Source organism: Myceligenerans halotolerans (assembly GCF_054782975.1).
Genome location: NZ_BAAGRL010000006.1, coordinates 1 through 57671, shown reverse-complemented (window position 1 = coordinate 57671; position 57671 = coordinate 1). Strand labels below are relative to the sequence as shown.

39 protein-coding genes (1 of these 39 running past the window's edge) are annotated in these 57671 nt (G+C 69.6%); 4 read left to right on the top strand and 35 right to left on the bottom strand.

The features are described 5' to 3' along the window. From ACYVK5_RS03455 to ACYVK5_RS03355, 21 genes are all read right to left on the bottom strand, one after another. On the bottom strand, nucleotides 1-717 hold the 5' portion of the coding sequence (locus ACYVK5_RS03455) for an AAA family ATPase (RefSeq protein ID WP_460701891.1). The gene continues 258 nt to the left of window position 1, outside the view; only the first 717 of its 975 coding nucleotides appear in the window; the start codon lies at nucleotides 715-717; the stop codon falls past the left edge of the window. 71 nt (nucleotides 718-788) lie between these two features. After that, nucleotides 789-6872, bottom strand: a complete 6084-nt coding sequence (locus ACYVK5_RS03450) for an Ig-like domain-containing protein (RefSeq protein ID WP_460702958.1) — start codon at nucleotides 6870-6872, stop codon at nucleotides 789-791. A gap of 233 nt (nucleotides 6873-7105) precedes the next feature. Continuing rightward, entirely contained in the window at nucleotides 7106-13195 is a 6090-nt protein-coding gene (locus tag ACYVK5_RS03445) for an Ig-like domain-containing protein (RefSeq protein WP_460701890.1), read from the bottom strand. A gap of 339 nt (nucleotides 13196-13534) precedes the next feature. Next, on the bottom strand, nucleotides 13535-13930 hold the full coding sequence (locus ACYVK5_RS03440; RefSeq protein WP_460701889.1) for a DUF1304 domain-containing protein: 396 nt from the start codon (nucleotides 13928-13930) through the stop codon (nucleotides 13535-13537). A gap of 25 nt (nucleotides 13931-13955) precedes the next feature. After that, nucleotides 13956-14099, bottom strand: coding sequence for a hypothetical protein (locus tag ACYVK5_RS03435; protein ID WP_460701888.1), 144 nt, complete (start codon nucleotides 14097-14099; stop codon nucleotides 13956-13958). A gap of 132 nt (nucleotides 14100-14231) precedes the next feature. Continuing rightward, nucleotides 14232-15392 (bottom strand): polyprenyl synthetase family protein, encoded by a 1161-nt coding sequence (locus ACYVK5_RS03430; RefSeq protein WP_460701887.1) that lies wholly within the window; start codon nucleotides 15390-15392, stop codon nucleotides 14232-14234. 79 nt (nucleotides 15393-15471) lie between these two features. Then, on the bottom strand, nucleotides 15472-17490 hold the full coding sequence (gene nuoN, locus ACYVK5_RS03425) for an NADH-quinone oxidoreductase subunit NuoN (protein ID WP_460701886.1): 2019 nt from the start codon (nucleotides 17488-17490) through the stop codon (nucleotides 15472-15474). Continuing rightward, a complete protein-coding gene (locus ACYVK5_RS03420; RefSeq protein ID WP_460701885.1) occupies nucleotides 17490-19100 on the bottom strand; it encodes an NADH-quinone oxidoreductase subunit M in 1611 nt (536 codons plus the stop codon). The genes nuoN and ACYVK5_RS03420 overlap by 1 nt, the downstream gene beginning before the upstream one ends. Before the next feature lie 12 nt (nucleotides 19101-19112). Beyond that, nucleotides 19113-21050, bottom strand: a complete 1938-nt coding sequence (gene nuoL / locus ACYVK5_RS03415; RefSeq protein ID WP_460702956.1) for an NADH-quinone oxidoreductase subunit L — start codon at nucleotides 21048-21050, stop codon at nucleotides 19113-19115. A gap of 24 nt (nucleotides 21051-21074) precedes the next feature. Continuing rightward, on the bottom strand, nucleotides 21075-21374 hold the full coding sequence (gene nuoK / locus ACYVK5_RS03410; RefSeq protein ID WP_123815803.1) for an NADH-quinone oxidoreductase subunit NuoK: 300 nt from the start codon (nucleotides 21372-21374) through the stop codon (nucleotides 21075-21077). After that, nucleotides 21374-22192 carry an NADH-quinone oxidoreductase subunit J gene (locus ACYVK5_RS03405; protein WP_460701884.1) on the bottom strand — a complete coding sequence of 273 codons (819 nt, stop codon included), beginning with the start codon at nucleotides 22190-22192 and terminating at the stop codon, nucleotides 21374-21376. Before ACYVK5_RS03405 ends, nuoK begins: the two co-directional genes overlap by 1 nt. Beyond that, a complete protein-coding gene (nuoI, locus tag ACYVK5_RS03400) occupies nucleotides 22189-23064 on the bottom strand; it encodes an NADH-quinone oxidoreductase subunit NuoI (RefSeq protein ID WP_460702954.1) in 876 nt (291 codons plus the stop codon). The genes ACYVK5_RS03405 and nuoI overlap by 4 nt, the downstream gene beginning before the upstream one ends. Nucleotide 23065: 1 nt before the next feature. Then, on the bottom strand, nucleotides 23066-24364 hold the full coding sequence (gene nuoH, locus ACYVK5_RS03395) for an NADH-quinone oxidoreductase subunit NuoH (RefSeq protein ID WP_460701883.1): 1299 nt from the start codon (nucleotides 24362-24364) through the stop codon (nucleotides 23066-23068). Next, entirely contained in the window at nucleotides 24361-27363 is a 3003-nt protein-coding gene (locus tag ACYVK5_RS03390; RefSeq protein ID WP_460701882.1) for an NADH-quinone oxidoreductase subunit G, read from the bottom strand. The genes nuoH and ACYVK5_RS03390 overlap by 4 nt, the downstream gene beginning before the upstream one ends. Continuing rightward, complete coding sequence (gene nuoF / locus ACYVK5_RS03385; RefSeq protein WP_460701881.1) at nucleotides 27360-28727, bottom strand: NADH-quinone oxidoreductase subunit NuoF; 1368 nt, start codon at nucleotides 28725-28727, stop codon at nucleotides 27360-27362. The genes ACYVK5_RS03390 and nuoF overlap by 4 nt, the downstream gene beginning before the upstream one ends. Continuing rightward, nucleotides 28724-29536, bottom strand: coding sequence for an NADH-quinone oxidoreductase subunit NuoE (nuoE, locus tag ACYVK5_RS03380; RefSeq protein WP_460701880.1), 813 nt, complete (start codon nucleotides 29534-29536; stop codon nucleotides 28724-28726). Before nuoE ends, nuoF begins: the two co-directional genes overlap by 4 nt. After that, entirely contained in the window at nucleotides 29533-30882 is a 1350-nt protein-coding gene (locus tag ACYVK5_RS03375; protein WP_460701879.1) for an NADH-quinone oxidoreductase subunit D, read from the bottom strand. The genes nuoE and ACYVK5_RS03375 overlap by 4 nt, the downstream gene beginning before the upstream one ends. Continuing rightward, on the bottom strand, nucleotides 30879-31625 hold the full coding sequence (locus tag ACYVK5_RS03370) for an NADH-quinone oxidoreductase subunit C (RefSeq protein ID WP_460702951.1): 747 nt from the start codon (nucleotides 31623-31625) through the stop codon (nucleotides 30879-30881). The genes ACYVK5_RS03375 and ACYVK5_RS03370 overlap by 4 nt, the downstream gene beginning before the upstream one ends. A 95-nt stretch (nucleotides 31626-31720) precedes the next feature. After that, entirely contained in the window at nucleotides 31721-32272 is a 552-nt protein-coding gene (locus ACYVK5_RS03365; protein WP_460701878.1) for a NuoB/complex I 20 kDa subunit family protein, read from the bottom strand. Between the two features lie 101 nt (nucleotides 32273-32373). After that, nucleotides 32374-32733: an NADH-quinone oxidoreductase subunit A gene (locus ACYVK5_RS03360; RefSeq protein ID WP_123815812.1), complete on the bottom strand. Its 360-nt coding sequence runs from the start codon at nucleotides 32731-32733 to the stop codon at nucleotides 32374-32376. Nucleotides 32734-32755: 22 nt separating this feature from the next. Beyond that, entirely contained in the window at nucleotides 32756-34060 is a 1305-nt protein-coding gene (locus ACYVK5_RS03355; RefSeq protein WP_460701877.1) for a geranylgeranyl reductase family protein, read from the bottom strand. Between the two features lie 574 nt (nucleotides 34061-34634). Between ACYVK5_RS03355 and ACYVK5_RS03350 the strand changes: the two genes are divergently transcribed. Both ACYVK5_RS03350 and ACYVK5_RS03345 read left to right on the top strand, forming a co-directional pair. Then, a complete protein-coding gene (locus ACYVK5_RS03350) occupies nucleotides 34635-37616 on the top strand; it encodes a lantibiotic dehydratase (RefSeq protein ID WP_460701876.1) in 2982 nt (993 codons plus the stop codon). After that, nucleotides 37613-38854 (top strand): lanthionine synthetase C family protein, encoded by a 1242-nt coding sequence (locus ACYVK5_RS03345; RefSeq protein ID WP_460701875.1) that lies wholly within the window; start codon nucleotides 37613-37615, stop codon nucleotides 38852-38854. The genes ACYVK5_RS03350 and ACYVK5_RS03345 overlap by 4 nt, the downstream gene beginning before the upstream one ends. Before the next feature lie 10 nt (nucleotides 38855-38864). Here ACYVK5_RS03345 and fxlM read toward each other — a convergent pair whose 3' ends face one another. The 4 genes from fxlM to ACYVK5_RS03325 form a co-directional block, all read right to left on the bottom strand. Then, nucleotides 38865-40106, bottom strand: a complete 1242-nt coding sequence (gene fxlM / locus ACYVK5_RS03340; protein ID WP_460701874.1) for a methyltransferase, FxLD system — start codon at nucleotides 40104-40106, stop codon at nucleotides 38865-38867. 92 nt (nucleotides 40107-40198) lie between these two features. After that, nucleotides 40199-40675, bottom strand: coding sequence for a helix-turn-helix transcriptional regulator (locus tag ACYVK5_RS03335; protein ID WP_460701873.1), 477 nt, complete (start codon nucleotides 40673-40675; stop codon nucleotides 40199-40201). Nucleotides 40676-41009: 334 nt separating this feature from the next. Further along, a complete protein-coding gene (locus tag ACYVK5_RS03330) occupies nucleotides 41010-41990 on the bottom strand; it encodes an HAD family hydrolase (protein ID WP_460701872.1) in 981 nt (326 codons plus the stop codon). After that, the gene (locus tag ACYVK5_RS03325) at nucleotides 41987-42433 is read right to left on the bottom strand and encodes a hypothetical protein (protein WP_460701871.1); all 447 of its coding nucleotides are present in this window, start codon (nucleotides 42431-42433) and stop codon (nucleotides 41987-41989) included. Before ACYVK5_RS03325 ends, ACYVK5_RS03330 begins: the two co-directional genes overlap by 4 nt. Nucleotides 42434-42688: 255 nt before the next feature. Here ACYVK5_RS03325 and ACYVK5_RS03320 point away from each other — a divergent pair, with 255 nt between their 5' ends. Beyond that, nucleotides 42689-44035 (top strand): hypothetical protein, encoded by a 1347-nt coding sequence (locus tag ACYVK5_RS03320; protein ID WP_460701870.1) that lies wholly within the window; start codon nucleotides 42689-42691, stop codon nucleotides 44033-44035. A 151-nt stretch (nucleotides 44036-44186) separates the two neighbouring features. Here ACYVK5_RS03320 and ACYVK5_RS03315 read toward each other — a convergent pair whose 3' ends face one another. The 9 genes from ACYVK5_RS03315 to ACYVK5_RS03275 form a co-directional block, all read right to left on the bottom strand. After that, nucleotides 44187-45317: a restriction endonuclease subunit S gene (locus ACYVK5_RS03315; RefSeq protein ID WP_460702949.1), complete on the bottom strand. Its 1131-nt coding sequence runs from the start codon at nucleotides 45315-45317 to the stop codon at nucleotides 44187-44189. Nucleotides 45318-45319: 2 nt separating this feature from the next. Continuing rightward, nucleotides 45320-46816 carry a class I SAM-dependent DNA methyltransferase gene (locus tag ACYVK5_RS03310; RefSeq protein WP_460701869.1) on the bottom strand — a complete coding sequence of 499 codons (1497 nt, stop codon included), beginning with the start codon at nucleotides 46814-46816 and terminating at the stop codon, nucleotides 45320-45322. After that, a complete protein-coding gene (locus tag ACYVK5_RS03305) occupies nucleotides 46813-47688 on the bottom strand; it encodes a nucleotidyl transferase AbiEii/AbiGii toxin family protein (RefSeq protein WP_460701868.1) in 876 nt (291 codons plus the stop codon). The genes ACYVK5_RS03310 and ACYVK5_RS03305 overlap by 4 nt, the downstream gene beginning before the upstream one ends. Then, complete coding sequence (locus tag ACYVK5_RS03300) at nucleotides 47685-48275, bottom strand: type IV toxin-antitoxin system AbiEi family antitoxin domain-containing protein (RefSeq protein WP_460701867.1); 591 nt, start codon at nucleotides 48273-48275, stop codon at nucleotides 47685-47687. Before ACYVK5_RS03300 ends, ACYVK5_RS03305 begins: the two co-directional genes overlap by 4 nt. Nucleotides 48276-48339: 64 nt before the next feature. Further along, nucleotides 48340-50805 (bottom strand): EcoAI/FtnUII family type I restriction enzme subunit R, encoded by a 2466-nt coding sequence (hsdR, locus tag ACYVK5_RS03295; RefSeq protein WP_460701866.1) that lies wholly within the window; start codon nucleotides 50803-50805, stop codon nucleotides 48340-48342. 183 nt (nucleotides 50806-50988) lie between these two features. Next, nucleotides 50989-51684, bottom strand: a complete 696-nt coding sequence (locus ACYVK5_RS03290; RefSeq protein ID WP_460701865.1) for a demethylmenaquinone methyltransferase — start codon at nucleotides 51682-51684, stop codon at nucleotides 50989-50991. A 135-nt stretch (nucleotides 51685-51819) separates the two neighbouring features. Then, nucleotides 51820-53349, bottom strand: a complete 1530-nt coding sequence (locus ACYVK5_RS03285; RefSeq protein WP_460701864.1) for an isochorismate synthase — start codon at nucleotides 53347-53349, stop codon at nucleotides 51820-51822. Between the two features lie 213 nt (nucleotides 53350-53562). After that, nucleotides 53563-55254 carry a DUF6114 domain-containing protein gene (locus ACYVK5_RS03280; RefSeq protein WP_460701863.1) on the bottom strand — a complete coding sequence of 564 codons (1692 nt, stop codon included), beginning with the start codon at nucleotides 55252-55254 and terminating at the stop codon, nucleotides 53563-53565. Further along, entirely contained in the window at nucleotides 55245-55838 is a 594-nt protein-coding gene (locus tag ACYVK5_RS03275) for a DUF6230 family protein (RefSeq protein ID WP_460701862.1), read from the bottom strand. The genes ACYVK5_RS03280 and ACYVK5_RS03275 overlap by 10 nt, the downstream gene beginning before the upstream one ends. 200 nt (nucleotides 55839-56038) lie before the next feature. On the opposite strand from ACYVK5_RS03275, the gene ACYVK5_RS03270 reads away from it, so the two are divergent. Next, entirely contained in the window at nucleotides 56039-56662 is a 624-nt protein-coding gene (locus ACYVK5_RS03270; protein ID WP_460701861.1) for a TetR/AcrR family transcriptional regulator, read from the top strand. Nucleotides 56663-56840: 178 nt separating this feature from the next. Here ACYVK5_RS03270 and ACYVK5_RS03265 read toward each other — a convergent pair whose 3' ends face one another. Beyond that, nucleotides 56841-57386, bottom strand: coding sequence for a GNAT family N-acetyltransferase (locus tag ACYVK5_RS03265; RefSeq protein WP_460701860.1), 546 nt, complete (start codon nucleotides 57384-57386; stop codon nucleotides 56841-56843). Nucleotides 57387-57671: the final 285 nt, after the last annotated feature.

Here is a 57671-nt window from a genome sequence, read left to right as displayed (position 1 = left end):
CTCCTCCGCGAGGCGGGAGACGTACTCCAGCACGGCGGTGTCGGTGTAGACGGTGTGCCCCAGCGCCGACATCTCCGTGACCGCCTTGGTGGTGATCAGCGGCTGCAGCGCCAGGCTCCGGTCCTTCACCGAGGAGCCCTGGAGGATCTCGACGGTGGAGGCGTGGTCCGGGTAGCCCACCGAGGTCTTCATGAGGAAGCGGTCGAGCTGCGCCTCGGGCAGGCGGTAGGTACCGGCCTGCTCGATCGGGTTCTGCGTGGCGATCACCATGAAGGGGTCACCCACCGAGTGGCCCACGCCGTCCACGGTGACCCGGCCCTCTTCCATGACCTCCAGCAACGCGGACTGCGTCTTCGGCGAGGCACGGTTGATCTCGTCGGCCAGCACGATCGACGCGAAGATCGGGCCCCGGTGGAAGTCGAACTTGCCGGTGTTCTGGTCGTAGATCGTCACGCCGGTGACGTCCGACGGCAGGAGGTCGGGCGTGAACTGGATGCGGTTGTGCGTGCCCTGGACGGACGCCGCGATCGCACGGGCCATGGCCGTCTTGCCGGTACCGGGGGCGTCCTCCAGCAGGAGGTGACCCTCGGCGAGCATGCAGGTCAGTGCCAGTCGGATGACCTGGGACTTACCCAGCACCGCCTGCCCGACGTTGCCGACCAGACGGTCGAAGGTCTGCGCGAACCAGGCCGCCTGTTCCGGGGTCATCGTACTCATGTGTTCCTGCTTTCTTGCGTCATGGGAGCGGGTATCGAGTGAGGCCGTGGCGGGTTTCTCCCCGCCCGATCTCAGACATTCCAGGTGGAGACGGTGTATCTGACTCCGTCGACATACATCGCGACCTGGGTGCCGTTGTAGCTCCTGCCCATGTAGCACGGCAGTTGCTTCGTTCCGCTGGCACCGCTGATGTCGTACTTGTTGCTGGAAGGGACGGCGGCCCAGGTCGTCGGGTGCGGCGGGTGGATGTCGTGCCACGCACGCGGCCCGCCGTTGTTCGATGTGTCGCCCGCCCAGCAGGCCACCTTGTGACTGCCCTCGAGGTTCTGCCAGTGGACGGCCCAGTACTTGCACACCTCGCTGCAGTCGGGACCGTTGCTGGACGCGGTGACCCAGACCTTGAGGTCCGCGATGTCGGCCTTCTTCGTGGCGTACGCGCCGCACCCGGCCGCATTGCAGGCACGCGCCTTGACGGTCCAGCTCTTGCCGTAGCCGCCGGTCACACTGATGTCGAACGGCCAGGACGTCTTCGTGCCACTGTCGTTGCGCGAGCCCGAGATCGACCACTCGATCTTCTGCACCGCGCGCCCGCCGTTCGAACTCGGCCCGCGCACCGTGAAGTAGCCACCGGTCGACGCCGACTTGGTCCACGAGATGCGCGGTGTGCCGGGCGTCGTGTACGGCGTGACCGCGTTGGACGGCTCTGACCAGGCCGAGCAGACGTACTCGTTGCACGCCCGGACCTGGAACGTGTAGGAGGTGCCGTTGTTCAGGCCCTTGTACGTGTACGAGGTCGTGTTCCCGACGGAGACTGCCCCCGAGCCGTTGCGCCGCACCTGGTAGTACTTCCCGGTGCCGCGCGCGTCGCCGACGTCGGTCCACCTCACGTTCGCCTGGCCGCTGGTGTTGCTCCCCAGCGAGGCCTCCGGCCGGGCCGGCCGCGGCGGCGTCCCGTACGGTGTCACCGCGCCGGACTGCGGGCTGGTCTCGCCCTTCCCCGCCTTGTTCTCGGCCGTCACCCGGAAGGTGTAGTCCTTCTTCGTGTCCAGCCCCTCGACCGTCTGGCTGGTTCCGGAGACCTCGATGGTGCGTACCGTCGAACCGGACTCCAGGACGTCCAGGTGGTACCGCTTGATCGCGTCACCGTTGTTCGCCGGAGCCGTCCACTTCACGTTGACCTGGCCGCCGAGCACGGTGTTGACGCGCGTCGCGGTCGGGGCGGCGGGACGGGCCGGCGGCCCTGCCGGGACCTCCGGCGCCGACGGATCCGACCACTCGGACGGGTCGGGAGCGTCGTTCCTCGCCTGCACCCGCACGGTGTACGACGTGCCGTTCCGCAACCCTTCCCACACCGTGCTGGTGCCAGGGAGGCACGACTTGTGGATCGGCCCGCTCGGCGGCGCCGGCGAGATCTCGAGGTTCACGCACTGGATCGGCGAGCGGTCCGAGTACTTCTCGTTCGTCCATGTCACCGTGAGCGACTCGTCACCGAACTCGAGCTTCGGCGGCGCCGGCTGATCCGGCTTCTGATCGGGACGCGCCTGCTGCGACGGCGGTGACGCCTGCGACAGGCCCACCTCGTTCTCCGCCTGCACCGTGAACGTGTAGGTCACGTCGTTGGTCAGGCCACCCACCGTGCAGGTCGTCGTCGGACAGGCCCGTTCGTCCCCCTCGGACGAGGTCACGGTGTAGCCCGTGATGGGGGCGCCGTTGTTGTTCGGCTCGTCCCAGGTCAGAACCACGGTCTCGGACCGCACCTCCTCGACGCGCGGCGCCCGGGGCGCCTCGGGCTTGCCGAGCACCGTGAGCTTGATGATGCCGTCCACCTGTCGGTCCGGATCGTCGGTGGCGTCCTGCACCGTGTACCGCACCCGCATGAGGCCCTGGAAGTTCTCGTCGGGCGTCACGACGACCTGGTCCCCGCTGTAGTCCACGGCCCCGTCGCCGGCCTCGATCCGCGGCACGCCGACAAGGTCGAGCGGGGTGTCCGGGAACGGGTTGGTGTCGTTCACGAGGACGGCCACGCTGGTCGCCACGCCCTGGTGGGCGTCGTCCACACGGTCCTCACCGGTCGCGGGAAGCGGCCGGGTCGACGCCACGACGGCGACGGTGAGTTCTCCCCGGACCGGATCGGTCTTCCCGTCGGTCACGCTGATGTCGATCGTGGAGGATGACCCCTTCGCGACCGAGGCATCGGCCCGCGCGGTCACCGTGCTGCCCTCGACCGACAACGCGAGCCCGTCGCCCCCGCTCTTGACGTCGAACGTCAGCGGGTCGTTCTCCGGGTCGTCGACGTAGGCCGCGAGGTCGACGGCGCCCTCGTCACCGGCGGGCACCTCGAGCTTCGGTGCGCCGCGGAACTCCGGCGGCTGGTTGTTCGTGGCCTTCACCTCGAGGGGAAGGGTCAGGGTCGCCTTGCGGCCGTCCGGATCGTCCGGGCCGTCGCCGTCGGTCACCTCGAAGCTGACCGACGCCGGCCCGGTGTAGTCCTCCTTGGCCGTGTACGTGATCCCCGTGAGATCGATGACCTCGACGGCTCCTTCGACACCACTGACCGTGGACTCCTCGGTGATGCGCGGCTCGCGGCCGTCCTCGACCACGACGTACTCCGCGATGTCGAGTTCCTCCGGCTCGCCGCTGTAGACAACGATCGGGTCGAGTCCGGGCTTGAGGTGAGGCGTCAGCTCGTCTCCGGGGACGCGGACGAACGCGCTGGAGGTCAGCCCGTCCATGTCGGTGACCGTGTAGGTGATGATCTGCAGGTCCGGCTGCACGTCGATGGAGAGCTTCCCGTCCTCGGACAGCGTCAGCCCGTCGGCCGGGGAGTCCAGCGTCACCACGAGGTCGGCGGCCACGCCGTCCGGGTCGACGTCGTTGGCCAGGAGATCCACGGTGACGGACTCGTTGCCCACCACGTCGGGGCGGGACAGCACGTCGTCGTGCGCGACGGGCGGCTCCAGGGGCGCGTCGTCGTCGACCTGGACCGTGATGGCGCCCTGGGCCCGCGCCTTGTAGGTGTCCTGGATCCCGTAGAAGAAGGGGTGTTCACCGTTCTGCTCCGGCGCGGTGACGACGACCTCGTCGTCCACGACGCGCGGGTCGAGGTCCTCGGCGCTCCCGAAGAGTGACTCGACCAGCCCGATCTGGTCACCGTCCGGGTCGGAGTCGTTCGCCAGCGCGTCGATCGCCACGGTACGGCCCGGGCGGACCAGCGTCGTGTCGTCCTCGGCGACGGGGCTCTGGTTCGTCATCGGGAGCGGGGCGATCCCCACCCGGACGTGGCCGACGCCCACCGCGCCCCTGCTGTCCGTCACCTGGTAGGTGAACGTGTCGGTCCCGATGGCGTCGGGGGACGCCTGGTAGTCGATGAACCCGTCGACGATCCGCGCCTGGCCCTTGGCCGGGGCACCGGAGATGTCCGACAGCATGACGTAGTCGCCATCCGGGTCCGTGCCGTCGAGCGGCACGTCCACGCGCACGGTCCCGCCCGAGAGCACGCGTGCCGTGACCTCTGGCAGTTGCGGAGCCGTGTTCTCCTCGTCACCGTTGATGTTGATCGTGATCTGCGCCGAGTCGCGCTGGCCGTTCGGGTCTGTCACCTCGTAGACCGCGTGCGCCACTCCCGCCTCGTCGCCCGCTTTGAAACGCACGACCTCCTCGGAGACGAACGCCTCGCCCTTCGCCGCGTCGGGCTCCTCGACCAGCTCCGACTCGAGCTCGACCGACAGCCCGTCGGGATGCGAGTCGTTCTTCAGGACCGGGATCGTCACGGTGTCGCCCACGTGGACGTCCACCTCGTCGGCGCCGGCCTCCGGGGGCCGGAGACGGGACGACGTCGGGATGGGCACCACCTGGACCTGGCCCTCCGCCGTAGAGCTCCCGTTCGACGCCGTATAGCCCAGCGTGACAGTGGCGCCGAGCCGCTGCCTCTCCGTGATCCGCAGGACGCTGTGGTCCAGCACTGCGACCGTCAGCCCGGAATCCTCGGGCACGTCGATCGACTGGACCACGAGCACGCCTCCTGACGGGTCGCTGTCGTTGGCGAGCACGTCCACGAGGCCCTCACCGCCCTGGGGCAGCAGCACGCGGTCGGAGACGACGACGGGCTTGCCCGCCTCGTCGGGCGGTTCGAGCACGTCCACCCGGACCAGCCCCACCGACGAGCTCGAATCGTCGGAGACCTGGTAGGTGACGTCGTACGACCCCGCCTTCTCACTGAAGAACGCGAAGTTCCCGGCGGTGTACCCAGGGGTGATCTCGACGCCCTCCGGCCCCGCCACGTTGACCAGCCGGAGCTTGTCACCGTTCGGGTCGGAGTCGTTGCGCAGGGGCCACGCCGTGACCGGCTCGCCCACCAGCGTCGTGACATGATCCTGCACCGGGATCGGGGGTTCGTCCTCCGCCACGACGTCGACGAGGACGCGGCCCTGGGCGGCTCCGCCCTCGCCGTCGGCCACCTGAACCTCCACGATCTTGCGGCCGGTGGCCCCGCCACCGTCAAGGAACTCGAGCGACCCGTCGGGCCGCGCGCGCACCTCGTCGGTCGGATCGGTGGTGGTGGCGTTCGACAGGAACAGGTCGTCGCCCTCGGGATCCTTGAAGTAGGGCAGGACGCTGACACTCTCGGTCCCCGCCTGCGCGACCTTGAGCACCGGCTCGCCGGTCTGCTCCGGAGGCTCGTTCTCCTCCATCGGGTGGACCGTGAGCTCGACGTTCGCGGTGGCAGTACCACCCTCACGACCGTCATCGACGGTGTACTCGAAACTGACGGTCCCGGTGGCGCCGGCGGGCACATCGGCCTGCAGCGCCTTGCCGTCGAGGACCTCGTGCACCGTGATCTCACGGCCCACCTCCGGATCGCCCTCGAGGGTGACGGTCATGACATCGCCGTCGGGGTCGACGTCGTTACCCAGGACGTTGAGCACCGTCGTCCGGCCGGGCCGCACCCCGATGTCGTCGTCCTTCGGTTCCGGGGGGTTGTTCGGCTGATCACGTGGCGCGACGAACTGATCCACGAGCTCCTGGACGGTCTCCTCCGAGTCCGTCTCCTCACCCTCGTCGCTCTCGTTCACCGTGAGCTCCCAGTCGTCCACCTTGCGGTAGTCCTCGGTAGGGAGCCACAGACCGCCGCCGATCACGTCATTGAGGATGATGCGCCCGCGATTGGTCCGGAACTGCAGGATCGCGTTCGGCGGGAGCCCTTCGAGAGTCTGCCGGCTGTCGTCGTCGACACCCGGGCAGTCGCGTATCACCTCGCCGCTGGACGACCAGGCACCATAGTTACATCCGCCGAGCTGAACAGGCGCGGCAGGCCTGCCCGACGCGGGCTGCTTGAGCGCGTCGCCGCCGTCGAGCGGCTGGTTCACCAGGAATCCCGTACCGGCGATCGCCACCGTCTCGACCTCCGCCGAGGGCTGCTGCAGCATCGCCTCGGCGAGCCCGTCCAGCCTGACCCTCTTGCCGTCGGGCAGGATCACGCTCTCGCCGCTCCGGTCCAGCACGACGGGCCGGTCACCGACGGCGGTGACCTGAATGTCGGCGCCGTCCTCGACGGTGAGCGACTCTTCCGTCACCTCGCCGGGCGCCCCCTGAGCACCCGTCGCGACGGAGGTGAGCGTGCCGCCCGCGGGCGAGGCGACGTACACGGTGCCGACGGTGCCGACGGTCAGCACGCCGCCGCTGCCGACCTGTGCGGTGGGCTCGAGCTCGTCCTCGTCGAACGCCAGCATGCCGTCGAACGGCAGCACCCACAGGCGCCCGTCCGCCGGGTCGTACACCGCGAAGGCCGGGCCCCCGGAGGCCACCTGGGCTCCGGACGGCATCGCGAGCGTTCCGCCGAGCTGGACGTGTGCCGGGTCTACCGGCCCCGCCTCCCCCTGACCGACGTCGTCCAGGAGCACCCTGCCGGCGCTCTGCGAGACGTCGAAGCTGGTGGAGTTCGTCGGCAGGATGCCGTCGATCGCGCCGGCCTCGAAGTTGTACCGGCCGAGCTCACCGTGGCCCGCCCTGGTCACCCAGATCCCGGAGTCGTTCAGCACGACGTCGGCAGTCGCCTCGCCGTCGTACCAGAGCGCGAGACCGAGGAGGGCACCGGAGAAGATGGTCACGACGCTCGCGGATGCGACCGCGCGCTTGTTCTCCACGAGACGTGACACCAAGGACACGAGTCTCCCCCCTCGAATGCTGGATTTGTTGTGGCTGGCGTGGCCGCGGCGGCCGCACGGCCCGCTACCGACCTGTCCGAATGATCTGAATTGATCACCCCAGATTTCCCGGAGTTCACCTTACAAGGAGCACTGACAATCGAACAGGAAACTCGCATGGGGACATGTCCCCATCGGGTTGTCGCGCCCCGCTCCGGCGACCGTCGCGTGTGGACGCCCCCGGTTCACCTCCATGTCGATGCCGCGTACCTCGTCCCATCGATCACGACGGCCACCGAGGTGCCGGGGTATCCGTAGTAGCAGTTCAGCTGGACTCCACCGGAACCACCGAAGTTGAGCGTCTGCCCGGCTCCGCCGGGGCTGGTGCTCCCGTCGACGATGTTGTGCCATCCGCTGGTGTCCGGGTTGGTACCCGACCAGCACTCGACGCGGTGACTACCGCTGGAGAAGTCGCTGTAGTTCACATAGAAGTAGGCGCACGACGCATCGGAACAGTTCGAGTTGTTCACCTTCGAGCCGGACGAGACCGTCGCCGTCGGGTTCGGAGCGGAGTCGGTGGATCCGCTGGCGGTGCGGTACGACCCGCAGCCTGCCGCGTTACAGGCGCGTGCCTTGAGCGTGTAGCTCTTGTCGTATCCCCCGTTCACGTTGACGTCGAACGGGCCCGAGGCCTTCGAGCCGGATCCGGTCTGCGAACCGCTCAGTACCCACTCGATGCGGGTGATCGCACTCCCGCCGTCCGAGCTGGGGTTCGTCACCCTGAACTTGCCGTCGGTGGCACTGAGCTTCTGCCAGGACACTCCTGGGGTACCGGGCACCGTGTACGGCTTCACCTGGTTGGACTCCGCCGACCAGTCCGAGCAAGCTCCCTGGGCGTTGCAGGCCCGCACGCTGAACCTGTAGGTGGTGCCGTTCGTCAGCCCGTTGAAGTCGATCGACGTGTTGGTCGTCTGCTTCGTCGTCGTCGCGGGGTTCGACCGCACCCGGTAGAACCCGCCCGTGCCTCGGAAGTCACCGATGCCGCTCCAGCTCACCCTCGCCTTGCCGCTCGTGTCGCCCGAGATCAGCGAGGCGTTCGGGGCGCCGGGACGGTCCGGCGTCCCGAACGGCTGGACCGCGTTCGACTGCGGGCTCGTCTCGGACGTGCCCGCCTTGTTCTCCGCCGTCACCTGGAACGTGTAGTTCTTGTCGGTGTCCAGGTTCTCCACGGTCTGGCGAGTGCCGGTCACGTCGATGGTCCTGACCTTCGACCCGCCCTGCAGCACGTCGAGGTAGTACATCGAGATCGCGTCACCGTTGTTCGGCGGCGCGGTCCACGTGACCTCGACCTGTCCACCCAGGCTGGTGTTCACGCGCGTCGCGGTCGGCGCCTCGGGCCGCTCCGGCGGGCCGGCCGGCACCTCGGGGGCCGACGGCTCCGACCATTCCGACGGGTCCGGGGCCTCGTTCTCCGCCTGCACCCGCACCGTGTACGCCGTGCCGTTCTCCAACCCCTCCCAGGTGGTGCTGGTGCCGCCCAGGCAGGTCTTCTGCGGAGCTCCGCTCGGCGGCGCGGGCGAGATCTCCAGGTTCACGCACTCGATCGCCGAACGGTCGGTGTAGGTCTTGTTCGTCCAGGTGACGTCGAGCGCCTGGTCATCGAACTCCAGCTCCGGCGGCGCGGGCTGATCCGGCTTCTCGTCCGGACGCGCCTCCTGGGACGGCGGAGACGCCTCGCCCAGGCCTACCTCGTTCTCCGCCTGCACAGTGAAGGTGTAGGTGACGTTGTTCGTCAGGCCCGAGATGGTGCAGGTGGTGGTGGGGCACTGCTGCTCGTCACCCTCCGACGAGCTCACCGTGTAGCTGTCGATGGGAGCGCCGTTGTTGTTCGGCTCGTCCCAGCTGAGCACGACGGTCTCGGAACGCACCTCCTCCACGCGCGGGGCTCGGGGCGCCTCCGGCTTGCCGAGCACCGTCAGGTTCACGACCCCATCGACGTGGCGGTCCGGATCCTGTGTGGCGTCCTGCACCGTGTACTTGACGCGCATCGCGCCGTGGAAGCCTTCGGCGGGCGTCACGACCACCGCGTCACCGCTGTACTCCGCCGTTCCGTCGCCCGTTTCGACCACCGCAGAACCGAAGAGCTCCAGCGGCGTCTCGGGGAACGGGTTGCTGTCGTTGGCCAGTACCTCGACGCGCTCGGCCACACCCTCGTGCGCACCGTCCACGACGTCCTCACCCGCCACGGCCAAGGGCCTGACCGACGCCACGACCTCGACGGTGAGTTCTCCGTGGACGGGGTCGGTCTTGCCATCGGTCACCGTGAACGGAATGGTCTGCGAGACACCCTTCGTGACCGATGCTTCCGCCTGCCCCGTCACCGTGCTGCCCTGCACCGTGGCAGCCACGCCGTCGCCGCCGCCCTGCACCTCGAACGTCAGGTCGTCGCCCTCCGGGTCCTGGACGTACGCCGCCAGGTCGACCTCGCCCTCGTCACCCGCGGGCACCTCGAGCACCGGGCTTCCCTTGATCTCCGGGGGCTGGTTGTCGGTGGACTTGACCTCGATAGGGAGCGTCAGCGTTGCCTTGCGCCCGTCGGGATCCTCCGGGCTTTCGCCGTCGGTCACCTCGAAGCTCACCGAGGCAGGGCCGATGTAGTCCTCCTCCGAGAGGTACGTCAGGCTCGTGAGATCCGTGACGTCGACCGAACCCTCGACCGCGCTCGCGGTCGACTCCTCGGTGATGCGCGGCTTCCGGCCTTCCTCGACCACGACGTGCTCGTTCAGGTCGATCTCCAGCGGCTCCCCGCTGAACGCCTCGAGCGGATCCATGCCCGGCTTGAGGTGCGGCGTCAGCGCGTCGCCCGGCACCCGCACGAACGCGCTCGACTCCAGCCCGTCCATGTCGGTGACCGTGTAGGTGATGATCTGCAGGTCCGGCGCCATCGGGATGGTGATCCTCCCGTCCTCCCCGAGGGTCGCCTCCCCCGCGTCCGCACCCAGGCTCACTTCGAGATCCGAGGCGACACCGTCGGGGTCGATGTCGTTGGCCAGCACGTCCACCGTGACGGACTCCTTGCCCACCACATCCGGGACCGAGAGGACGTCGTCGTTCGCCACCGGAGGCAGGAGCGGCGCGTCCGGGGACACCTTGACCGTGATGGCGGCCTGCGCCCGCGCCTTGTAGGTGTCCTGGATCCCGTAGTAGAAGGGGTGCTCGCCGGCCTCGCCGGGCGCGGTCACGACCACCTGGTCCTCCACGACCGCCGGTTCGAGCTCCCCGGTGCTGCCGAACAGAGACTCCACGAGGCCGATCTCGTCGCCGTCCGGGTCGGTGTCGTTCGCCAGCGCGTCGATCGCCACCGTCCGGTCCGGACGCACGAGCGTCTGGTCGTCCTGCGCGACCGGCTTCTGGTTCTTGGTGGGGAGCGGAGCGATACCCACCCGGACAGACCCGATGCCCACGGCGCCGCGAGTGTCGGTCGCCGTGTAGGTGAACGTGTCCGTTCCCACGGCGTCCGGCGACGCCTCGAAGTCGATGTAGCCGTCCGTGATCCGGGCCTGGCCCAGCATCGGTGCCCCGGAGATGTCCGACAGCATGACGTAGTCACCGTCCGGGTCGATCCCGTCGAGCGGCACGTCGATCCGCACCGTCCCGCCGGACAGGACGCGCGCGGTCACATCCGGCAGCTGCGGCGCGGCGTTGTCCTTACCGTCCCGCACGTTGATCGTGACCTGCGCGGAGCTACGCTGCTGGTTCGGGTCCGAGATCTGGTAGACGGCGTGCGCCACGCCTGGTGTGTCGCCCGCCTTGAAGCGGATCGCGTCCTTGGAGGTGAATGCCTCCCCGAGCTCCGACTCCGGCTTCTCGACCAGCTCGCCGGCGAGCTCGATCGGCAGGCCGTCCGGGTGGGAGTCGTTCTTCAGCACCGGGATGGTCACCGTGTCGCCCACGTACACGTCCACCTCGTCGGCGCCCGCCTCCGGGGGCCGCAGCCGGTCGGTCCGCTGGATCGGCACGACGTGCACCTGCCCGGTCGCCGTCGACTCCCCGTTCGACACGGTGTAGCCGATCGTCGCGGTGGCGTCGAGCCGCCGGTTCTCCGTGATCTTCAGGACCTGGTGGTTCAGCACCGCCACGGTGAGGCCGGATTCCTCGGGGACATCCACCTCCTGGACCACGAGCACGCCGCCGGCCGGGTCGGTGTCGTTGGCGAGCACGTCCACGAGGCCGTCGCCGCCCTTGGGCAGCAGCACCTGGTCGGTCACGACCACCGGCTTGCCGGCGTCGCTGGGCGGCTCGACGACGTCCACCCGGACGAGACCGGTCACGGCCTGGGGGCCGTCGCTGACCGTGTACGGGATGTCGTACGCGCCTGCCTTCTCGCTGACGAACCGGAACGTGCCCGCCGTGTGGTACGGCGTGAGCTCCGCGCCCTTGACGTCACCGATCTTCGTCAGCCGGAGCTTGTCCCCGTTCGGGTCCGAGTCGTTCTCCAGCGGACGCACCGTGACCGGCTCACCCACGAGAGTCGTGACGTGGTCCTGCACCGGGATCGGCGGCTGGTTGTCCGCGACGACGGAGACGTTGACGCGCCCGGCCGTCACGCCGGTCCCGTCGGACACCGTGGCCTCGATGACCTTGGTGCCGGTCGTCCCTCCGCCGTCGAGGAACTCGATCGTCCCGTCGGGACGGAAGCGCACGTCGTCGTCCGGGTCCTGGGTGGTCGCGCTCGACAGGAACAGGTCGTCACCGTCGGGGTCCTTGAAGTAGGGCAGCACCTTGATCTTCGCGGTGCCGCCCTGTCCGACCTTGAGCGTGGGCTCACCCGGCTGCACGGGCAGCTCGTTCTTGTCGTCCGGGCGCACGGTGAGCTTGACGTCCGCCTCGGCGGTGCCGTTCTCGCGGCCGTCGTCGACCAGGTACGTGAAGGTGATCGTGCCGGTCGCGTCCGCGGGCACGTTCGCCTGCAGCGCGGCGCCGTCGAGCACGCGGTCCACGGTGATGCCGGACCCTTCGTCCGGCCCTTCCAGCACGGACACCGTCATGACATCGCCGTCGAGGTCGACGTCGTTGCTCAGCACGTCGAGCACGGTGGTGCGGCCGGCCCGCACGCCCAGGTCGTCCGGCTCCGGCCGCGGCGGCCTGTTCGGCTTGTCGCGGTCGGCGACCGTCTGGTCGACCTGCTCGAAGACGGTCTCCTCGGAGTCCGACTCCTCGCCCTCGTCGTTCTCGTTGTCCTTGAGGTCCCAGTCGTCGACCTTGCGGTACGCCTCGGTGGGCAGCCAGAGGTTGCCGCCGATCACGTCGTTGAGGATGATCCGGCCGCGGTTCGTGCGGTACTGCAGAACGGCGCTCGTCGGGAGGCCCTCGAGCGTCTGCCGGTCGTCGGAGTCCGTTCCCGCGCAGTCACGGATCACGTCGCCGCTCTGGGACCACGCCCCGTAGGTGCACTCGCCGATCTGGACGGGAGCGGCGGGGCTGCCCGACGCGGGCTGCGTGAGTGCGTCGCTGCCGTCGAGCGGCTGGCTGATCAGCGAGCCGGTCGTGGCCACGGCCACCGTGTCGGACTCGCCCGACGGCTGCTGCAGCTGAGCTTCGGCGAACCCCTCGACACGGATTCGCTCTCCGCCCGGAATGATCAGGGTCTCGGCGGTGCGGTCCAGCACCACCGGCCGGTCGCCGACCGCGGACACCTGCAGGTCCGCCTGCTCCTGGACGCTGATGCGCTCGGTCTCGATCTCTCCCGGCACGCCGCGGCTGCTCGTCGGCACGATGACCAGCTCGCCGCCCTCGCGCGCCGAGGCGACGTAGACGGTGCCGTCGGTACCGACGGCCAGGACGCCGCTCCGGCCGATCTCCGTCGTGGGCTCGAGCTCCTCCTCGTCGAACGCTCGCGCCCCGTCGAAGGGGAGCACCCAGAGCCGGCCAGACTCGCCGTCGTACACGGCGGAGGCGGCGCCTCCCGAGGCGACCTGGGCCCCGGCGGGCAGCTTGAGGCTGCCGTCGAACGCGAGATGGGCGGGATCGACCGGGCTGGCCTCGGAGTTGCCCTCGTTGTCCAGAAGGACGCGGCCGCCGTCCTGCGACACGTCGAAGTTCGTCGCGTTCGTCATCATGATGCCGTCGATCGCGCCGGCCTCGAAGTTGTACCGGCCGAGCTCACCGTGACTCGCCCTGGTCACCCAGATCCCGGAGTCGTTCAGCACGACGTCGGCAGTCGCCTCGCCGTCGTACCAGAGCGCGAGACCGAGGAGGGCACCGGAGAAGATGGTGACGACACTGGCTGACGCGACCGCGCGCTTGTTCTCCATGAGGCGTGACACCAAGGACACGAGTCTCCTCCTGTTGCAGAGTGGTGGTGGCCGACGCGGGACGTGGGCTGCCGCTCGCCGCGCCCCACCGACCTGTCCGAATAATCTGGTTGATCCACCCAGATTCCGGGTTCACCTTACAAGGAAGCACTGACAACCGAACAGAAAACGCGCATGGGGAGATCTCCCCGTCCGCAGGATCTGCGCGCTTTCGCGGACCTCGCGGGCAACCGTCAGCCGCCGATTCGGCCCTGGCCAAAACGTGACCCGGAGCGCGACCCGGCAACGTCCTCGTGCGGGCGAGGCCCGGGCGGCCCCGCTTCTGTCCGGGTGCGGGGCCGTCGCCGTGGACCGGCGCGGTCAGGCCGGTATCGCCAGACCGACCGCCAGGGCGACGACGCCGAGCAGCGGAAGCGCGCCCTGCTTGGCCGCGGCCTGCGCCATGGACGGGTTGGAGACCAGCAGCACCAGCGCCGCCGCCACCATCGACCCGGCGCCGACGAACACGAGCGTCGCCCCGACCGTCGTCGTGCCCACGGCCATCAGCACGATGCCGAGCGCTACCTCGACCGCGAGGAACAGGTTGTAGAAGCCCTGGTTGAAGGCCAGTGGCTGGGTCACCTGCGCCGCCTCCTCGGAGCTGATGCCGAACGTCGCCCGTGCGCGGCGGCTCCGCCACGCGACCGACTCCAGGTAGAAGATGTAGACGTGCACGAGGGCGGCGACGCCCGCGAGGACAAGCCCGGTGATGATCATGCCCCGAACGCTATCCGACCAGCGACTACACCGTACGGTTGGCCACCAGCGGAACCGCGAGGTCGCGGGGCGCAATCCGGCCAGACTTGCGTGCGTACCACTGCCCTTCGCGCATCTCCGTGAGCATGGCGACGGCATCGTCCGGAGTCATCTGGAGAGCACGATCCACCTCGGCGTCATACCGGAATCGACTGCCACAGTTTTACAGTAGATTCCAGTGGCGGCTGCGTGAAGGCACCCGTACCGGAATCGACTGCCACAGTTCTACAGTAAGTTCCAGTAGCCGCGAGAGCACCAGCCGTCACACCGCACGGTTGGCTACCGCCGCGGCGAACTCCGTCAGGGCGTCCTTGACCGGGCCCTCCGGGAGCGGGGCCAGCTCGTCGGCGGCCTCCTGCGCCCAGGTGCGCGCCAGCCGGCGCGTCTCCGCGAGGACCTCGTGGTCGCGCAGCCGCCGCACGACGTCGGCCAGTGCCTCGTCGGAGGACAGGTCGCCCTCCAGGTCGGCGAGCAGAGCGGCGTCGGCAGCCGTGGTGGCGGGTCCCCCGGCCGGGCCGCCACCCGAAGTGGTCTCGTCCGCCGGGCCGGTGGTCCCCGGTGGCGACCGGACGGCCCGGCGGGCGACGCCGTCCCCGCCGCCGGCGTCCACGACACGTTTGCGCAGCAGCAACGCCGGCATCGTCGGCACGTGTTCGCGCAGGTCGGTGCCGGGGGTCTTGCCGGAGACCGAACCGTCGGAGGCGACGTCGAGCACGTCGTCGGCGAGCTGGAAGGCGACGCCGACCTTCTCGCCGTAGGCGGCCACGGCCTCGACCTGGTCGGCGGGGGCGCCGCCGAACATCGCGCCCAGCCGGGCCGACGTCGCCAGCAGGCTCGCCGTCTTGTCGCTCAGCACCTGCAGGTAGTGCGCGACGGCGTCCTCGTCCTTGTCCGGCCCCGTGGTCTCGTGCAGCTGGCCGAGACACATCCGCTCGAACGTCCGCGACTGGATGATCACCGCCTCGGGCCCCAGCTCCGCGACCCGCTGCGACGCGCGCGCGAACAGCATGTCGCCCACGAGGATCGCCACGGAGTTCCCCCACACCGAGTGCACGGACGGCGCGCCCCGCCGGACGGGGGCGGAGTCCATGACGTCGTCGTGGTACAGGGACGCGACCTGCGTGAGCTCGACGACGATCGCGGCGTCGACCAGCTCCGAACGTGTCCCGTCGCCGAGCTCGCCGCACAGGAGTGTGAGCAGCGGGCGGAACCGCTTGCCACCCGCGTCGACGAGGTGCCGGGCGACGTCGTCGGCCAGCGCGTCGGCCTGGGCGACGGCGGCCTCGAGGGCCTGGTCCACCTCCGTGAGCCGGTCGGCGAGCCGGTGTGCCAGTTCGGTGTCCTGCACGGGGAAGCCCAGCGCCACGGCGGGGTCGGTCAGGGCCGCCGCCGTGGCGTCGGTCTCGTGGGGTGCAGAAGTCACGAGACGAACCTACTTCGTACCGGCCGGGTTCGGTGAACCGGCCCGCCCCACGACGAAGTGGAGTCGCCCACACGGCGCATCACGGGACGTACCGGGTGGCCTGTTCGGCGAGGTCGAGGAGCGGCGACGGGAAGAGGCCCAGCAGGAGCGTGGCCGCTGCGCACAGGGCGATGGCGACGGCGGCGGGTCCCCGCGAGCCGACGACGACGGCGTCGGTGGCGGCGGTCTCGGCCGCCTCCTCGTGCTCCTCCCCGAAGACGGTCACGACGGCGATCCCGCCTCCCGAGGTCGTGGCCTCTACCTCGCCGCTCGGCCGGGGGCCATCGGTCGGGGACGACGCCTTGCCGCTCGCGACGCCGGTCGCCTCGGCTGGGGCAGCAACCTCGCCACGACCGCGGCCGACGCCGCCCGCCGGGGTCGTGACCACCGTGCCCGTGTCACCGACCCGCTCGGCCGCTGCTTCGGCCGCCGCGTCCTCGTTGCTCGGGGTCATCACCATGATGACGATGACGCGGACGTAGAAGGCCACCGCGACCACGGAGGCGAGCACGCCCACGACCGCGAGCCACCAGTAGCCCGCGGCGACGGCGGCCGAGAACACCCCGAACTTCGCCACGAACCCGGCCGTCAGCGGGATGCCCGCCATCGACAGCAGGAACAGCGCGAACGCGGCGGTCAGCCACGGGGCCCGGCGACCCAGGCCGCGCCAGGCGGCCAGGTCGGTGGCCTCCCCGAGGACGACGCCGTCGGCGGACCGCTCCCGAACGAGCGTGACGACGCCGAACGCGCCGACGGTCGCGACACCGTAGGCCACGAGGTAGAACAGGATGCCCTGGATGACCTCGCCCGCGAAGACGTTGCCCTCGGCCGTCCGCCTGATGGAGATGATCGCGCCGCCGTCCACCAGTGTCGCGAAGCCGACCGCACCGGTCACGAGGAACCCTGCGTGCGCGATCGACGAGTACGCGAGCAGGCGCTTCACGTCGGTCTGCACGGCGCCCACCACGGTGCCGACCGCCATGGTGAGCACGGCGATGACGACCACCGCGAGCTGGAGCTGCTCCAGCACCTCGGGCGGCATGCCCGCGCCGGCCTTCCACAGCACCTGCACCAGCGCCACGACGGCGGCGGCCTTGGTGGCGGCGGCCATGAAGCCGGTGATCGGGGTGGGCGCGCCGGTGTACACGTCGGGGGTCCAGGCGTGGAACGGAACGGCCCCGACCTTGAACAGCAGGCCCACGACCACGAGCACGACGCCGGCCAGGTAGAGCGTGGTCATGCCCTCGGGCAGGCCGCCGGTCTGCGCGACCTGCTGAGCCGCGGTGGAGATGTCGACGAGCCGCACGCCCACGAAATGCTCGCCCGGCGGAAGAGGCACGCCGCTCTCCCGCATGATCCGGATCACCGTCCCGCCGAACCCGTAGATCAGCGCCACGCCGAAGATGAACAGCGCGGAGGCGAACGCGCCCAGCAGGAAGTACTTCGCCGCGGCCTCCTGCGACAGGAGCCGGCGCCGGCGCGCCGTCGCGCACAGCACGTACAGCGGGAGCGACAGCACCTCGAGCGCGATGAACATGACGATGAGGTCGTCGGTCGAGGCGAACAGCATCATGCCGCCGGCCGCGAAGAGCAGCAGCGGGAAGATCTCGGTCTGCCGCAGGCCCGCCTCGCGGGCCAGGTCCTCGTAGTGCGTGCCCGGCACCGCGGCGGCGGTGGGGGCGAAGGCGTCCTCACCGGTCGAGGTGCGGTCGGCCACCACGAGCACGCCCAGGAACGCGAGGATCACGATGATGCCCTGGGCCCCGAGCGCGAACGGGGTGAGGAACAGCGTGCCGCCCAGCACCTCCGGGTCGAGCGTCGCCTCCTCCCCGAGGCCCGCGGACAGGGACTGCTGCAGCATCCCCCACAGGACACCGACGGCGACCAGCGCGCCGGCGAGGGCCACGAGGGTGAGCACGATCTGGGTCATGCGGCGGGCACGGTCCGGCACGAACGCCTCGACCAGCACGCCGACCACGCCGGTGCCCAGCACGATCAGGAGCGGCGCCAGCGCCGCCCACTCGATCTCGGGAGCCGCGAACGCGGAGATTTCAGGCATCACTCGTTCCCTTCCGTGGCACCGCCGGTGTCGTCCGCACCCGCCGCGCCGTCGTCGGCCACGCCGTCGTCCACGGTCCCGACGACGGCGACCGCCTCGGTCGCCGGCGCGTCGACGTAGTTCAGCGCGAGCTGCGGCACGAGGCCGAGCACGAGCAGGCCGACGACGAGCGGGGCGGCGACGAGCCGCTCGCGGCGGCCGATGTCGGGCATCCGGTCCAGCCCTGCGGCGACGTCGCCGGTGAACATCTTCTGGTAGGTGAGCAGGATGTACACCGCGGCGAGCACAACCCCGGGCACGGCCGCCAGCGTCCACCCGGGAGCGTCGCCGTAGGCCCCGACGAGCACCATGATCTCCGAGGCGAACGTCGACAGGCCCGGCAGCGACAGCGTCGCGAGCCCCGCCACGAGGAACGTCCCGGCGAGCACCGGCGTGACGGTGCGCAGACCGCTGTAGTCGGTGATGACCTGCGACCTGGTGGGGTGCCGCGCGATGAGGAACCCGGCGGTGAGGAACAGGGCGCCGGTCGCCAGGCCGTGGTTGAGCATCATGAACGCCGACCCGGCCGTGCCGAGCTCGGTGAACGTGAAGATGCCCAGGATGATGAAGCCGAAGTGGCTCACCGAGGTCCAGCCCACCAGCCGCAGCAGGTCGGTCTGCCCGATCGCCGCGATCGCGCCGTAGAGCACCGACACCACCGCGAGCCCGATCACCAGCGGGGCGGCCCAGCGGGACGCCTCGGGGAAGAGCGGCAGGCAGAGGGTCAGCATCCCGAAGGTGCCGATCTTGTCCAGCACGCAGATCAGCAGGGTGGAGGTGCCGGGTGTGGCGTTGCCGGCGACGTCGGGCAGCCAGGTGTGCACCGGCACCATCGGCGCCTTGATCGCGAAGGCGATGAAGAACCCGGCGAACATCAGCCTGCCCGCGACCGGATCGAGCTCGAGCCCCGTGAGGTTCGCGGTGAGGAAGGCGTCCTCGGGCCGCAGGCCCGTCTCCGGATCCACCGGCACCTGGAAGTACAGGGCGATGACCGCGGCCAGCATGATGAGCCCGCCCGCGAGGGAGAACATCAGGAACTTCACGGCGGCCCGGCGGCGTGCCGGGCCCTGTCCGAAACCGCCGATGAGGAAGTACGCCGGGATGAGCACCGCCTCGAACAGCACGTAGAAGAGGAACACGTCGCGGGCCGCGAAGACCGCGACCATGAGGGCCTCGAGGATCAGCACGAGCGCCAGGTACCGGCGCAGGTGCAGCCCGTTGTCGCCCTGCTCGCGCCAGGCGGCGGCCAGCACGAGCGGCACGAGCACCACCGCGAGCGCGATGAGCAGGAGGCTCACGCCGTCGACCCCGAGCGCGTACGACGCGCCGATCTGCGGGATCCAGGCGTAGGTCTCGGAGAGCTGGTGCTCGGCGGCGGTCGCGGTGTCGAACTCGACGAACGCGCCGATCAGCAGCAGCACCTCGACGAGTGCGGCGCCGAGCGCCGTCGTCTTGGCCAGGCTCGCGCCGCCGGCGCTGCCGCGCCGTGTCCGCACGAGCCCGGGCAGCCACACGGCCACGGCGGCGACCAGCGGGAACACGACGAGCGTGGTCAGCCAGGGAAAGGTCATCTCGATGTCTCCTTACGCTCCGGCCGGCTGCCCGAGGGTCGCGACGAGCACGATCACCACGCCGATGATCAGCACGCCGGCCGCCATGGAGGCGGCGTACGCGCGCACGTACCCGGTCTGCGCGGTGCGCAGCCAGGCGCCGAGGGCCGCGACGCCGCCGGCGAGCACGCCCCAGCCGCGTGCGATCACGCCGGTGTCGGCGGTGACGAGGACGGCCGTGACCCCCTGGCCGGGCTTCATGACGAGGCCTTCGTTGACCGCGTCCTGGTAGAGGTCGCGGCGTGCGGCGCGGGTCAGGACGGATCCGCGGGGTGCCTCGGCCGGCACGTCGCGGCGGTACATGGCGTACCCGATCAGCGCCCCGAGGACGACGACGGCGATGGTGGCGCCCATCAGCACCGGGACAGGGAGCACCGGCTCGTGATGCTCGGCGTGCCCGACGCTGGGCTCCAGCCAGGTGCTGAAGATGTTGCCGAACGCGAGCAGCCCGCCCAGCGCGATCGAGCCGACCGCGAGGATCACCTGCGGCCACACCATGAGCGCCGGGGACTCGTGCGGGTGGTACTCGGGCTCGGTCCAGCGCGGCCGGCCCCAGAACGTCATCGTCATGAGTCGGGTCATGTAGAACGCGGTGATGCCGGCGCCGATCAGCGCGGCCCCGCCGAACACCCAGGGCTGCCAGCCCTCACCGACGAACGCCTCCTCGATGATCTTGTCCTTGCTCCAGAACCCGGAGAACGGCGGGATGCCGAGGATCGCGAGCCAGCCGAACGTCATCGACCAGGCGGTGAGCGGCATGACGCGGCTCAGCGCGCCGAAGCCACGCATATCCACCTCGTCCTTCATGCCGTGCATCACCGAGCCGGCGCCGAGGAACAGCCCCGCCTTGAAGAAGCCGTGCGTGAGCAGGTGGAAGATCGCGAACGTGGCGCCGACCGGGCCGAGCCCGGCCGCCAGCATCATGTAGCCGATCTGCGACATCGTGGAGGCGGCCAGCGCCTTCTTGATGTCGTCCTTGGCGCAGCCGACGATCGCCCCGAAGATCAGGGTCACGACCCCGACGATCACCACGACGAGCTGCGCGGTGGGCGCGGCGTCGAGGATCGGCCCGGAGCGCACCAGCAGGTAGACGCCCGCGGTGACCATGGTGGCGGCGTGGATGAGGGCGGAGACCGGCGTCGGACCCGCCATCGCGTCGCCGAGCCAGGCCTGCAGCGGGAACTGCGCGGACTTCCCGCAGGCGGCCAGCAGCAGCGCGAGGCCGACGGCGGTGGCGGCGCCCTGGTCGAGCGTGCCCGCCCCCGCGACCGCGGCGATGCCCTCGCCCGCGGCCCCGCTGCCGAACAGCGTGCCGAAGTCGAGCGCGCCGGTGTGCGCGAACAGGAGCGCCATGGCGACGATGAGCCCCATGTCGCCCACGCGGTTCATCACGAACGCCTTCTTCGCGGCGACCGCGTTGGGCCGCTTGTGGTCCCAGAACCCGATGAGCAGGTACGACGCCAGGCCCACACCCTCCCAGCCGACGAACAGCACCAGGTAGGAGTCGGCCAGCACCAGCACGAGCATCGCCGCGATGAACAGGTTCAGGTAGCCGAAGAACCGGCGCCGGTGCGCGTCGTGCGCCATGTACTCCACGGAGTAGAAGTGGATGAGCGTGCCCACGAAGGTCACCAGCATGACGAACGTCATCGACAGCGGGTCGAGCCGCAGCCCGAGGTCCACGTCCAGGCCGCCCGCGGCCATCCACGTCCACAGGTGGTGGTCCACGACCCGCTCGGCCGGCTCCGCGCCGATCATCCGGAACAGCAGCCAGCCACCCAGCAGCGCCGAGGCACTGGAGGCGAGCACGCCGACCCAGTGGCCCCACTTGTCCAGCGCGCGACCGCCCAGCAACAGGATCGCCGCCCCGATCATGGGGAAGCCCACCAGCCAGGGGGCGTACCCGATCACGTCGTTCACTTTCCCAGTCCCCCCTCAGCCCTTGAGCAGGTTGACGTCGTCGACCGAGGCCGAGCGGCGGGTGCGGAAGATCGTCACGATGATCGCCAGGCCCACCACGACCTCGGCGGCGGCCACGACCATGACGAAGAACGCGAGGACCTGTCCCGTGAGATCGCCGTGGATCCTGGCGAACGTCACGAAGGCGAGGTTGGTCGCGTTGAGCATGAGCTCCACGCCCATGAAGACCACGATGGCGTTACGGCGCAGCAGCACCGTAGTCGCGCCGATCGCGAAGAGGATGCACGCCAGGACGACGTAGTTGGTGATGTCCATCAGGAGTCCTCCCCGCCGTCGGTGCTCGTCGCCGGAGCCGTCGAGACCTGACCCGCAGGCCCGGTCTCCACCAGCGACGCCGGAGCCGCCTTCTCCTGCCCGCGGATGCGCAGCACCCGCGAGACCGACTGCTCCAGCGGACGCCCGTCCGGACCGAGCGCCGGCGTGTCCATCGCGTTGGACTGCGCGTACACGCCCGGCGCGGGCAGCGGCGTCAGCACCGTGCCGTCCGGGAGTGCCTTGATCCGCTGCTCCGCGACGTACCGCTGCGTCCGCTTCGGCTCGAGCCGCCGCCGGTGGGTCAGGACCAGCGCGCCCATCGCAGCGGTCACCAGCAGCACACCGACCGCCTCCATCGCGAGCACGTAGTCGCCGAACAGGACGCGTGCCAGCCCGACGGGGTTGGCCACCTGATCCTCGGTCAGCGGCGTCCCGGCCCCGAACGTGGCCTGGGAGACCACGCCGACCAGCACGATCGCCAGCCCCAGCCCGAGCAGCAGCCCGATCCAGCGCTGACCGCGGATCGTCTCGGTGAGCGAGTCGGACGCATCGACGCCGACCAGCATCAGCACGAACAGGAAGAGCATCATCACGGCGCCCGTGTACACGACCACCTGGACCACGCCCAGGAACGGCGCCTCGGAAGCGATGTACATGATCGCGAGGCTCACCATGACGAACACGATGCACAGCGCCGCATGCACGGCACGCCGGACGAACAACAGCCCGAGCGCGGCGAGCACCATGAGGGGCGCGAGCACCCAGAAGAGGAACGCCTCACCACCGGAGGTCGTCATCCCGGCCAGGTCGGGGGTCATCGCGCCCCCTCGGTCCTGTGCCCGACGGCGGTCGTGGTGCCGCCGGTCCCGGACGGTTCGGTCAGGTCCACGACCGGCGCCCGCACCGAGCCGACGGCGGCCGCGCCGGCGGCCTTCTCCGCCTCGCCCGGCCCGGCGTCCGGCCGCAACTCGTGCTGCCGGGACGTGGGAGCGGGCTGCTTCCCCGTGGCCACGGCCTCGGCACCCGCCAGGGTCTCGTCGTCGGGACGGCGCTCGCGGACCCAGTCGACCTGGGCCTGCGTCGCGCCCAGCACGTCGCCCCGGTAGTAGTCGGTGTCGGTGGTGCCCTCGGCCATGGGGTGCGGGGCGGCGAGCATGCCCTCGCTGATCGGGGCCAGCAGGTCCTGCTTCTCGTAGATCATGCCCTCGCGCGTGTTCCCGGCGAGCTCGTAGTCGTTCGACATCGTCAGGGCACGCGTGGGACAGGCCTCGATGCACAGCCCGCAGAAGATGCAGCGCAGGTAGTTGATCTGGTAGACGCTCCCGTACCGCTCCCCGGGGCTCATGTGCGCCCCGGCGGGCGAGTCGGCATCGAGCGTGCCGGGTGCGGCGTCGGCGTTCTCCAGCAGGTCCGCGTTGGACGCGCCCTCCACGTAGATCGCGTCGGCCGGGCACGCCCAGGCGCACAGCTCGCAGCCGATGCACTTCTCCAGCCCGTCGGCGTACCGGTTGAGCTGGTGTCGGCCGTGGTAGCGACCCTGGGGCGCGACCTTCTTGCGCGGGTAGTCCTCGGTCACCGTGGGCTTGAACATCGAGGCGAACGTGACCCCGAAGCCCGCGACGGGCGCGAGGAACTCTCCCAGGCCCTTCGCCTGGGGACGTAGCGGCTGGTAGCCGGTCTCGTCGTGCATGTCACTGGTCACTGCCGGCGACCTCCTTTCCGAACCGCTCGGAGGCGGGAAGCTTCTGCCCGGGCAGCGGGGGCACCGGGTAGCCGCCGGCGAAGGCGTCGATGGTCTCGGGCTCGTCCGGTTCCCGCGGCCGGCGCTTCTCCGGCCAGAAGAGCATCGGGAGCAGGACGAGCACGATCACGCCGGCGGCGAGGTAGAAGAACGTCGAGCGCGGCAGCTCGGCGATGGTGAGCGCCCACTGCACGCCGCCCAGCACCACCACCCAGCCGAGGGCGACGGGGATGAGCACCTTCCACCCGAACACCATGAACTGGTCGTAGCGCAGGCGCAGCAGCGTGCCGCGCACCCACACGAAGAAGAACATCACGGCCCAGACCTTGATGAGGAACCAGACGATCGGCAGCCAGCCCGTGTTCAGCGCGTCGCCCAGGAACCCGTCCGGCACCGGCGCGCGCCAGCCGCCGAAGAAGAGCGTCACGGCGACGGCCGAGACGTTGAGCATGTTGATGTACTCCGCCAGGAAGAACCAGGCGAACTTCATCGACGAGTACTCGGTCATGTAGCCGGACACGAGCTCGCCCTCGGCCTCGGGCAGGTCGAACGGCAGCCGGTTGGTCTCGCCCACCATCGAGATGATGTAGACGACGAACGCCGGGGCCAGCGGGATGAACCACCAGACCTGCGCCTGGCTGTTCACGATCTGCGACGTCGACATCGACCCCGCCATGATGAACACGCTGACCAGGCTCAGCCCCATGGCGAGCTCGTAGCTGATCACCTGCGCCGTGGAGCGCACCGAGCCGAGCAGCGGGTACGTCGAACCAGACGCCCACCCGCCGAGCACGATGCCGTACACGCCGACGCTCGCGGCGGCGAGGATGTACAACACCGCCACCGGGAAGTCGGTGAGCTGCGCCGGCGTCGAGAAGTCCGTGAACGGGATGGTCACGCTCGGCCCGAACGGGATCACCGCGAACACCAGCAGCGAGGCGGACACCGAGAGCATCGGCGCCAGCAGGTAGACCACCCGGTCCGCCCGCGTGACGTTGACGTCCTCTTTCAGCAGCAGCTTCATCGCGTCCGCCAGCGACTGGAGCAGGCCCTTCGGGCCGTGCCAGTTCGGGCCCGGACGCAGCTGCATCTTCGCCACGACCTTGCGCTCGAACCAGATCGCGAACAGCACCGACGTCAGCAGGAAGACGACGATCAGCACCGCCTTGACCACCGACGCGAGGATCGGTTCGGCCGAGAAGTCGGCGGCCACGCCGCCCTCGGCGGCCGCGAGGATCACCCCGTTCATGACTCTTCCTTCCCGAGCCGGTGGTCCGTGCCCGTTCCCGTCGACGCCTCGACGCGCCGCACGTGGACGACGTCGCCCGGCGTCGCGCCGAGCGCATCGTGCACCCGGCTGCCGACGCTCGCGAGGGCAAGCCACACGACGCCGTCGACCATGTCCGCCGTCACCGCGACCGGCAGCGTGATCGCCCCGCGGCCGGTGCTGACCTCGGCGCGACCGCCGTCGGACAGCCCGAGACCGGAGGCCGTCGCCGCCGAGACGCGGACGACCGGCCGCTTGGCCGTACCGGCGAGATGGCGCTCGCCGTCCTGGCCGCGCCCGTCGTCGAGCAGCAGGCGCCAGGACGCGAGGACGGCTGTCCCGTCCGCGCCGGACGCCGCACCGGACGCGCCGGCGCCTGGCGCTGTCGCCGTACCAGGTGAGGTACCGCCACCTGGCTCGGCCGCCGCGAACGCTCGGGCCTCGGGTCGTGGCGTCGCGGCAGCTCCGGCGACGCCTTCGGCGTGGGCCTGCGTCGGCGCGCCTCCGGCGGCACCGGCCCGCGGGCCCTTCCAGGCGCCGAGCGCCGCGACGGCGAGGTGCGCCTCGGCCGGCGTTCCGGTCCCGAGGTCGCTGCCCAGCTGGGCGGCGAGGGCGTGCAGGGCGCGGTGGTCGGGCAGCGCCGTCGAGTCGTCGAGCGCGGCGCCGAAGGACCGCACGCGGCCCTCCCAGTTCCAGTAGGAACCGGCGCGTTCCACGGGCGGCGCGACCGGCAGCACGACGTCGGCCAGGTCGGTGACCTCCGAGCGGCGCACCTCCAGCGAGACGACGAATCCGGCGGCGGCCAGCGCCGTGCGCGCGTGCCCGGGATCCGGCAGGTCCGCGAGCTCCACGCCGCCGACGAGCGCACCCGACAGGTGTCCGACGCTCAGCGCGTCGATGATGCCGGCCGTGTCGAGACCGGGGGCCGCGGGGATCCGCGAGGTGCTCCCGGACGTGACGCCGCCGGCCTCCGTCGTCGCGCCGTCGGCGTCGGCCGCCGTCGCGTCGTCCCTGGCGTCGGTGCTCAGCCCCCAGGCCTCGGCGACCTCGGAGCGGGCCGCCGGGTCCGTCACCGGACGGCCCCCCGGGAGCAGGTTCGGCAGCAGGCCGGCCTCGACGCCGCCGCGCTCGCCGGCGCGACGCGGGATCCACGCGAGCCGCGCGCCCGTGGCCTCGGCCAGGGCCAGCGCCGCGGGGTACGCACCGGGCGAGGCGGCGAGACGCTCGCCGACCAGGATGACGGCGCCGCCGGAACACAAGCCCGTCGCGGCCGCGACCAGGTCGTCGGCCGGCACCGCGCCGGTCACGGTCGTCGCGCCCGGCGCTGTCGTCGTACCTGGTGCCGTCGTCGTACCGTCCGCCGTCGCGCCGGAACCGGCCGCGTCGCGGAGCGACGTCAGGACCTCGGCCTCGGTGCCCGGGATCGCCGGGAGCAGTGTGCCCGACAGCTTGGTCAGGCCCCGCGAGGCGTAGGGCGCGACGCCGAACACCCGGGTGCCGTTGCTCGCGACGCCCTTGCGGAGCCGCAGGAAGGTGACGCCTGCCTCCTCCTCGGCCTCGAGGCCGACGAGCAGGACGGCGGGAGCCTTCTCCAGGTCGGTGAAGGTGACGCCGACACCGGTACCGGCCACCGCGTGCGCCAGGAACTCTGCCTCCTCGGCGGAGTGCACGCGGGCGCGCTGGTCGATGTCGTTCGTGCCGAGCACCTGCCGCGCGAACCGCGACCAGGCGTAGGCGTCCTCGACGGTGAGCCGGCCGCCGGGCAGCACCCCGACGCCGCCCGCGGCGCGCGCCTCGGCCAGGCCCCGGGCGGCGATCTCCAGCGCCTCCGCCCAGGAGGCCGGCCGCAGGTCACCGGGGTTGCCGTCCGCGTCGCGGTCCCGCACCAGCGGCGTCGTCAGGCGGTCCGGGGCGGACTGCCAGGTGAACGCGAACCGGTCCTTGTCGGTGATCCACTCCTCGTTGACGACCGGGTCGTCACCGGACAGGCGCCGCATCACCTGGCCGCGGCGGTGGTCGATGCGGATCGCGGACCCGCAGGAGTCGTGCTCGGCGATGCCCGGCGCGCTCACCAGGTCGAACGGCCGCGACCGGAACCGGTACGAGGAGCCGGTCAGGGCGCCTACCGGGCAGATCTGCACGGTGTTGCCGGAGAAGTAGGAGGAGAAACCCTGCCCGCTCGCGTCGGTCTCCGCACGGCCCTTCGCCGTGGCGGCGTCCGCCCCGATCACGGCGGTCTCCGCCGCGGCGGTGTCCGGGGCGCCGGTGTCCGAGGCGGACGACGACGCCGACTCCGCGCTCCCGCATCCGCCGTCGCCGCACCCGCAGCCCGGGGACTCGAAGCCCAGGATCTTCTCGTCGAAGCGGCCGATCTGCTGCTTGGCCCCGCGCATCTGGAGGGCGATGAAGGCGTCGCCCGCGATCTCGTCGCTGAACCGGGTGCACCGCTGGCAGAGCACGCAGCGCTCCCGGTCCAGCAGGATCTGCGAGCTCAGCGACACCGGCTTGGGGAACGTGCGCTTCACGTCCTCGAACCGGGAGTCGGCCCGGCCGTTGCTCATCGCCTGGTTCTGCAGGGGGCATTCGCCGCCCTTGTCGCACACCGGGCAGTCGAGCGGGTGGTTCATGAGCAGCAGCTCCATGACCCCCTGCTGCGCCTTGTCCGCGACCGGCGACGTGACCTGCGTCTTGACCACCATGCCGGGCGTGACCGTCATGGTGCACGACGTCTGCGGCTTCGGCATGGGCCGCACGTTGCCCTCGCGGTCCGGCATCGCGACCTCCACGAGGCACTGCCGGCACGCACCCGCGGGCGCGAGCAGCGGGTGGTCGCAGAACCGCGGGATCTCGATCCCGAGCTGCTCCGCCGCCCGGATGATCAGCGTGCCCTCGGGCACCTGCGCCTCGATCCCGTCGATGGTGAACGTCACCATCTTCGGCTCGGCCACCTCGCCCTCGGGCTTCGATGTGGTGACGGTCATCGGTGACCTCCCCCGCCGGCGCCGACCAGTTGCCCGGAAGCTGCGGTCGCGCCTGGCTTCGTTGTTCTCGGGGTGTACGGGAAGAGCGCCGACGCCGACGGGTCGAACGGGCAGCCGTGCCCGTCGATGTGCGCCTGGTACTCCTCGCGGAAGTGCTGGATGCTCGACGTGATCGGAGAGGTGGCGCCGTCGCCCAGCGCGCAGAACGACCTGCCGAGGATGTTGTCGCAGAGGTCGAGCAGCAGGTCGATGTCCCGGTCCTGGCCCTGCCCCTCCTCGATCCGGTGCAGCACCTGCTTGAGCCAGTAGGTGCCCTCGCGGCACGGCGTGCACTTGCCGCACGACTCGTGCGCGTAGAAGTCCGTCCACCGGCTCACCGCCCGGACCACGCACACCGTCTCGTCGAAGAGCTGCAGCGCACGCGTGCCGAGCATCGACCCTGCAGCGCCCACCGACTCGTAGTCGAGCGCCGTGTCCAGGTGCTCAGCGGTGAACAGCGGCGTCGACGACCCGCCCGGCGTCCAGAACTTCAGCGGCTTCCCGCCGCGCATCCCGCCGGCCTGGTCGAGCAGCTCACGCAGCGTGATGCCGAGCGGCGCCTCGTACTGGCCCGGTCGCGTGACGTGCCCGGACAGGGAGAACAGACCGTGACCGGTCGACTTCTCCGTCCCCATCCCGGTGAACCAGTCGACGCCGTTGGCCACGATCCCGGGCACGCTCGCGACCGTCTCCACGTTGTTCACCACGGTCGGCCGCGCGTACAGGCCCGCCACCGCGGGGAACGGCGGCTTGAGACGCGGCTGGCCGCGCAGCCCTTCGAGCGAGTCCAGCAGCGCCGTCTCCTCGCCGCAGATGTAGGCGCCCGCACCGGCGTGCACCGTGACCTCCAGGTCGAACCCGGAACCCAGGATGTCCGTGCCGATGTACCCGACCCGTCGGGCCTCGGCCACCGCCTCCAGCAGCCGCCGGTACACGTGCAGCACCTCGCCGCGCACGTAGATGAACGCGTGATTGCAGCCGATCGCGTACGACGTGATGATCACGCCCTCGATCAGGTGCTGCGGGCTGGCCATCATCAGCGGGATGTCCTTGCAGGTACCCGGCTCCGACTCGTCGGCGTTCACCACCAGGTACCGCGGGCCGCCGTCGTCCGGGGGCAGGAAGCCCCACTTCATGCCGGCGGGGAACCCCGCGCCGCCACGACCGCGCAGGCCGGAGTCCTTGACCGCCTGCACCAGGTCGCCCGGCGTCATCGTCAGGGCCTTCTTGAGCCCGGAGTACCCGCCGTGCTTCTCGTAGGTGGACAACCGCCACGACCGCGGGGCGTCCCACGTCTCCGTCAGCACCGGAAGCAACTCGGTCATCGCGCGTCCTCTCCCGGCTTCTTGTCCATGCCCACCTCGGTGTCCGCAGGCGTCACGGGCCGGCGATCGGCGCTGGAACCCGGCTCGCCGGTGAGGATCTCGCCCGGCTCGCCGGCCGGGGCGGAGGGGCCGCCGGACGGCGCCCAGCCGTGCTCACGCGCGATCCGCAGCCCGACCAGCGACGGTTCGCCCGCGCCCACGCCCTCGTGCGCCCGCCCGTCGGGGAACCCGGCCAGGACCCGGCTCATCTCCTTGAACGAGCACACGCTGTCGGCCCCACGGGTCGGCGCCACGTCCTCACCCGCCCGCAGCTGCTCCGCGACGTCGACGGCGGACTCCGGCGTCTGGTTGTCGAAGAACTCCCAGTTGACCATCATCACCGGCGCGTAGTCGCAGGCCGCGTTGCACTCGACCCGCTCCAGGGTGATCGCGCCGTCCTCGGTGGTCTCGTCGTTCCCGACGCCGAGACGCTCGCTGAGCTCGTCGAAGATCGCGTCGCCGCCCATCACCGCGCACAGCGTGTTGGTGCACACGCCGACGGTGTACTTCCCGTTCGGCTTGCGCTTGTACTGCGTGTAGAACGTCGCAACGGCGCTCACCTCGGCGGCGGTGATCCCGAGCTGCTCGGCGCAGAACAGGATCCCGTCACGGCTCACGTACCCGTCCACCGACTGCACGAGGTGCAGCATCGGCAGCAGGCCGGAGCGCGGGTCCGGGTAGCGCGCCATGATCTCGGCGGCGTCGGCACGCAAGGACGCCAGGGTCTCGGCGTCGTAGGAAGCCCTGGTCGGGGCCGGCTCGACCGTCATCGGTCCACACCTCCCAGCACGGGGTCCAGGGACGCGACGGCGACGACGACGTCGGCCACCTGGCCGCCCTCGCACATCACCGACGTGGCCTGGAGATTGTTGAACGAGGGATCGCGGAAGTGCGCGCGGTAGGGGCGCGTCCCGCCGTCGGACACGACGTGCACGCCGAGTTCGCCGCGCGGGTGCTCGACGCTCTGCCACGCCTGCCCGGCCGGTACCGGGAAACCCTCCGTGACCAGCTTGAAGTGGTGGATCAGGGCCTCCATCGAGGTGCCCATGATCTTGCGGATGTGCTCCAGCGAGTTGCCCTGCCCGTCGCTGCCGATGGCGAGCTGGGCGGGCCAGGCGATCTTCTTGTCGGCCACGATGACCGGCTCGCCCTCGCTGGCGTCGAGCCGCGACAGCGCCTGCTCGACGAGGCCCAGCGACTGGTAGCACTCCTCCAGGCGGAGCACGACCCGGTCGTAGCAGTCCGCGCTCTTCGAGACCGGCACGTCGAAGTCGTAGGTCTCGTAGCCGCAGTACGGAGCGGACTTCCGCACGTCGTACGGCAGCCCCGTGGACCGCAGCACCGGACCTGTCACGCCGAGCGCCATGCACCCGGAGAGGTTCAGGACGCCGACGTCGGTCAGGCGCGACTTGAAGATCGGGTTCGCCAGCATCAGGTCGCCCAGGTCCTTGAGATAGCCGCGGACCTTCTTCAGGGCCTCGCGCGTCTGGGCGGTGAAACCCTCCGGCACGTCCAGCGCCACGCCACCGGGCCGGATGTACGCGTGGTTCATGCGCAGCCCGGTGGCCGCCTCGAAGAGCCGCAGGATCTCCTCGCGCGCGGTGAACGCGACGGTCATCACCGTGGTGGCGCCCATCTCGTTGCCGCCCGTGCCGAGGCAGACCAGGTGGGAGGAGATCCGGTTGAGCTCCATCATCAGTACGCGGATCACCGAGGCACGCTCGGGCACGTCGTCGGTCACGCCGAGCAGCCGCTCCGTGGCCAGGCAGAACGCCGCCTCCTGGAAGAACGGCGCCACGTAGTCCATCCGGGTGCAGAACGTGGGCCCCTGCGACCAGGTGCGGAACTCCATGTTCTTCTCGATGCCGGTGTGCAGGTAGCCGATACCGGCGCGGGCCTCGGTCACCGTCTCGCCGTCGATCTCCAGCATGAGCCGGAGCACGCCGTGCGTGGACGGGTGCTGCGGGCCCATGTTGACGACGATGCGCTCCTCGCCGATGGCCTCGCGGGCGATCTCGTCCCAGTCGCCGTCGCCGTAGGCCTCGAACCCGCGGATCGTGCGGGCTGCGTCGTCGTCGATCGGCCGGGTCGCGTGCGGTTCTGCTGTCGCGGTCACGAGTAAGCCCTCCTCGTGTCGGGCGGGGGCACCGTGGCCCCCTTGTACTCGACCGGGATGCCGCCCAGCGGATAGTCCTTCCGCTGCGGGTGGCCCTCCCAGTCGTCCGGCATCTCGATGCGCGCCAGGCCGGGGTGGCCGTCGAACACGATGCCGAAGAAGTCGTACGTCTCGCGCTCGTGCCAGTCGTTGGCCGGGTACACGGACGTGGTGGACGGGACGTGCGGGTCCTCGTCGGGGGCCGCGACCTCCAGGCGCAGGCGGCGACCGTGCGTCACCGACACCAGGTGGTAGACGGCATGCAGCTCGCGGCCGGTCTCGTGCGGGTAGTGCACCCCCGAGACGCCGAGCGACAGCTCGAAGCGCAGATCCTGGTCATCACGCAGCGCCCGGCACACGGGCATCAGGTGCTCGCGGGCCACGTTCAGCGTCAGTTCCGCCTGCGGCGCCTCGGGCGAGTCGGCGCCGTGCAGGTCCACGACCACCTTCTCGATCGCCGCGTCGGGGTCGACGCCGTCCTCGCGGAGCACCTCGGTCAGCACGTCCACGACCCGGTCGAACCAGCTCCCGTACGGGCGCGACGACGCACCGGGCAACGCCACGGGCCGCACCAGGCCGCCGTACCCCGACGTATCGCCGGAGTCGTGCGCGCCGAACATGCCGTGCCGGACCTCGACAACCTCGAGGGGCGAGCCGACGCGTTCCAGATCACTCGGTTCGCCGCCGGCACCCGACCCGGGCAGGCCCGTGCCCTGCGCCGCCTTGTCCTGGATGGCCCTGCCCTGCGCCGCCTTGTCGAGCGCCGCGTCGTCCTGGGGAACCTTGTCCTTCTCCTCGCTCACCGCAGCAGCCCCTTCTGCTCGAAGGTCGGTGTCGCCTCCATGGCGGCGGCCTCGGCCGCGCGTGCCGCCTCGAGCCGATTCGCACCGAGCGGGGCGTTCTGGACCTGGTGGTGCAGCGCGAGGATCGCGTTGATCAGCATCTCCGGGCGCGGCGGACAGCCGGGCAGATAGATGTCGACCGGGATCACGTGGTCCACGCCCTGCACGATCGCGTAGTTGTTGAACATCCCGCCCGACGACGCGCACACGCCCATGGAGAGCACCCACTTGGGCTCGCTCATCTGGTCGTAGACCTGACGCACGACCGGCGCCATCTTCTGGCTGACCCGCCCTGCCACGATCATCAGGTCGGCCTGGCGCGGCGACGCACGAAAGACCTCCATGCCGAAGCGCGACAGGTCGTAGCGCGGTGCGCCCGCGGCCATCATCTCGATGGCGCAGCAGGCCAGGCCGAACGTCACCGGCCACATCGACGCCTTGCGCATGTATCCGGCGAAGTCCTCGATCGTCGTCAGGAGGAATCCCGACGGCGCTTCCTCGACACCCATGTCTCCTCCTTCTCAGTGCCCCTGGCTGACATTTCCTCGTGCTTGCTCCGGGCGGCTGTCTCGCACCTCGGCAGCCGCCCTCGCTGCGCCCTTCGTCAATGTCATACCCAGTCGAACCCGCCGCGGCGCCACTCGTAGACGAACGGGACGGTGATGAGCGCCAGGAAGGCGAACATCGCGACCAGCCCGAACGTGGCGAGGGTGGTGAAGTCGACCGCCCACGGGTAGAGGAACACCACCTCGATGTCGAAGACGATGAACGTCATCGCCACCAGGTAGTACTTGATCGGCAGGCGGCCGCCGCCCAGCGCGTTCGGCGTCGGCTCGATGCCGCACTCGTAGGCGTCGAGCTTGGCGCGGTTGTAGCGCTTCGGGCCGATGACCGCACTCGCCGCGACACCGCCCAGCGCGAGCACCGCCCCGATCCCCATGAGGATCAGGATGGGGAGATAGGGATTCATGCCGTTCCCCTCTGGAGTTCCTTCACGAGCTTGGTACCACCTTCGTCATGCCGGCGATGGTGCGGTCGATCCAGTCGCCGCCGCTCGGCTCGTAGCAGTCGGACAAGAGTTTGAGGACGAACTGCATCACGACCTTGCGCGGCAGTCCGTACTTCACGCAGGCCCGCATGACCTGCGGGTGCTCGATGAGCCGCACGAACCAGCGGCCCAGGGTGTAGTAGCCGCCCAGGTCCGCGCGCATGCGGTCGGCGTACGTGGCCAGGGCCGCCTCGCGCGCGGCGTCCGTCGACTTGTGGCGGGCCGCGGCGATCGCCTCGGCGGCGACGCGCCCGGCCTGCAGACCGTAGGCGATGCCCTCGCCGTTGAACGGGGACACCATGCCGGCGGCGTCGCCCGCGAGGAGCAGACCGTCGGCGTACAGCGGACCACGGTTGAAGCCCATCGGGAGCGCGGCGCCGCGGACCTTGCCGGTGGCCGCCTCAGGGCTGATCTCCCAGCCCTCCGGGGCGGAGTGGGTGAGCCAGGTGTCCTGGAGCGCCCGGTAGTCGATCCCGGCCCGGGACTGCCGCGCCGGCGTGCTGTGCACGCTGCCCAGGCCGACGTTCGCGGTGCCGTCGCCGAGCGGGAACACCCAGCCGTAGCCGGGCAGCAGGTCGGAGCGGCCGGGCTCGCCGGACCACAGCTCCAGGTGCGACTCCATGAACGGGTCGGTGTGCCGCGGCGTCGTGTAGTACGCGCGGACCGCGGTCCCCATGGGCCGGTCGTCACGACGCATCCGCCCGACGCCGGTCGCCAGGCGCGAGCTCACACCGTCGGTCGCGACGACGACGGGCGCTCGGAACGTTCGCTCCGGGCCGTCCGCGCGGCCGCGGCCGTCCAGCGGCTGCGCGGTGACACCGGTGATCCGGCCGCTGCGCTCGTCGGTGACGGCGCCGGTGACCTTGGTGCCGGTGAGGAGCTTGGCGCCGCTCGCCTGCGCGTGCTGGGCGAGGGTGTGGTCCAGCGCCATGCGGGCGCGGGCCATGCCGTAGCCGGGGTACGCCGTGAGGTCCGGCCAGTCGAGCTCCCAGGAGCGGCCCGTGGCGTGTACGCGGAGGCCGCGGTTGCGGATCCAGCCGTCGCGCTCGTCGGTGTCGACACCCATCCGGACCAGTTCCGAGACCGCGCGGGGGGTCAGCCCGTCGCCGCAGATCTTGTCGCGGGGGAACTCGGCCTTCTCGAGCAGGAGCACGTCGAGACCTGCGGACGCGCACCAATGCGCGGTGGACGAGCCGGCCGGGCCGGCGCCCACCACGATGACATCAGCGTCGTTGTCACGATGCTTCACGTGCTCACCCCCGATTGTGAACTCGCTGCTGGGTGTCAGGACAGGTCCTTGTGAACCCTGTCACAACACGGCCACCCTAGCCACACGAGACGGACATTGGGTAGCAAGGCGAACCTAACTTCGGGCGGTGATCCGCGTCACCGCGATGCGATGGGGCGGCGGCATGCTGCCGAGCAATGCTGGTGACGCGAGACACGGCCGTGTGATTGGTTGACTACCAACGAGCCCTCTGGGACTCGCCAGGATGACTTGCGGTGCTGCCACCGTTGCCCTTCGGGGATCTGCTCCTGGGGTCCCAGAGGGCTCGTCGCTGTCCAGTACCACCATCAGGCCAGGAAGATGCCTGATGGATGCTCTGTTCATGTGGGCTCAGTGCGGATTGGATGGTTCTCGACCACCGTCCTGACCAGCCGAAAGGGCTACCTATGACCGATCGCGTCACGGTCTTGGACCGCATGACAGCCGACCTGTTCGACTTCGACCTGAAGTCAGTGCCGGTGCCTGACATCAAGGGGCTGAACACAACGACCGACTGCACCGACGACGGCTGTACGAAGACTTGCACAAGCCGGGGATGCTCCAAGACCTGCAATTGCCCGACGACGGCCTGCACGAAGAAGGGCTGTTGACGGTCGTGGCACAGTCGCGACCGTTCGTCTGGATGCGGGAGTTTCCCGTGTTGGCACGGGTGCCCCTCCTTCCGGTGGAGTCGGACGGGACGACCTCGTCCGGCTCCACGGATGGAGACGTACTCTCCGAAGCTGTGCGTTTTGCGTCGCGTTACACGGGAGATGCGGTGCGCGGCGGCACTCCCATGACTCCCCGGCTTGCGCAGACGCTGCGAGCGTACGATCGCCGTGCCCGGACGCGACCAACGCCACGCGGTGTGTTCGCCGGGGTTCAGGTAGCCGATGTGGTCGGTGAAGACCAGCGCACAAGATTGTCACTCGGCTCTTCGCATCGGGTGCACACGACACCGAGTGCGGGATGGCTGGTCTCCGTCGCTGATCGGGTGATGTCGTTGCCCGGAGTGCTGGACCGCCTGACGCTCTCGGCCAGCAACTTGGTCGTTCGACGGGGAGACTGCTTCGAACACGAACGCATCGCCGAGGCCGGGGACAACGTTCCGGAGCGGGTGACGATTCGCGCCACGCCCGCGGCCAGCCTGATCCTCGCGCGATGTCAAAGCGGCGCGCGGCTGCGCGATCTCATCGCGACGGTTCAGCGCGAGTGGCCGTCGGTCCCGGAGCAGATCGTCCGGGATGCTGTACTGACGATGGTCAGCGGGGGCTTCCTGCTGACTGACCTGCTGCCCGAGCGCATCAATGATGCCCCCCTCCGGCACATGCTGACGAAGCTCCCCGTGGCAGCTCCGATGCGAGACGCCCTTGCCGCGATACGTGACGCACTGGTTCGTGCCGACGAGTACCCTCCCGGTGACCGCGAGCGTCTGGCGGCGCTGGACGCCGCACGACTGGCCTGTGACAACGTCGTGCGGGTCGAGAGCCCGATCACCTCCGACACCGCGGTGGATGCCGACGTCGTCGTACCTGAGTCCTTGATGCACGATGCGGCAGAAGCTGTCGGCCTGTTGTGGCGGATCGGACATACGTTGCCGGTCCTGAGCGGCTATCACGACCGCTTCGTGAGCAGATACGGCACGGGCCGTGCCGTACCGCTGCTCGACGTCCTCGACCCGGTCGAGGGCCTCGGTGGTGTCGGGGACGAGGCAGAGATTCGCGCGGCACCGATGGAGCGCAGTCGGCTGCGGATACTGGCTGACTTGATCGCCACCGCCGTCGGAAGGGGTGAGACCGAGGTGGAGATCGATGACGCGACGATCTCCGCTCTCGAAGGACGCAGCCCCGACCGGCCGCCACCGCCACCGAGCGCGGAGATCTATGCGCGGGTGCTCGCCGCGTCCTCGGCAGATCTGGAGGCAGGGCGGTATCACCTGGCCATCGATGCGGGCGGGACGCAGGATGCCGGGTCGACGGTCGGCCGGTTTACGTCGTTGGTGAACCTGGACCACCGGGGCGTGCTCTCCCGATTGGCGAAGCCGGCACTGACCGCCGAGGTCTTGGTCCGTCCCCGCAAGCCGGAGCTGAGCACGGCGGCCGTCCCGGCGGGCTTCGCAGACACGCGGATTCCCGTAGGCGTGCCGTACAAGGACGGCGATCTCCGGCTGGACGACCTTGTTCTCACGTCCGACGGCACCCGCCTCATGCTCTGGTCCCGGTCACGGAAATGCCAGGTCGTCCCGGTGCTGTACTCGCGCGTGGGCTCGATGTACATCTCGCCCGTCGCCCGATTGCTCCAGCAGCTCGCGCTCTCGGGAACCACGCCATGGTGTGCATGGTCGTGGGGCCCGCTCGACGACACGGCGTTCCAGCCCCGCATCCGATACGGCCGGACGATCTTGTCGCCCGCGCGCTGGAGACTGGACGCCTCGGTCGTCAACGCCGCCAAGGACGACACACGATGGGACGCCGAACTTGACCGCTGGCGCGCATCGACGGTTCCGCAGCCGCCGGAGACCGTCCTCGCCGAGGAAGGCGACCGTCAACTGCCGCTCGCACTCGACCATCGCGAAGACCGCGAACTACTGCGCCGGTACGTCCGACGCGGGATGGACACCGTGATCGAGCCGCCGGGCGAGTCAGACGCGATCCAAGGCGTCATCGCGGGACCGAGTGGACGGCACCTGCTGGAACTCATCATCCCGCTGCAAGGCAACATCGAGTCCGATTCACGTCGCCTCGACGCCCCTCCGGCTGAACCGAGCGTTGAGCTGTTCGTTCCAGGTGGGGAGTGGCTGTCCCTGGCGATCCCAGCGCCGCACCAGCACCACGAGGCGATCCTCGAGCGCCTGGCCGAGGTAGCGGAGACGACGGCGGAATTCCACGATAGATGGTTCTGGCTGCGCTACGACAACGAGGCATACGGACCACATCTCCGTGTGCGCTTCCATGGCAAACCCGAACTTCTTTGTGGTCAGGTCCTCCCTACCATGTCCGCATGGTGCGCGGGCCTGGTCGCGAGCCGCCTCGCGCGGGGGCTGGTCATCGAACCCTACGAGCCGGAGGTGGTCCGATACGGCGGGCCGGAGGCGATCGAGGCCGCAGAACGAGTCTTCGAGGCAGACAGCGAGATGGTCCTCGCGACCATCGCCGCGACAGCGGACCACGAACAGCGGCTCGTCACCGCAGCCCTCACCGCAGCAGCCGTGGGCCGTTCCGTCGCCACTGGAAACGGTCTCGAAGCCGTGGGCCGCCACCAGCTCGATCGTGGCGCACGCCGTCAGGTGCACCGCCTGGTGAAGGCCGCGCGGGAACAGCAGCAAGACCACGGCCGGCCCACTGGCGCCGCTGAGCCGACGTGGCGCGCCTGGAGCAAGTCGCTGGAGACGTACCGGGATCTGGTGCCACCGGCGCGCCGAGCAGACTGTGCCTCCTCGCTGATCCACATGCACGCGAACCGGCTGCTGGGCTCGAACGACGCCGAGCGCCTCGCGCGCGTCGTAGCGGCCCAGCTGTTGGCACAGAGGGTGCAATGAACACGACAGACATCGTCTTGGCCATCGCCGAGAAGCTCACCAACCCGTCGGACGTAGCGGAGGCCGCGGGAACCGGCGTCGCGACGCTTGCCCAGGGGCTTCCAGGGACCGCGCTGCTGCACGCGAGGCTGTCACACCTCGATCCCGAGTTCGAGCAGGCTGCGACGGCGCACTGGGAACAGGCTGCCCGCCGGGCAGCTCAGGCAGAAGCGTTCGGCGGGACCTATCACGAGCTGGGTGGTCTTGCCGCGTCGCTCATCATCGGCACGCCATATCTTCCCGACCCGCAGATGCAGCAGACCGTCGTGGCCAGGGCCGTCCGCTGGACCTCCTCCTACGCGAGCCACCTGGCGGACAGGCAGCGAGCGTTTCTCGCTGCCGGCGGCTTCGGGACGCCGTGGCACATCTATGACGTCATCAGCGGCCTGGCAGGCGTCGGACGCGTCCTCCTGGCCGCGCTGAACCACGGCCACAGGGAGGCCGAGCCCGGACTACACGCCGCTTTGAACGCGCTCACGACGATGCTGGCCACCACCCGAGGACGACGTCCCGGATGGTGGGTCGACCGGGAGGTTTACTCCGAGACGCTGGACTCCGATTCGTCCGGAGCTGCCAACACCGGACTCGCCCACGGCGTAGCCGGACCGCTCGCGCTCCTGGCAGTCGCGTGCGCCGCAGGGTTCGAGGTACCACGACAGCGCGAAGCCATGGAAACGGCAGCGGGGTGGTTGTGCCGGTGGCGCACGAACGGGGAAGCGCTCTGGCCCACGCACCTGACCGGCGACGAACTCGACGCCGACTCCGCCTTGCAACGCGACGGACGCAGCGAAGCCTGGTGTTACGGAATTCCCGGAATCAGCCGGGCTCTCGACCTGGCGGGTCGCGCTTTGGGGAACGACGAACTCCGGGCCGTGGCCGTCGAGGCCATGGGCTCGCTCAGTTCACGAACCGAGCGCTGGGACGCCGAAGGCCCGACGCTCTGCCATGGCGACGCCGGGATCCTCCAGTGCGCGGGGTCCATTTGCCTACCCGTGGGCCAGATTGCCCGGATCAAGGTGCAGGCTGCCTACAGTCCCGCGCTTCGATTCGGCGTCCAGCACCACGAGGCAGGAGCGCGCCTCGACGCTCCCGGCTTCCTGACCGGAGCGGCCGGCGTCGCTCTCGCACTCTCCGAACACACGGATCTGCCGGCCGCACCGGTCATCACCGCGTGGGACGCGCTGCTGCTCCTGTCATGAACCTGGCGGGTCAGGCGTCTCCGGACGCTGCTCGCTCAGCGGTTCGGACGACGAAGGAATGGTCCGCCTTGTCGATGACGACGAGGGCGCCGTCCTCGTCTCGCGCCGAATCTTCCTTGAGGTAGGCATCGATCATCAGGTCAATCGAGTCGCCGCCGTCCTGCTGCCAGGCGGTGACCCTGTCGGCAAGCCGTTCGGCCAGGCTCGCTCCGTCGGGACCGAACCCGCAGGCACCGATCTGGAGCATCGGCATCTCATCGACACCGCCGACACGCCGCACGGTCAGGTACGCCAGCGAGGCATCGGTGAAGACTCCCCATGAGCCCCACGGATCCTTCGGGCGTGGAACACGCCCCTCCATGGCCGCGTCCGCGTTCACGAAGACACGGCAGAAGCCCGGCAGAGACGCGAGCCAGAAGTCCTGGTTCTCCGTCCATCCCCACGGAGCCTCCACGCCGGTCCAAGCCGTCTCGGGCTCGTTGTCCAAGACGTCCGCCAGTGCAGCGGCATCGACCGGCTTCCCGTCATCGATGCGCAGAGTCACATCGGGCCCGGAGCCGATCCGGATGTTCTGCTCGGCGACGGCGCCGATGCCCTTCATCGGGATGAACCCGTCCTCGACCACCGACACGCTTCGCAGCCCGTGATCGGAGTGCTCGAACGCGGTGACCCGGGTCAAGCCTCGCAGCCGCAGGGGCAGGACGAGACGGCCGCCTGGTGCGAGCTCCTCACGCCAGGCCGGGGAGACGTCCCATGCTCCGGCGGTGACCAGGATGCGGTCGAACGGGCCGTCCTCCGGCGCGCCGAGAGTTCCGTCCCCGGTGATCACCCGCACCCGGTCAGCGCCGTGGGCCGACAACGCGGCGCGGGCCGCGTCGGCGACCTGCGAGTCGTACTCGATCGTGGTAACCGCACCGTCCGGACCGACCAGGTGGTTCAGCAGCGCGGCGTTGTAGCCGGTACCCGACCCGATCTCCAGCACCCGATGCCCAGGCCCGACCTCGGCCTGCTCCAGCATCCCGGCCACCGTGCCCGGCGCAGAGGCCGAGCTGATCGGAACGCCCTCGGCGTCCCAATGCGTCACCACGGGATCGAGTCCGTACGCGCGCTCCAGCGGAACCTCCGGAACGAAGACATGCCTGGGAACCGCGAGCAGGGCACCTGCGATGTCGCCGCCGAGAGCGATCTGGAACTCGTGCAAGTGCTCCAGCATCTCGGCCCGCAACGACTCGGCGCTCTTCGTCTTGTCCACCCGTCGAGGCTACGGGAACGACCACCCACGTTGGCCCGCCGAACGGTGATCTCCGCGAGATGCCTTCAAGATGCCTGATCCCGCGCGGGGAATCACGCGATCGCCGTCGCGGTGTCGTCCCCGGTGCCTGCGCCGTCTCGTGGCCCGACAACGTGCAGTATCCGCACAACCTCCGGGCATGCGTTGTCGAGAAGGCCATCGAGTTCGGCAGGCTGGAGGCCCAGGACGCGACACAGACGCTCACGTGACCAAGGCGTCGGATCAGTGAGGCCCCTCTCCCATCGCCCGACGGTGGACGCCTGCACGCCGATCTCGTCCGCCACGTATTCCTGGGTCATCCCCAGGCTCCGCCGACGTCGAGCCAGCTCAGCACGTCGAGACGCCCGAGTTCTCCGGTCGGGCTGTGCACCATGCCGAGGCTCGACGACGCCAAGCGCCATCGCGGTCTCGGGGGTGATGACGACGACCACGGCCCGCGTCTCGGGCTGGCCACCGATCAGCCGCTCCAGGGACTGGGGCAGACGTTCAACGATCTCGTGGTGCAACGATCCAGTTCCCAGGCTGCGCATGCTTCCTCCGCGTTGGTCAGTCGTGCGGGGTGTGACGGAACGAGGCGTTGCGGCATCAGGCGCCCGTAGCAGGCAAGGGGTCCAGGGCCTGGTCCTTGGCCTGCTACGGGGTTACCCGCCGGGGGTAGCGGGCTTGCGGCCGGGCGCTGTACATGGAGATGCAGGAAGGAAGGGACTTCCAGGGGGTGCACGTACGGCCGCAAGTTCTCGGGTGTCATCTGGGATGCTGCGGTGCTGGGGTCAGTGCCATCGGAGCCGGACCAGCCAGGCCGCGGCGAGGACGAGGATGTAGATGACGATCAAGACACCGATGAGCACGGGGAGTCCCTCCAGGTCAGGGCCGAACGGCGGTGGAGTGGTAGTCGGGCTGGGGTCCGGTGAGACTCCCGGCGGTGATGGCGTTGAGGATGGTGGCGGCGCCGTGTTGTTCGAGGGTGCCGGTGGTGGCGTCGGCGGCCGCTTGTACCTCGGCGGACGCTCCGCCCATGGCTATCGCGGTAGCGGCCCATTTGAAGGCTGGGATGTCATTGACGTTGTCGCCGACGGCGAGCGTGCGGTCGGGGTGCACGCCCAGGCGTCGCCGGACGCGGTACAGGGCGGCGCCTTTGGAGAACAGGGACGGGCCAAGGTCGATCCAGGACTCGCCCGCAGGGGTTGCGCTGACGTCGAGCATGCGTACCTGTTGCAGCAGGGTGTCGGTGATGCCGGGTGCGTGCAGGACCAGGCGCGGCGTGGTCGCGGGGAGGCGGTCGTGGGAGACGACGGTTTGGCGGCCGTTGAGTAGGCCAGGCTCGAACCAGCGGGTGACGTGGTAACCGACGCCGACGTCCTCGACGGCGAGCGCAGTCTCGGGCATGAGTTTCCGCACCAGACTGACCACGGGTGCCGTCTGAAGGGTGTGCTTGTCGGTGATCTCGTACCCGCCCCGTGTGTTGGGTGTGAGACGAGCGGTGACCGCCCCGTTGGAGGCCACCAGCCAACCCGCTGTCAGGCCGAGGCCGGCGGCGATGGGCAGCAGGCCGACCAGGGATCTGCCGGAGGCCAGCACGAGGTGGTGCCCGGCGGCGATCACATCCTGCGCGGCGTCAGCGGTCACGGGCGGCACATCCATGCTGCCCTCTGCCACGATGGTGCCGTCCACGTCGAGGGCGATCAGCATCGGCCCCTGATCGGCCGTCCCACCACCATTGGTGAACCGTTCGGCGGCATCGGTGGACCCGCCGGTGTCTACGGTGAGTCCGAAGGCGTTGGTGAGTCCGCCGGCCGCGGTGGCGTCGATCGTAGTGGTGGTGGCGGTGATTCTGGTTTCGTTCATGCGTGCGTCCTTGCTGCGTGGCGGGGCGAGTGCTGAAAGGAGTGGCGTCCGAGCGCATCGGTCAGCCGGTGCGTGGCCGTCGCGGTTCGCGGGCCGACGGCAGTCGTGGCAGGCGGGGACGTCGCCATTGGTCCGTCTCTCGCGCCAGGTGTCTGGTCGATGACGACGCACACGGCGCCAGTGGGTTCGAGCTCGTCGGTGAGCCGGGCGTGCACGGTCGCGAGGCTGGTACAGGCGGGTACGACCACGAGTCGCGCCTGGTGCAGGCGTGCGGTCTCGGCGATCTGGCTGATCGTGAAGCCGTCGTAGCGGTCGGTCACGATCTGTGCCAGCGCGTAGCCCTCGGTCCGTACGTAGACGGTGATGGCCTCACGCTGGGCGTCGAGAGTGCAAGGGTCGGACGCGGAGACATAGGCGACCGCGACAGGGGCGGGCGCGTTCACCAGGTCGTCCTGGCCGGTTCGCGCAACGAGGAGCGGACCGGGACCTCCAGCCTGGGCACCACGACAGCGTGATCGGTGCTACAGGTCGCCGTGGTCATCGGTACCGACCGGGAATTTGCCGAACTGGTCATTTGGGACTCCGCTCTGCCGTGGTCTACTTGTGGTCCAGGCAATCCCAGGCAGACTCCACGCGGAACGATCGACGGGGTATCGAACGGTGTCGCTTTCACCGCCCTGTCCATAGGGAGGGGTGGCATGAAGAACGAGAAGCTCGCCGCATGGCTGGAGCGAGCGGGGATGAGTCGTGGCGAACTCGCCCGACGGATCAAGGCCAAGGCTGTCGAGTGGAACGAACCCCAGGTAGCGACAAGCACCACCCGCGTGCGGTTCTGGCTCGAAGGCCAGGTGCCACGCCACCCGCTGCCCGAGATCGTGGCCGAGGTCTTCTCCGACGCGGCCGGCTACCGGGTCACGACGTACGACCTGGGGTTCGGGGACGGGCCGGTCGACGTGAACGCGTTGGCCTACAACCCGTCGTTCACCGCTACGGTGGAGGCCGTCGCCGATCTCGGGAGGGCTGACGTGGACCGACGATCCTTTCTCGCGGGCGCGCCGTTCGCCGTGTTCGCAGGCGTGGGGCCTTCACGCGACTGGCTGGTCAACGTCCTGGATCAGAAGCCGGCCTCAGGGCCGCGAGTGCGCCTGGAAGATGTGACCGCCGTGCGGAACATGTTCGGCGAGTTCCAGCGGATGGACGTGCTGCAGGGCGGCGGCTCTGGGCGTCTCCTACTCGCCGAGTACATGAACCAGCACGTCTACCCGCTCCTGCGCCGTACGTACAGTGAGCCCGTGCGCCGGGCTCTGTGCGAGGCAGCCGCGGAGCAGACCTACCTGCTGGGCTGGATGGCCTACGACAACGGTGAGCACGGTGTTGCCCAGCGCTACCTGATCCAGGCGCTCCGCCTCGCTCAGGAGTCCGAGAACACTGCTCTCGGGTCACACGTCCTGGCGGGCATGGCGGACCAGGCCACCCTGCTGGGCAACCCGGCCGAGGGTCGGCGACTGGCCCAGGCGGGCAGGCTCGGCCTGTCCCGGACCGACTCGCCCGCATGCCTTGCCGACCTGTGGTGCCTCGAGGCCCGCGCCCTCGCACTTCTCGGGGACAAGGCCGCGGCATCGCATGCCGTCGTCGAATCGGAGAACATGCGCGCCAAGGTCCACCTGGAGAACGAACCAGAGTGGGCGGCCTTCATCGATCCCGCCTACCTTCACGGCGAGCACGCCAACACCTTCCGAGACCTCGGAGACACCAAGGCCGCCGCCGAGCACGCCCACCGATCCATCGAGCACTCCAGACGCCAGAACCGCGCGCGGCGCGGGGCCATGGCACACGCGGCCCTCGCCGTATCGCACGTGCAGCGCAACGACCTGGAGGCGGCCCACGCGACCAGCGTGCGCACGCTGAACCTGGCCAAGCAGGTCAAGTCCTCCCGCGCGACCTCAGCCGTACTCGACCTGCAGAAGCGGATGCAAGCCTTCGGCCCTCACCGGCTGGTGGCCGACTTGGACGAGCGCGTCCGCGCCGTCGCGTCCACCACGTAGCCAGACTCGCTCCGGGGAACTCCCCTGTGGCGAGTACCACCACGCCGCCCCATTGTGTTGCGGTGGTGGACCGGCTTCCCGGGCCGCATCAGGCTTGTCATGAAGCGCGGTCGCGGCGCGAGCAGTGCTCGGCGGCGTAACCCTGGCCAGATCACGACGAGATCAGCCGCGTGAACTCCTCATTACGGGCGGCCGGGAGTAGAGCATCAGAAAGCCGATCACGTCGCTCGCCAAGGAAGGCAAGTTCGGCGAGTATCCCCATCTTGCGGATGAGGTCAAGCTGCACCTCGATCGACGGCACCGGGAACATGAGTTGTTCAAATGACTTAATACCTAAGGTGCGGTTTCGGCCAGCGGAACCAGGTGAAGCATTACGAAGTTGATCGACGCCGCGAGCAGACGTGAAGTAGGCGAGGGCATAGTCGGGCAGCAAGTCCTCGCCTCTCGTCGTCCAGGTCATGAACCGATGAGAACCAATCATCCCTGCGTGAGCCTTCGACGCCAGCGCGACGGCGCCCTCCCAAGCGAAGATGTTGCTCACGACCAGATCGCTCGGTTCGATCTGAAACACCCGCTTGTTCCCAAGTTCCGCGCCGGTGATCGGCTCCTTGATGAAGAGCCCACGCCCGAATGAGCGGACACCAATCTCGCGATACACCTCATCCGGATTTACAGAGACGGCCCTGCGCTGAAGGCACAGAACATCGGAGACGCGCTCCGAGGGCGCATCCGCGGTCGCCCTGCGGATCAGTGATTCTCGAATGGCTCGGAGGCCGTCCCTCGCCAAGGCTGCGGGGCGTTGCTCAGCGATCGCATCGAGGCGGGCGGCGATGCGGCGTTGGGTGGGGAGGTCCGGGAGCGGGATCTTCGAATTTTCGAACGCCACACGGGACAACGTGCGATTGCGAACAGTCGTGCCGGGTGACGCCTTCCGGAGAAGATCGAGGCCCACATTACTGGCAAGATAGTGGAACAAGTACCTCACATTCAGATCAGGCGAAGGAACGTACGGGAGAAATCGGTTCGAGCACACGTATCCGCGCTCGGCCTCGCCAGAGACTGCAACCGCACCCTCCCACGCCTGGATGTTGCTGACGACGAGCGCCTTTTCGGGAAACGTGAAGTACCGCATGCTCCCCATCTCTTCAGCATCGGCCGCAGGGCGATGAAGAAATCCCTTGGCCCAGGAGTAGATTCCAATACGTCGATATGACTCGCCCGATGCCAGTTCGATCGGCGCTCGCACCATCTCCGTTACATCGCCAAGGCGAACCCACTCCATGCTCACTCGACCTCACCCTTCACCTCGGACTGGAGTTCGCGGAGGAGCTTGAGGATCTCTTCCTCGGTGCTGACAAGTTCGTCAAGTAGTTCGACAACCGGCTTGTTCTCCAGGGCCTCACCGACGTGAGGGTTGCGCAGGTCGAGGTCGTAGCCTCGCTCGACGATCTCGGCGACGGACACCTTCCAAGCGTGCTCGTTCTCCACGCGGTCGGCCCGCGCGGCAGCCGTAGTCGGCCCCCACCAGGCTTCGAGGTCCGCGAACTCCTCGTACCGCAGCGGCTTGGTCTTGGTGTAGTTCTTGCGGCCTTCGGGCGTTGGTAGTTCGTAGAACCACACGTCCGTCGTCGGACTCCCTGCCTCGAAGAAGAGGATGTTGCTCGGGATGAGCGTGTAGGGCGCGAACACACCGTTGGGCAGTCGGACGACGGTGTGCAGGTTGAACTTCTGGACGAGCTGCTTCTTGATCGCGCCGCCCACGCCCTTGTCGAACAGCACGGAGTTGGGCACGACGACGGCTGCACGGCCCTTGCGTCGTTCGATGCGTGCCATCACGGCTTGGAGGAACAGCCAGGAGGTCTCGGCGGTCCTCATCTTGAGCGGGAAGTTCTTGGCGATCTCGGTTTCTTCTTCGCCGCCGAAGGGTGGGTTGGTGAGGACCACGTCGACGACGTCGTCCCGCTGCTCGGCGATCGGCGATGCCAGCGCATTGCCGCGCTGGATCGCGGGTGCCTCGGCACCGTGGAGCAGGAGGTTCATCTGGCTCAGCAGGAACGGCAGCGGCTTCTTCTCGAATCCGCGCAGCGCGCCGCGCAGCCGCTGCCTGTCGGCCAGCGTCTTGACGGACTTTTCCTGGTGGGCCAAGGACTCGACGAGGAACCCGCCGGTGCCGACGGCGGGGTCCATGACGGTCTCGCCGATCTTGGGATCGATGCGTCCGACCATGAACCGCACCACGGGGCGGGGTGTGTAGAACTCCCCGGCGTCGCCGGCGGCGTCGCGCATCTCCTTGAGCATGGACTCGTAGACGTGTGCGACGGTGTGCAGGTCGTCGGAACTGTTGAAGTTGACCTTGTCGATCTGTTCGGCGACCTCGCCGAGCAGGAAGCCGGAGAGCATGCGGTTACGGGTGTCGGCGAAGACCATCCCGATCACGTCGCGTGCGTCGCCCTGCTTCCCCGTGCCGTGCAGGCCCGCGAGGTGTGGCAGGAGGTTGTCGTTCACGAAGGTGGTGAGCGCGTCGCCGGAGCGCCGTGTTGTCGCCTTGGGCCCGGCCCAGTCGCGCCAGCGGTAGGGCGCCTCGATCACCGGCGAGAAGTCGTCGTCGGTGAGTTCGTGCTCCCGCTCCTTGTCGTCGAACGCCTTGAGGAAGAGCATCCAGGAGAACTGAGGGATGCGGTCGACGTCGCCGTTGAGCCCGGGATCCTTGCGCATGATGTTCCGAGCGCGCTTGATGACCGTGGTGAGCTCGTCACGGGTCGTCGTCTTGCGGGCGTTCACTGGGCGATTTCCTCCGTCGGGAGATGGATGAGGGCTCGTGCGTAGATGCCGCGCGCCAGGTCGAGCGCGGCGGGGAGGGTGCCTGCCGCGACGTCGTGCTCGGACGCCATCGACGCGTACTCTTCGGTCCATGCCGCGGGCGGATCGGGGAGATCGGGTAGCGGAGCGGCCGCATCACGGGCGCCGAAGACGGCCAGCAGGCGATGCGCCAGGGGCTCGGCCTCAACCAGTCCCGCTTCGGCGAGGAGGGTGATGTCGAGGAGATCCTTGACTCTGGTCGACGGTCGCGGGTGCGCGAACAGCTTGGTCAGAGCATGGAACTTCTCCGCCAGGTGCTGCGCGAGGTCGACGGCCGGGACGACCACCGGCTCCCAATCGAGCTCGGCGACGACGACCGGAAGCCTGACGGGCTCGACGCCACCCGAAACTTCTCCGGGACGGGCGACAACGTCGAGCCGGATCTGAGTGAACGGCTTACCTGCCAGGTTCGCGGAGATCGAGAGGTGCATCCCGGGACCACCCGCCTCCTGCGAGTCCACGAGGTGCTCGCGGGCTCGAGTCACGTGGAACACGAAGCCGTCGCCGTCGATGTCCTCGGCCATGGCGTCGACGATCGCGTCACGCAGGTCGTCGAGCGGTTCCTGGGCGGTGAGGTCGAGGTCGCGGGTAGCGCGGGCTCGGGATCCCAGGCGCGCTTCGAGGAGGTAACCGCCCTTCAGGACCCACCGACCATCGTGCGCCAGGCGGCGCAGGAGGCGCTGGAACGTGAGATGTCGGCGTAGGCGGTTGACGTCCGTCCCTTGTTCCTGGGCCAGGAGCAGAAGCCGGGTGTCGAGGCTGGCACGAAGAGCCTCCGGTGAGCGAGGGCTCATGCGGAAACTCCCGCCAGCGCGCGCTCGATGTGGAGCGCGGCGCGCGGGCCGAACTCGTCCGCGCGCCGGCGCAGCGCGCCGGCAGATGCGAGCCCGCGATCGAGTGCATCCGCCACGGCTGCATCCGTCGCCTCCTGCCCGGCATCACTCGCGGCGAGGTCGAAGAGAGTGCGCAGCGGCGTCGTCACGCGGAATCCTTGGCGCTGCTCGATGTCCTTGCTCGGAAGATCAGCCTGGTATACGCGCACAGCCGAATGCTTGGCCCGGAACCTGGGCGGAACCGTCATGGTGATGACGCCGGGGTCCAGAAGTCCCAGATCATGTACCGCCAGTGCGCTCGCATGCGAGATCACTCCTTGCCCCCTGCTCCACAGTGTCCACAGGACGTAGACGTCCTCGATCTGACTCGGCCAGTCGCGCAGGCGGAAGATCCCTCGCTCTACCCGAAGCCAGTTGCCGCGGTCCACGTGGTACTTCTGCGCCTGGTGACTCAGTCCCGCCTCGACTGCCTGGGCGGCGGTGAAGTAGCCGGCCTGCCGATAGGCGACAGCCTGCACCTGCAGCAGTGCGTCGCGACGGTCGGCCATGGTGCAAGTTTACCCGAGACACTCATGTTCTGCTCAACTTACACGTTCCACAGCGGCACGAAACTCAAGTAGACGGCGAGGAGTCGTACAACCACGCCTGAACCTCACGGAGGAACGCGTCCAGATCACGGCGACCGCCGAACGCCTGCACCAACTCCATGGGCGTCCCCCTGTGAGACAACGGCGGCACGTGCAACGCGCCGATCGAGAACTCGTCCGGACCGCTCTCCGCGTACCTGTCCAGAAGAACGTCCAGGATGCCGCGGGCGGTCTCGGACATCGCATCGATCTCTTCACCATGGGCGACGCGGATCCGCTCCACCCGCTCGCGCCGGGACCGTGGCGGCAGGTTCCATGCAGCGTGGATCAACAGGTCGAAGGCGTCGGCGTCGGGAGTCTTGGAGACCCTGGCGAGGTCTTCGAACTCGATCCCGCGCTCGCCAAGCCGGTGGGTCAGCTCACGGCGTCGGGCAGGATCCGCCCAGGCCGATGCGAAGTCATCCAGGGTCGGGAAGAGTGAGCGGACCTGTTCGCCAGCGTACGACACGAGTTCGACGGTCCGGTGCCGGCCCGTCGACGGATCGATGATCCTGATCTGCTCGCCGAGCAGTTCGACGTGCTCACCGTCGACCACCAGCATGCGCCGGGGGACAGCCGGTCGGCCATCCTCACCATTGCCATGCGGGAGGAAGTCCGGTTCATCGGGCGTCGCACCGGACTGGCCGTCGTCCTCGAAACTGAGCGGGTCCTCACCGGGATCCTCGACGTGCACCTCGCCTTCCTCGGTAACCCGTTCCTTGCGGGGTCCGGGCAGAGGACCGTCGAACTCCGGGTCGTCGAACTTGGCCGAGGCTCCAACGAAGTCGACCACCTCGAAGTACTGCTTGCCCTTGGGTGGATACAGGCGGGTGCCGCGTCCGACGATCTGCTTGAACTCGACCATCGAACCGACAGGGCGGCACAGGACCACGAAGTCGAGATCTTCGATGTCCACACCCGTGGACAGCAGGCGCATCGTCGTCGCAGCGGACGGCACGGGGCTCTCGGGCGACGTCAGCTCCGCGAGCAGCCGCTCCTTCTCCGGCTCCGTTCCGACGATGGTCGCGGCCCAGGCAGGGTCGCGCCGGGTACGGTCCGGGTCGGCGTTCCGGAGCGCCCGCGCCATGGCGTAGGCATGGTCCCCGCTCACGCAGAAGACCACAGCGCGGGATGGGCCGATCTCTGCCGGGCGCGAGTCATCCTTCTCTCGGAGGATCCGGACCAGGTGGCGCGCCATCGCGTCCGTCCGGTCCGGCAGCGACAGCCGCCGTTCGAAATCGGGTGTCGTGAACGTGCCGTCCGGAATCGGTTGCCCGTGAACATCGACCTGCCCGGGCGACGCCGCCCAGCCGAACGCGTCGACGTCGAGCATGACGCGGCGAACCCGGTACGGGGCGAGATATCCGTCCGCGATCCCGTCCGCGAGCGAATACTCGTAGACCGGTTTGCCGAAGTAGTCGTAGGTATCGACGTTCGTGTCTCGCTTGGGTGTGGCCGTCAGGCCCACCTGGATCGCGGGCGAGAAGTGATCCAGGATGGACCGCCACCGCGACTCCTTGGCAGCGCTCCCCCTATGACACTCGTCCACGACGACCAGGTCGAAGAAGTCCGGCGGGTACGACTCGAACACCGAGGGCGGCGTACCCGCGTCCTCGTTGACCTCGGCATCCGGGTCAGCGGCGTCTCCATCGAGCGCGTGATACGTGGCGAAATAGATGTCACGGCTCAGCGTGGGGTTGCGCTTCGTGATCCGCGTGACGGCCTCGCCGAACACAGTCCGGAAGTCGGCCATCGGATCGGTGATGAGGATGTCCCGGTCAGCGAGGTACAGCACACGGAGCGAGCCGTTCACCCCCGCCGGAGGCGCCTGCCGCAACTTGTGGATCAGTTGCAGCGCGGTGAACGTCTTGCCGGTGCCGGTCGCCATGAGAAGAAGTGCCCGACGATTGCCGGCGCCAATCGCGGAGATCACGCGGTTGATCGCAGCGCGCTGGTAATAGCGGGGCGTGCGGACCTGCCGGCCGCCGCTCGTGCGGAGCCTCCGGTCGAACGGAACCTGAAGGGTGCGGATCGTCGCCTCGTCCAGACCGCGCTTCTCGCGGAAGGATGCCCACAGGGCGTCACGACTCGGGAACTCAGCGAGATCCTGCTCCGTGCCGGCGATCAGGTCGCAGAGCACGATCCCCTGCCCGTTGGTCGAGAGCGCGAACGGCACATCGAGGCGCTTCGCGTAGTCGATCGCCTGCTGAAGGCCGTCGCCAGGACCACGACGCAAGCGCTTGGCCTCGACCACCGCGATCGGCACGCCGTCGATCTCGAGCACGTAGTCCGCGTACCGGAGTTCGCCCTTCGCAGCGCGCACTGCGTGCTCGGACTCCGGGTTCTGCAACTCGTACTCGGCCACCCAGTCGTCCTCGGACCAACCCGCCCGTCGGAGTGCGGGCTCGACGAACCGGGCGCGGGTCTCGGCTTCGTTCGGATCAGACGTCACGCTCAGGCTCCCTCAAGCCGGCATCAGGCTGCCGCCTGAGCATATGCGCTCGTCCATCAAGCCGAGAAAAAACGGGAATCCTGTGGCGAGCCTCACCCCGGAGCGATCGGCTCCAGCCGGCGAGGCGGGGCTACAGCCGTACTGTGAGGTGGTCACAGATGGCGTCCTGCGCTCCGATACGACTCACTCCGGGCGGGTGCCTCGGTGGAGGGCGACGACGCCGCCGCTCGCGTTGCGGTAGTGGACCGGCTTCCAGCCCGCGTCGAGCATCAGGCGGGCCAGGGCGACCTGGTCGGGCCAGGAGCGGATCGACTCCGCGAGGTAGTCGTAGGAGCCTCGATCCCGCGTGACCGCGCCGGCGACCACGGGCAGGGCCCGCATCAGGTACTCCTGGTACAGCACCCGGAACGGCATCCAGGTGGGCGTGGAGAACTCGCAGATCACCACGCGGCCGCCGGGCCGCGTCACCCGCAGCATCTCGCGCAGCGCTGCCGCGGTGTCCACCACGTTCCGCAGCCCGAAGCTGATCGTCACCGCATCGAAGGACTCGTCCGCGAACGGCAGGCGTGTCGCGTCGCCGGCCACGAAGGGCAGGTCCGGGCGGCGCTCCTTGCCCACCCGCAGCATGCCGAGGCTGAAGTCGGACGGCACCACGTGTGCGCCGTCGGCGTCGAACGGCTCGCTCGACGCGCCCGTCCCGGCCGCGAGGTCGAGCACTCTGTCCCCCGGCTTCGCGCCGACCGCTTCCCGCACCAGCTTCCGCCAGCGGCGGTCCTGTCCCAGGGAGATCAGGTCGTTGGTGAGGTCGTAGCGCTTGGCGATGCCGTCGAACATCGACGCGACCTCGTCGGGCTGCTTCTCCAGGCTGGCGCGAGACATGGGGTCATCGTCCCACGTCCGGTCCCCTGACTTCGCCGCCGGGCAGCGCTCCGACACCGGTCCCCGAACCTGGTCATGGCTTCGGCGCGGCGGCTCGCCGCCCCGACGGCGCCGTGGTCGGCACTTCGCCGCGGCTCAGTCCGCGCCCAGTGCGTAGCGCATCGGCTCCAGCTTGGCGTCCGACTCCGCCAGCTCCGCCACCGGGTCCGACGCGGCCACGATTCCGCAGCCCGCGAAGAGCCGCACGTGGCGCGGGTTCCGCTCGGAGATCTCCGCCGAGCGCAGCGCGATGCCCCACTCGCCGTCGCCGTCGGCCCCGACCCAGCCCACCGGGCCCGCGTAGCGCGCCCGGTCCATGCCCTCGATCTCGCGGATCAGGGAACGCGCCGCCACGGTCGGCGTGCCGCACACGGCGGCGCTCGGGTGCAGGGCAGCGGCCAGCGAGAGGGACGACGGCGGCCGTGGTGCGCCCGGATCAGCCGCGCCGCCGGCCTCGGGGTCCCACGGCCCGGGCCGGGCACCATGCTCGTCGTGCCACCCGGCCGGGCGCTCACCGTACGAACCGACCGGACGCTCGTCGTGCGAACCAGCCGGGTGCTCACCGCGCGAACCGGCCGGGTGGCCGTCACGCGACCCGGCCGGCAGGCCCAGCACCGCCGTCACGTCGGTGGCCAGGTGCATGACGTTCGGCAGGTGCAGCACGAACGGCACCTCCGGCACGTCCATGGACGAGCAGAACGGCGCCAGCGCGGCGGCCACGGAGCGCGCCGCGTACTGGTGCTCCTCCAGGTCCTTGGACGAGCGGGCGAGGCGCGCCGCGATGAGGCGGTCCGACTCCTCGTCGTCGCCGGGCCCGTGGTCCCGGCTCTCGGCACGCGGGATCGTGCCCGCCAGCACGCGGGACGTGACCATGCCCTTCTCGCTACGTACCAGCAACTCCGGCGTCGCGCCGACCAGCCCGTCCACGCTGAACGTCCAGCACGCCTCGTACGCGCCGGCCAGACGCCGCAGCAGGTGGCGCGGGTCTACGGGACTCTCGGCGGTGGCGGCGACGTCGCGCGCCAGCACCACCTTGTCGAGCTCGTGTGTCCTGATCCGCGCGACGCCCTCCGCGACGACGGCCTTCCAGTCCTCCGGGGACACGGATCCTTCGGCGTAGCTCACGCGGCCGGGCGCCGTGACCGGAGTGCGAGGGTAGGCGTCGGGCAGCAACTCGGGAGCGGGCGCGGCCCGGTCGCCCACCAGTTCGATCGTCGTCGTCCAGCACACGCCGTCACGGCGGCCCGCCACGACACGCGGCACGATGAGGGCTCCGCTCGCGCGCGTGGGGTCCTCCGCCTCGTCGCCGGGGACGACGTCGTCGAACGCGAACGATCCGAATGCGATGGGGCCGGTTCCGGGCAGGCCGACGTCGTCGTGCACGGACGCGCCCACCAGGACCTGGTGCCAGGCGTGCTCGGCGTCGGCGAACCGGCCGGGACCGAACGTCTCGAACCGCAGCGCCTCGCCCCAGCCGACGATGCCGTCGCCGTGCTTCACCCACGCGAGCGGGCGGGCGTCGGGCAGGAGGTCGACGAGGGCCGTGAGGTCGGCCGGCAGGTCCTCGGTACGAGAGGTGCGTACCACGAGGCGCGGCGGCGCGAGCGGGGGTGCGGTGACGGTCATCGTTCCCAGAATAGGTCGGTTCCGCGGGCCGACCCACAGCCTGCAACGGAGATCACAGACGCGGCCGGGGCGGGCCGGCACGCATGCTGCTGGTGCGGCGCGGTGTGGTCGGGGGTTTGGCGCATGGTCGGTCAATCACTTGCACGACCACACGCCAAACCCACGACCACGCACCGGCACCCGCGGCCACGCGCAGGCGGCCGGCCGGATGGCCTACGGGTCGCCCGCCTCCGGGCCCTCGCCGATCGGGTGGAGGTCGTCGCCCCAGACCTGCTCGCGGAAGTTCGACCAGACCTGCACGTCGCTCGTGGCGCCCAGCAGGTCGATCTGCGCGCCCGACAGGGCGAGCAACCACGCGATGATCGACTCCGGCGGCTCGTCGGCGATGCCCTCGAAGTCGGGGCAGCCGAGGTTGATCCCCGAGATGTACATCGTCGCGTCGCCGTCCATGGAGACGTAGCCCGCGCTCGTGTCGGTCCCGGCCGCGACCGGGGCGCCCGCGGCGTCGGTGTCGTACGCGTAGGTCTTGAGCCAGAAGCCCGGGACCCTGACGTGGTCGGCGACGATCCGGAGCGCGTCACGCCGCTCGACCTCGTGCGTCACGGGAACGGAGACGAGCGCGATGGACTTGATCCCGCTGATCTCGAGATCCTTCGTCCGCAGGTCGGCCGGCAGCGAGAAGGTGTTCCTGTTGTCCTGGCCCGCCGGGATCATCGGCAGGGTGACGTTCCGCTTCTCGCCGTCGCAGACGTAGCCGATCGAGAGCCCCTTCTCGGACTCGTCGGTCGAGAAGAGCTCGGCAGCCGCCTCGTCCGAATCGTCGGACGCGGTGCCGCCGTCCCCGGACCCCTCGGAGTCGTCGTCCTCCGAGCCGCCCGTGACGCCGTCGACCGCGTCGCCGACGCCGTCGGTCACGTCGTCGACGACGTCGCCGATCGGGTCGTCGGACTCGGTGGCACTCGGGGAGGCCGACGGGGACTCGGACGGATCTGCGTCACCGTCCTCCTCGTCGCACGTGATGATCGGGATCCAGTCGATGGGGTCCCAGCAGTCGTCGTCGGCCGTGCGCAGCGCCGTCGGCTGCACACCGCCCAGCACGAGTGCGCCCGCCAGCACGACGACCGCCGACTTGGCGTGCAGGGTGCGCCCGCCGTTGTCGGCCGGGAGGAGCTTTCCGGGCTCACCCGGGCCGCCGTCGGACACACTGCCGTCAGCAGGCCGGAGCCCCTCCGGCTCACCCGGACCGACGTCGGACACACGGCCGTCAGCAGGCTGGAGCTTCCCGGTCTCACCCCGGCCGCCGTCGGACATGCCGTCCTCAGCAGGCCGGAGCCTCTCGGGATCTCCCGGGCCGACGCCGGGCGCACCGTCGTCGGGCGCACCGTCGTCGGATACCTCGAAGATGCCGTCGCCTGCTCCGGCGGACGTGCCGTCCGAGCGCTCTCCTGCGGACGCGCCGTCCGACGGCGACCACGAGACGACGACGATGCCGCCGATCGCGCCGAGCAGGAACCCGACGACCCAGCCGCCGAGATTCACGCCGGAGAGCGTGTAGACCGAGATGACGAGGATGAGGACCCCGTAGAAGATCCGGTGGACGGGCTGCACCATGGACAGCACGCCCAGCAGGATCAGAGCGATAGGCAGGATGGTCGCCTGGAACCCCTCGATACCGACCGAGAGTTGCAGGTCGGGCACGCCGTCGACGCCGAACGTGTCGGCGAGCCCGCCGACGTCGATCGGGCCGGACAGCAGGAGTTCCAGGCCGGCCAGGATCACGAGCACGCCCCCGACGAACGGGCGCTGCTTGCGCCACGGGCCGAACGCCCGTCGCGCGGCGGCCAGCCTGCCCCTCAGCCCGGGGCGGCCGGCGCCGGCCTGACCATCCCCCGGGTTCAGAAGCACTCCTCGCCGTCCGTGAGCGTGAGCTTCAGGTCGGTCAGCTGGAACACGGCCGCCTGGGTGCTCCACGAGACCTGCTGGAGGCCGTCGATGTTGATGGCGTCGGAGTCCATGGCGAAGTCGCCCTGGTCGCCCTTGCTCGCCGTGTTCACCGTCGACGCGTCCACGCCGATGCGGATGTCGCGGAAGGTCGCGGTGCCGGAGAGGTCCGTCATGCCGATCTGGAGGTCGGTGGCCTTGGCGGGCTCGTCGCCGTCGCCGGCCGTGATCTTGATGCCGACCTTGCCGAGCGGCGTCTCCTCCACGACGGTCTGGCAGAGGTTGTAGAGCTTGGCGTCCTTGATGTTCGCGATGGCGGCGGGGTGCTGCGTGCCGTCGGACGCCGTCGCCTGGCCGGCGTACTGCGAGAACCCCACGCCCTCCAGTTTGTCGGCGGCGATCTTGAACTGACCGCCGGCGATGGCGAACGAGACCGGCACCGCACCCTGGGCCACGCCACCGAGGAGCAGGCTGGCGGCCGCTGCCACCGGGATCGCGGCGAGGGCCACACGCCCCTTGCGCGACTTCGTCAGGTTGCTGAGCTTCATGTGTTTCCCCTTTGGACACAGATCGAGGCGACTCCTTCGTCGTCGAGCGAGACCGTAGCCGACTACTGAGTGGCAGTCAATTGTCTCGATCGTGGTAAGCGATCGGGAGACGCCCTTCGGCGCGTGATACCGGGGCTCAGCAGCCCCAAGCCGGGACGATTCACCCAGGCGGCGCACAGGTTGGTGGATATGCTCGCAACATGGCAAGCAGCCGCAGAACCCGACTCCGCCCGGAGGAACGCAGGGACCAGCTCGTGGCCCTCGGTGTGGCCACCCTGGCGAACCGTCCGCTGTCCGAGGTCACCGTCGAGGAGATCGCCGCCGAAGCCGAGGTCTCGACGGGCCTCGTCTACTACTACTTCGGCTCGAAGAACGGGCTGCACCACGAGATCGTGCTGCGCGCGCGGGACTCGATGCTGCACGCGAGCGAACCCCGGCCGGACCTTCCCCCGCTCGACCGCCTGCACGACACCCTCGAGCGGCTCGTGACCTATGTCCGCGAGCACGGGCCCACGTTCTACTCGCTGGTGCGGGGCGCGGCGAGCGGCGACGAGGAGGTACGGGAGCTCATCGAGAGCGCGCGGCGCGAGCAGACCGAACGCGCGGTCGTCGCCGTCACCGAGATGGGCGTCGAGGACACCCCGATGCTGCGCATGGCGCTGCGGTCCTGGGTGGCGCTGGCGGAGCAGGCGCTGGTCGACGGCGGCCTCAACACCGACATCCCCGCCGCCGATCTCATCGCCTACCTGGAGAGCAGCATGTTCGGCGTGGTCAGCGCGACGGGTGCGCAGCTCGACGCGGGACCGCTGACGGCGACGACCTAACGGATGGACCGCCGCCGGCCGCGGGCCGGCGGCGCGGTCGGTCGGTCTGATGTCGAGTGGTCGGTCCGATGTCCGTGCGGTCGGCCGCTTGAGGGACCGATCGCTCGACATCCGACCGACCACTCGACACCGGACCGACCGCGCCACTACCCGCACGGCGTCGGGCACCGGGGTGGTTTCAGAGCACCTTGGCCATCAGCAGGCACGGGTTCTCGACCCACATGTCCGGGAACTCCTCGACCGGGAGAAAGCCGACCGCCTCGTAGAAGGCCCGCGTCCGGTCGTAGCCCGGGTCCGGTCGTGACGGCCCGAAGGTCTTGACGGTGAGCAGGCGGACGCCCCGGGCGCGCATGTCGTCCTCGGCGCGACGCAGGAGGGCCCGCCCGATTCCCGTGCGGTGGTACTTGCGCCGAACGGCGAGCAGGTGGACCTCTGCCGTGCTGTCGTAGCGCGGGTCGAGGAGCAGGATGCCCGTCACGTCGGCGACGGGTATCCGGGAGCCGTCGAGCGCGCCTTCCGCGAAGCTGTCGCTCGGGGCGTCCACGCGGACGCCGTCGCCCGTGAAGTGGGCATTCACGGCGAGGTAGTTGGGAAATTTCCGGGCCGCGTCCTCGTATTCGTCCGTGAACTTCTCGAGGCCGAACCATTCGGGAAGTTCGCCGAGAATGTCGTGGGCAGCATCTGATCGGCCTCGCGTCCGCACCACGTCGTAGGTCCCAATCACGCGCATCAAGGTAGTACTTAATCGGGCTATTCACTATGCACACTAGTGGTAATTCCCTAAAGACACCTTTGCCCCTTTGCGACCCCTTGGGTACCTTCCGCGGCATCCTGAAGACACCACACCCCTCGGGGTAGCGGCGCGTCCTGCCCACCGACCGCCGCCGAACCGCAACCCCGGGCCCTGCCGCCCCCTCGAACCGCAACCCGGGCGCGCCGGCCGCTGCCGAACCGCATGGTGAATCGTGCCAATCTCGATTTGGCACGATTCACCATGCGGTTCGGCAGC

Bases quoted from the DNA above. Each gene is read 5' to 3' on its own strand.
- ACYVK5_RS03440 (WP_460701889.1), bottom strand. From the start codon at position 13,930: ATGATCATCACCGGGCTTGTCCTCGCGGGCGTCGCCGCCCTCGTGCAC.
- nuoN (WP_460701886.1), bottom strand. From the start codon at position 17,490: ATGCCTGAAATCTCCGCGTTCGCGGCTCCCGAGATCGAGTGGGCGGCG.
- ACYVK5_RS03420 (WP_460701885.1), bottom strand. From the start codon at position 19,100: ATGACCTTTCCCTGGCTGACCACGCTCGTCGTGTTCCCGCTGGTCGCC.
- nuoK (WP_123815803.1), bottom strand. From the start codon at position 21,374: ATGGACATCACCAACTACGTCGTCCTGGCGTGCATCCTCTTCGCGATC.
- ACYVK5_RS03405 (WP_460701884.1), bottom strand. From the start codon at position 22,192: ATGACCCCCGACCTGGCCGGGATGACGACCTCCGGTGGTGAGGCGTTC.
- nuoI (WP_460702954.1), bottom strand. From the start codon at position 23,064: ATGCACGACGAGACCGGCTACCAGCCGCTACGTCCCCAGGCGAAGGGC.
- nuoH (WP_460701883.1), bottom strand. From the start codon at position 24,364: ATGAACGGGGTGATCCTCGCGGCCGCCGAGGGCGGCGTGGCCGCCGAC.
- ACYVK5_RS03390 (WP_460701882.1), bottom strand. From the start codon at position 27,363: ATGACCGTCACCACATCGAAGCCCGAGGGCGAGGTGGCCGAGCCGAAG.
- nuoF (WP_460701881.1), bottom strand. From the start codon at position 28,727: ATGACCGAGTTGCTTCCGGTGCTGACGGAGACGTGGGACGCCCCGCGG.
- nuoE (WP_460701880.1), bottom strand. From the start codon at position 29,536: ATGACGGTCGAGCCGGCCCCGACCAGGGCTTCCTACGACGCCGAGACC.
- ACYVK5_RS03365 (WP_460701878.1), bottom strand. From the start codon at position 32,272: ATGGGTGTCGAGGAAGCGCCGTCGGGATTCCTCCTGACGACGATCGAG.
- ACYVK5_RS03360 (WP_123815812.1), bottom strand. From the start codon at position 32,733: ATGAATCCCTATCTCCCCATCCTGATCCTCATGGGGATCGGGGCGGTG.
- ACYVK5_RS03350 (WP_460701876.1), top strand. From the start codon at position 34,635: ATGCTCCAAGACCTGCAATTGCCCGACGACGGCCTGCACGAAGAAGGG.
- ACYVK5_RS03345 (WP_460701875.1), top strand. From the start codon at position 37,613: ATGAACACGACAGACATCGTCTTGGCCATCGCCGAGAAGCTCACCAAC.
- ACYVK5_RS03335 (WP_460701873.1), bottom strand. From the start codon at position 40,675: ATGCGCAGCCTGGGAACTGGATCGTTGCACCACGAGATCGTTGAACGT.
- ACYVK5_RS03330 (WP_460701872.1), bottom strand. From the start codon at position 41,990: ATGAACGAAACCAGAATCACCGCCACCACCACTACGATCGACGCCACC.
- ACYVK5_RS03320 (WP_460701870.1), top strand. From the start codon at position 42,689: ATGAAGAACGAGAAGCTCGCCGCATGGCTGGAGCGAGCGGGGATGAGT.
- ACYVK5_RS03315 (WP_460702949.1), bottom strand. From the start codon at position 45,317: ATGGAGTGGGTTCGCCTTGGCGATGTAACGGAGATGGTGCGAGCGCCG.
- ACYVK5_RS03305 (WP_460701868.1), bottom strand. From the start codon at position 47,688: ATGAGCCCTCGCTCACCGGAGGCTCTTCGTGCCAGCCTCGACACCCGG.
- ACYVK5_RS03300 (WP_460701867.1), bottom strand. From the start codon at position 48,275: ATGGCCGACCGTCGCGACGCACTGCTGCAGGTGCAGGCTGTCGCCTAT.
- ACYVK5_RS03290 (WP_460701865.1), bottom strand. From the start codon at position 51,684: ATGTCTCGCGCCAGCCTGGAGAAGCAGCCCGACGAGGTCGCGTCGATG.
- ACYVK5_RS03285 (WP_460701864.1), bottom strand. From the start codon at position 53,349: ATGACCGTCACCGCACCCCCGCTCGCGCCGCCGCGCCTCGTGGTACGC.
- ACYVK5_RS03275 (WP_460701862.1), bottom strand. From the start codon at position 55,838: ATGAAGCTCAGCAACCTGACGAAGTCGCGCAAGGGGCGTGTGGCCCTC.
- ACYVK5_RS03270 (WP_460701861.1), top strand. From the start codon at position 56,039: ATGGCAAGCAGCCGCAGAACCCGACTCCGCCCGGAGGAACGCAGGGAC.